General features: G+C 42.7%; 49 protein-coding genes, 2 tRNA genes and 1 pseudogene. 25 read left to right on the forward strand and 27 right to left on the reverse strand.

Annotation, left to right across the window (positions count from 1 at the left end):
• From MJ761_RS08295 to MJ761_RS08305, 3 genes are all read right to left on the reverse strand, one after another.
• Positions 1 to 714 (reverse strand): DUF3304 domain-containing protein (locus MJ761_RS08295; protein WP_239450459.1); only part of this gene is annotated, 714 nt, incomplete at its 3' end.
• Between the two features lie 212 nt (positions 715 to 926).
• On the reverse strand, positions 927 to 1,124 hold the full coding sequence (locus tag MJ761_RS08300) for a hypothetical protein (protein WP_100150420.1): 198 nt from the start codon (positions 1,122 to 1,124) through the stop codon (positions 927 to 929).
• 18 nt (positions 1,125 to 1,142) lie between these two features.
• A complete protein-coding gene (locus tag MJ761_RS08305; RefSeq protein WP_239392903.1) occupies positions 1,143 to 1,892 on the reverse strand; it encodes a DUF3304 domain-containing protein in 750 nt (249 codons plus the stop codon).
• A 386-nt stretch (positions 1,893 to 2,278) separates the two neighbouring features.
• Here MJ761_RS08305 and MJ761_RS08310 point away from each other — a divergent pair, with 386 nt between their 5' ends.
• From MJ761_RS08310 to MJ761_RS08325, 4 genes are all read left to right on the forward strand, one after another.
• Positions 2,279 to 3,208, forward strand: a complete 930-nt coding sequence (locus MJ761_RS08310) for a hypothetical protein (RefSeq protein ID WP_093091365.1) — start codon at positions 2,279 to 2,281, stop codon at positions 3,206 to 3,208.
• A 503-nt stretch (positions 3,209 to 3,711) separates the two neighbouring features.
• Positions 3,712 to 3,912: a hypothetical protein gene (locus MJ761_RS08315; RefSeq protein WP_239450460.1), complete on the forward strand. Its 201-nt coding sequence runs from the start codon at positions 3,712 to 3,714 to the stop codon at positions 3,910 to 3,912.
• Between the two features lie 591 nt (positions 3,913 to 4,503).
• The gene (locus MJ761_RS08320) at positions 4,504 to 5,817 is read left to right on the forward strand and encodes a nucleotide-binding domain-containing protein (RefSeq protein WP_093091369.1); all 1,314 of its coding nucleotides are present in this window, start codon (positions 4,504 to 4,506) and stop codon (positions 5,815 to 5,817) included.
• The gene (locus tag MJ761_RS08325) at positions 5,810 to 6,382 is read left to right on the forward strand and encodes an SLATT domain-containing protein (protein WP_093091371.1); all 573 of its coding nucleotides are present in this window, start codon (positions 5,810 to 5,812) and stop codon (positions 6,380 to 6,382) included. The genes MJ761_RS08320 and MJ761_RS08325 overlap by 8 nt, the downstream gene beginning before the upstream one ends.
• 194 nt (positions 6,383 to 6,576) lie before the next feature.
• Here the strand turns inward: MJ761_RS08325 and MJ761_RS08330 are convergent, their stop codons facing one another.
• The 6 genes from MJ761_RS08330 to MJ761_RS08355 form a co-directional block, all read right to left on the reverse strand.
• Complete coding sequence (locus tag MJ761_RS08330) at positions 6,577 to 10,407, reverse strand: DUF3683 domain-containing protein (protein ID WP_093091373.1); 3,831 nt, start codon at positions 10,405 to 10,407, stop codon at positions 6,577 to 6,579.
• Positions 10,408 to 10,757: 350 nt separating this feature from the next.
• Positions 10,758 to 11,456, reverse strand: coding sequence for a DUF799 domain-containing protein (locus MJ761_RS08335; RefSeq protein WP_093091374.1), 699 nt, complete (start codon positions 11,454 to 11,456; stop codon positions 10,758 to 10,760).
• Positions 11,457 to 11,458: 2 nt separating this feature from the next.
• Positions 11,459 to 11,815, reverse strand: coding sequence for a DUF4810 domain-containing protein (locus tag MJ761_RS08340; protein WP_093091376.1), 357 nt, complete (start codon positions 11,813 to 11,815; stop codon positions 11,459 to 11,461).
• A gap of 21 nt (positions 11,816 to 11,836) precedes the next feature.
• Positions 11,837 to 12,499, reverse strand: a complete 663-nt coding sequence (locus tag MJ761_RS08345) for a CsgG/HfaB family protein (protein ID WP_093091378.1) — start codon at positions 12,497 to 12,499, stop codon at positions 11,837 to 11,839.
• A 124-nt stretch (positions 12,500 to 12,623) separates the two neighbouring features.
• On the reverse strand, positions 12,624 to 13,370 hold the full coding sequence (locus tag MJ761_RS08350; RefSeq protein ID WP_093091380.1) for a pseudouridine synthase: 747 nt from the start codon (positions 13,368 to 13,370) through the stop codon (positions 12,624 to 12,626).
• A complete protein-coding gene (locus MJ761_RS08355; protein WP_093091382.1) occupies positions 13,367 to 14,524 on the reverse strand; it encodes a THUMP domain-containing class I SAM-dependent RNA methyltransferase in 1,158 nt (385 codons plus the stop codon). Before MJ761_RS08355 ends, MJ761_RS08350 begins: the two co-directional genes overlap by 4 nt.
• A gap of 196 nt (positions 14,525 to 14,720) precedes the next feature.
• Here MJ761_RS08355 and MJ761_RS08360 point away from each other — a divergent pair, with 196 nt between their 5' ends.
• On the forward strand, positions 14,721 to 15,005 hold the full coding sequence (locus tag MJ761_RS08360) for a YciI family protein (protein WP_093091384.1): 285 nt from the start codon (positions 14,721 to 14,723) through the stop codon (positions 15,003 to 15,005).
• Between the two features lie 352 nt (positions 15,006 to 15,357).
• Here the strand turns inward: MJ761_RS08360 and MJ761_RS08365 are convergent, their stop codons facing one another.
• Positions 15,358 to 16,440 carry a tetratricopeptide repeat protein gene (locus MJ761_RS08365; protein WP_093091386.1) on the reverse strand — a complete coding sequence of 361 codons (1,083 nt, stop codon included), beginning with the start codon at positions 16,438 to 16,440 and terminating at the stop codon, positions 15,358 to 15,360.
• Positions 16,441 to 16,647: 207 nt separating this feature from the next.
• Here MJ761_RS08365 and MJ761_RS08370 point away from each other — a divergent pair, with 207 nt between their 5' ends.
• From MJ761_RS08370 to MJ761_RS08420, 11 genes are all read left to right on the forward strand, one after another.
• Positions 16,648 to 17,715 (forward strand): bifunctional transcriptional activator/DNA repair enzyme AdaA, encoded by a 1,068-nt coding sequence (locus tag MJ761_RS08370; RefSeq protein ID WP_239392904.1) that lies wholly within the window; start codon positions 16,648 to 16,650, stop codon positions 17,713 to 17,715.
• Between the two features lie 477 nt (positions 17,716 to 18,192).
• The gene (locus MJ761_RS08375; protein WP_093091388.1) at positions 18,193 to 19,917 is read left to right on the forward strand and encodes an SEL1-like repeat protein; all 1,725 of its coding nucleotides are present in this window, start codon (positions 18,193 to 18,195) and stop codon (positions 19,915 to 19,917) included.
• A gap of 228 nt (positions 19,918 to 20,145) precedes the next feature.
• A complete protein-coding gene (mutY, locus tag MJ761_RS08380; protein WP_093091390.1) occupies positions 20,146 to 21,216 on the forward strand; it encodes an A/G-specific adenine glycosylase in 1,071 nt (356 codons plus the stop codon).
• Positions 21,217 to 21,633: 417 nt separating this feature from the next.
• A complete protein-coding gene (mgtA, locus tag MJ761_RS08385) occupies positions 21,634 to 24,327 on the forward strand; it encodes a magnesium-translocating P-type ATPase (RefSeq protein WP_093091719.1) in 2,694 nt (897 codons plus the stop codon).
• Between the two features lie 178 nt (positions 24,328 to 24,505).
• Positions 24,506 to 24,745 carry a helix-hairpin-helix domain-containing protein gene (locus MJ761_RS08390; RefSeq protein ID WP_093091392.1) on the forward strand — a complete coding sequence of 80 codons (240 nt, stop codon included), beginning with the start codon at positions 24,506 to 24,508 and terminating at the stop codon, positions 24,743 to 24,745.
• Between the two features lie 323 nt (positions 24,746 to 25,068).
• Positions 25,069 to 27,339, forward strand: coding sequence for an NADP-dependent malic enzyme (locus tag MJ761_RS08395; protein ID WP_093091394.1), 2,271 nt, complete (start codon positions 25,069 to 25,071; stop codon positions 27,337 to 27,339).
• Between the two features lie 76 nt (positions 27,340 to 27,415).
• Complete coding sequence (gene greB / locus MJ761_RS08400; RefSeq protein ID WP_093091396.1) at positions 27,416 to 27,919, forward strand: transcription elongation factor GreB; 504 nt, start codon at positions 27,416 to 27,418, stop codon at positions 27,917 to 27,919.
• A 159-nt stretch (positions 27,920 to 28,078) separates the two neighbouring features.
• The gene (locus MJ761_RS08405) at positions 28,079 to 28,990 is read left to right on the forward strand and encodes an AAA family ATPase (RefSeq protein ID WP_093091398.1); all 912 of its coding nucleotides are present in this window, start codon (positions 28,079 to 28,081) and stop codon (positions 28,988 to 28,990) included.
• Positions 28,974 to 29,909 carry a DUF58 domain-containing protein gene (locus tag MJ761_RS08410; RefSeq protein WP_093091401.1) on the forward strand — a complete coding sequence of 312 codons (936 nt, stop codon included), beginning with the start codon at positions 28,974 to 28,976 and terminating at the stop codon, positions 29,907 to 29,909. The genes MJ761_RS08405 and MJ761_RS08410 overlap by 17 nt, the downstream gene beginning before the upstream one ends.
• Positions 29,909 to 31,903 carry a transglutaminase TgpA family protein gene (locus MJ761_RS08415; protein ID WP_218060197.1) on the forward strand — a complete coding sequence of 665 codons (1,995 nt, stop codon included), beginning with the start codon at positions 29,909 to 29,911 and terminating at the stop codon, positions 31,901 to 31,903. The genes MJ761_RS08410 and MJ761_RS08415 overlap by 1 nt, the downstream gene beginning before the upstream one ends.
• Positions 31,904 to 32,607: 704 nt before the next feature.
• The gene (locus MJ761_RS08420) at positions 32,608 to 33,381 is read left to right on the forward strand and encodes an isocitrate lyase/PEP mutase family protein (RefSeq protein ID WP_218060198.1); all 774 of its coding nucleotides are present in this window, start codon (positions 32,608 to 32,610) and stop codon (positions 33,379 to 33,381) included.
• Between the two features lie 243 nt (positions 33,382 to 33,624).
• Here MJ761_RS08420 and MJ761_RS08425 read toward each other — a convergent pair whose 3' ends face one another.
• From MJ761_RS08425 to MJ761_RS08440, 4 genes are all read right to left on the reverse strand, one after another.
• Positions 33,625 to 35,337 carry a thiamine pyrophosphate-dependent enzyme gene (locus MJ761_RS08425; RefSeq protein WP_093091408.1) on the reverse strand — a complete coding sequence of 571 codons (1,713 nt, stop codon included), beginning with the start codon at positions 35,335 to 35,337 and terminating at the stop codon, positions 33,625 to 33,627.
• 261 nt (positions 35,338 to 35,598) lie between these two features.
• Entirely contained in the window at positions 35,599 to 36,246 is a 648-nt protein-coding gene (grxB, locus tag MJ761_RS08430) for a glutaredoxin 2 (protein ID WP_093091410.1), read from the reverse strand.
• 302 nt (positions 36,247 to 36,548) lie between these two features.
• On the reverse strand, positions 36,549 to 36,746 hold the full coding sequence (locus MJ761_RS08435) for a hypothetical protein (RefSeq protein ID WP_093091412.1): 198 nt from the start codon (positions 36,744 to 36,746) through the stop codon (positions 36,549 to 36,551).
• A gap of 302 nt (positions 36,747 to 37,048) precedes the next feature.
• Complete coding sequence (locus MJ761_RS08440; protein WP_093091414.1) at positions 37,049 to 38,275, reverse strand: chloride channel protein; 1,227 nt, start codon at positions 38,273 to 38,275, stop codon at positions 37,049 to 37,051.
• Between the two features lie 145 nt (positions 38,276 to 38,420).
• Here MJ761_RS08440 and MJ761_RS08445 point away from each other — a divergent pair, with 145 nt between their 5' ends.
• Positions 38,421 to 40,049, forward strand: coding sequence for an ABC-F family ATPase (locus MJ761_RS08445; protein WP_093091416.1), 1,629 nt, complete (start codon positions 38,421 to 38,423; stop codon positions 40,047 to 40,049).
• Between the two features lie 54 nt (positions 40,050 to 40,103).
• Positions 40,104 to 40,649: a GNAT family N-acetyltransferase gene (locus tag MJ761_RS08450; RefSeq protein WP_093091418.1), complete on the forward strand. Its 546-nt coding sequence runs from the start codon at positions 40,104 to 40,106 to the stop codon at positions 40,647 to 40,649.
• A gap of 18 nt (positions 40,650 to 40,667) precedes the next feature.
• On the opposite strand, the gene crcB is transcribed toward MJ761_RS08450, so the two are convergent.
• Positions 40,668 to 41,054, reverse strand: coding sequence for a fluoride efflux transporter CrcB (crcB, locus tag MJ761_RS08455; RefSeq protein ID WP_093091420.1), 387 nt, complete (start codon positions 41,052 to 41,054; stop codon positions 40,668 to 40,670).
• Positions 41,055 to 41,173: 119 nt separating this feature from the next.
• Between crcB and MJ761_RS08460 the strand changes: the two genes are divergently transcribed.
• The 5 genes from MJ761_RS08460 (at position 41,174) to MJ761_RS08480 (ending at position 44,309) form a co-directional block, all read left to right on the forward strand.
• The gene (locus tag MJ761_RS08460) at positions 41,174 to 41,710 is read left to right on the forward strand and encodes an NUDIX hydrolase (RefSeq protein ID WP_093091422.1); all 537 of its coding nucleotides are present in this window, start codon (positions 41,174 to 41,176) and stop codon (positions 41,708 to 41,710) included.
• A gap of 13 nt (positions 41,711 to 41,723) precedes the next feature.
• Entirely contained in the window at positions 41,724 to 42,485 is a 762-nt protein-coding gene (gene gloB / locus MJ761_RS08465; RefSeq protein WP_093091424.1) for a hydroxyacylglutathione hydrolase, read from the forward strand.
• Between the two features lie 169 nt (positions 42,486 to 42,654).
• Complete coding sequence (locus MJ761_RS08470) at positions 42,655 to 43,995, forward strand: deoxyguanosinetriphosphate triphosphohydrolase (RefSeq protein WP_093091426.1); 1,341 nt, start codon at positions 42,655 to 42,657, stop codon at positions 43,993 to 43,995.
• A 152-nt stretch (positions 43,996 to 44,147) separates the two neighbouring features.
• Positions 44,148 to 44,224: transfer RNA gene (locus MJ761_RS08475), tRNA-Arg, on the forward strand.
• 10 nt (positions 44,225 to 44,234) lie between these two features.
• Positions 44,235 to 44,309, forward strand: a tRNA-Glu gene (locus MJ761_RS08480).
• 159 nt (positions 44,310 to 44,468) lie between these two features.
• Here the strand turns inward: MJ761_RS08480 and recG are convergent.
• From recG to MJ761_RS08535, 12 genes and pseudogenes are all read right to left on the reverse strand, one after another.
• Positions 44,469 to 46,505, reverse strand: a complete 2,037-nt coding sequence (gene recG / locus MJ761_RS08485; RefSeq protein WP_218060199.1) for an ATP-dependent DNA helicase RecG — start codon at positions 46,503 to 46,505, stop codon at positions 44,469 to 44,471.
• A gap of 203 nt (positions 46,506 to 46,708) precedes the next feature.
• On the reverse strand, positions 46,709 to 48,577 hold the full coding sequence (gene ilvD / locus MJ761_RS08490; RefSeq protein WP_093091430.1) for a dihydroxy-acid dehydratase: 1,869 nt from the start codon (positions 48,575 to 48,577) through the stop codon (positions 46,709 to 46,711).
• Positions 48,578 to 48,664: 87 nt separating this feature from the next.
• Positions 48,665 to 49,228, reverse strand: a complete 564-nt coding sequence (locus MJ761_RS08495) for an RDD family protein (protein ID WP_093091432.1) — start codon at positions 49,226 to 49,228, stop codon at positions 48,665 to 48,667.
• Between the two features lie 274 nt (positions 49,229 to 49,502).
• Positions 49,503 to 49,634: a hypothetical protein gene (locus MJ761_RS11000; RefSeq protein ID WP_369796834.1), complete on the reverse strand. Its 132-nt coding sequence runs from the start codon at positions 49,632 to 49,634 to the stop codon at positions 49,503 to 49,505.
• An 82-nt stretch (positions 49,635 to 49,716) separates the two neighbouring features.
• Positions 49,717 to 49,962, reverse strand: coding sequence for a dihydroxy-acid dehydratase domain-containing protein (locus tag MJ761_RS08500; RefSeq protein WP_338054957.1), 246 nt, complete (start codon positions 49,960 to 49,962; stop codon positions 49,717 to 49,719).
• 272 nt (positions 49,963 to 50,234) lie between these two features.
• The gene (locus MJ761_RS08505; protein WP_093091439.1) at positions 50,235 to 50,828 is read right to left on the reverse strand and encodes an RDD family protein; all 594 of its coding nucleotides are present in this window, start codon (positions 50,826 to 50,828) and stop codon (positions 50,235 to 50,237) included.
• Between the two features lie 407 nt (positions 50,829 to 51,235).
• Positions 51,236 to 51,868 (reverse strand): RDD family protein, encoded by a 633-nt coding sequence (locus tag MJ761_RS08510; protein WP_093091441.1) that lies wholly within the window; start codon positions 51,866 to 51,868, stop codon positions 51,236 to 51,238.
• A gap of 186 nt (positions 51,869 to 52,054) precedes the next feature.
• Positions 52,055 to 52,471, reverse strand: a complete 417-nt coding sequence (gene nusB, locus MJ761_RS08515; RefSeq protein WP_037405362.1) for a transcription antitermination factor NusB — start codon at positions 52,469 to 52,471, stop codon at positions 52,055 to 52,057.
• Between the two features lie 34 nt (positions 52,472 to 52,505).
• A complete protein-coding gene (ribH, locus tag MJ761_RS08520; protein WP_093091443.1) occupies positions 52,506 to 52,958 on the reverse strand; it encodes a 6,7-dimethyl-8-ribityllumazine synthase in 453 nt (150 codons plus the stop codon).
• A gap of 130 nt (positions 52,959 to 53,088) precedes the next feature.
• Positions 53,089 to 53,985 (reverse strand): DMT family transporter, encoded by an 897-nt coding sequence (locus MJ761_RS08525; protein ID WP_093091445.1) that lies wholly within the window; start codon positions 53,983 to 53,985, stop codon positions 53,089 to 53,091.
• A 153-nt stretch (positions 53,986 to 54,138) separates the two neighbouring features.
• Positions 54,139 to 55,221: pseudogene (gene ribBA / locus MJ761_RS08530) on the reverse strand (bifunctional 3,4-dihydroxy-2-butanone-4-phosphate synthase/GTP cyclohydrolase II); the annotation flags it as partial.
• Positions 55,222 to 55,746: 525 nt separating this feature from the next.
• Positions 55,747 to 56,205, reverse strand: coding sequence for a hypothetical protein (locus MJ761_RS08535; RefSeq protein WP_093091447.1), 459 nt, complete (start codon positions 56,203 to 56,205; stop codon positions 55,747 to 55,749).
• Positions 56,206 to 56,629: 424 nt separating this feature from the next.
• Here MJ761_RS08535 and MJ761_RS08540 point away from each other — a divergent pair, with 424 nt between their 5' ends.
• Together MJ761_RS08540 and MJ761_RS08545 are read left to right on the forward strand one after the other, a co-directional pair.
• Positions 56,630 to 57,100: a hypothetical protein gene (locus MJ761_RS08540; protein WP_093091449.1), complete on the forward strand. Its 471-nt coding sequence runs from the start codon at positions 56,630 to 56,632 to the stop codon at positions 57,098 to 57,100.
• A gap of 187 nt (positions 57,101 to 57,287) precedes the next feature.
• On the forward strand, positions 57,288 to 57,665 hold the full coding sequence (locus MJ761_RS08545; protein WP_093091451.1) for a hypothetical protein: 378 nt from the start codon (positions 57,288 to 57,290) through the stop codon (positions 57,663 to 57,665).
• Positions 57,666 to 57,671 lie beyond the last annotated feature (6 nt).

Below are 57,671 nucleotides of genomic sequence, written 5' to 3' on the forward strand. Positions count from 1 at the left end.
TTCCAAGCGCTGGATATAACGCGGCAAAATAACCTGCGGAATCTTGGCGCGCTCCGCCTTGATCGCATCCAGCTTGGCCTTGTTTTTGCGGTAATCCGCCATGGATTTAATACTCGGCCGTGGTGTGCACAGTTTCTGGCTTTCGGCAAACTGCTTCCAGTACTCGCGCTGTTGCCCTTCTTCTATGGTGCCATAGGTGATAAATATCTGGTTGCACGCTAGGAAATGCACGGTGATATTGGCCACCTTGCCAAAATCATCACCGGCCGATGGCGGCGGTGGCGGTAAGGGGATATCGGCGGAGTAGTATTCATTATAACTATCAATGATGCGCTCTTCCTTTTGATCTACATTTACACCCGGTAAATTTAATCCTCTCGGTCGCCAGCCCGGATAGGGTAATAGTGTCCAAGAAATATGCATGGTCATACCCGGTGTCCATTTCGCCCGCAACGCCGCAGCACCACAAGTAGCCCCCCCCCCATAGCTTTTTTTACCGACTTCATAGTCATCAACGCCATTAGTACCTGGAATACAGCCGCCGCCAATACTGCCGCCATCCATGTTTTCATAGTTGTATTCATATGCCTTTACCGGCGCAGCATACATGCGGTTTTTACCCGAGGTGATGCCAACAAAGGGCTCAAAACGGCTGGCACAACTACTCAGTTGCCATGCTGCCAGCAGCGCCAGCCCAATCCATTTTTTGCTCATCTGTTCTGCCTTTCTTCTGTTTTTCAGGATTTATGCTATTTGTAATGCTTTTTCAGCAACTATTTTACTCAATATATCAAACAATTTACATTGTGATGAGTCAAATATTCAGGTGATTGTTAATGATGGACATTGAATCGGCTGTTTAGTGCTTATTGGTGCCGTTAAAGAAAAAAATTGATTTTGAGGATTTTCTGGATTTTTGGAATTTTTTAATTAAGGCCGCCGGGCTCAGTGGGGAATATTTTCGGCTTATGTGTTACCGGCCATTTGAACTCAATACTTTTACCAGGCAATAATTCTCCAAGCGTATCCCCGAGCGTTTCTTTAATTTCCTTGCCGGCATGTTCCAGCTCTTTACCTATTTTCTTGATGCTGTCGCCGATTTTTTTGATTTGTTTACCCGCCATTTTTCACTCCTTAACCACTTATTTCTGGCTGCTCACTGGCAGCTTACCTTCTGCTTCCAAGCGCTGGATATAACGCGGTAAAATAACCTGCGGAATCTTAGCGCGCTCCGCCTTGATTGCATCCAGCTTGGCCTTGTTTTTGCGGTAATCCGCCATGGATTTAATGCTCGGCCGTGGTGTGCACAGTTTCTGGCTTTCGGCAAACTGCTTCCAGTACTCGCGCTGTTGTCCTTCTTCTATGGTGCCATAGGTGATAAATATCTGGTTGCACGCTAGGAAATGCACGGTGATATTGGCCACTTCGCCAAAATCATCACCGGCTGATGGCGGCGGTGGCGGTAAGGGGATATCAGTGGAATAGTATTCATTATACTGCTCAATAATATCTAATTCTTTATGATCAAGATTAAAACCCGGCAAATTTAATACTCTCGGTCGCCAGCCTGGATAGGGTAAAAGTTTCCAGGAAATATGCATGGTCATACCCGGTGTCCATTTCGCCCGCAAAGCTGCCACTCCGCAGCTCCCCCCACCCCCATAGCGTTTTTTACCGACTTCATAGTCATCAACGCCATTGGTATTCGGAATACAGCCGCCGCCAATACTGCCACCACTCAGGTTTTCATAGTTGTATTCATATGCCTCTACCGGTGCGGCATACATGCGGTTTTTACCCGAGGTGACGCCAACAAAGGGCTCAAAACGGCTGGCACAGCTACTTAGTTGCCATGCTGCCAGCAGCGCCAGCCCAATCCATTTTTTGCTCATCTGTTCTGCCTTTCTTCTGTTTTTCAGGATATTTGTAATGCTTTTTCAGTAACTATTTTACTCAATATATCAAACAATTTACATTGTGATGAGTCAAATATTCAGGTGATTGTTAATGATGGACATTGAATCGGCTGTTTAGTGCTTATGATGCCGTTAAAGAAAAAAATTGATTTTGAGGATTTTCTGGATTTTTGGGATTTTTTAATTAACGACTTATTTCTGGTACAAAAATTTAGCCAGCTTGTGATTTAATCTAAATATATTCATATATAGGTAAATATAATATAATTTTAATTAAATTAGCATTAGAGGTGTAAAAGCTATCTTCAAATAATTTGGCATATTGATAGCTAAAGGGCAATTTCAATTTAGAAGAGGAAAGAATGACTACATACGGGCTTAAACTTACAACACGTATCGGATTATTTCTTATCGCTTATACACCGATGTTTCTATGCCTTTCAATCTGGCAATTTTGCGAATATAGCAACTACCTGAGCTGGACTAGCTGGAGTGCAGATTATATCACTCACACTTATCTGCACTATTTTGGCTTGGCTACCATTCTGCTATTTCTTGCGGTGATTGGTAGCCTTAATACTTATTTTTATTTGAAAAAATTAAGCTATAAAAAAGAGTATTTCCCGAATAAAGTAACAATTTTGCAGATAAAAAATTTAAGCATGGTTGATCCCTCAATATTAATCGTTATTTTTGGTTTTTATTGTGAAATTTTTAACAATACAAAATCAAAGCTACCATCTGTTCTTTTTTTAGCATTAGTATTGATACTTATATTTTATTACTGGCCATTGCTCAAAGAAGCCAAGAAAGATGTTCAAATAGATGCAGAAGTTAAATCAAATAGAAAGCATATACCGTGGATAATTCGGATATGGCAAAAAAAACCGGATAAAAAACATGAAAAAAAATCAGAATTTGAGCAAAAAATGGACAGTTGGGGATTTGTATATCTAATATCATATGCTGTATTTACGCTACTATTTGAATCGTCTTTAAATGAAAAATACATGTTTATGTATGTAATTGGTATGCTGGGATTGATGCTGGTTTATTGTCATAGCAAAATGCTGTTAATCAATCCTATACTTTTTTCAAAATATAATCTGTTTGAGGTCAAATATACAGATGGTAGGGCTGGTACAGAAAGCATTCGTTTACTAATAACGACTAAAGCTAGTCTGAAAGAAAAAGACATTATAAATATAGAAGATATCAGTAGTGAAATTGCCTATATTCCATCAGATAGCGGATTTGATAACCGGCATGATTCAGATTGCACCCATAAATAGTATTTTTAAATCCATGTTATTTGTATACCTTGCACACAAATCTGCTAGGTTTAAACGCACAAAAGTAGCATGGCTTTATTTAAATTAGTCCTTTACTCTGATTATTTTCCTAATATGGGCAGCTAGCATTAAATGATTCAGCTCAAGCTAAAATTTAAGCACATGTACAGCGAGGTCATAAGTATTAGGCTTAATGATAAATTACTGCATAACTTTTTGCGCATAAGAAGCACACTACTGAGAATCAGTTGATGTTAATCTGTTAGCAGTCTAAGTTAAGAGCACAATACTGTAAACTTCACCATCCCAGTGACAACCGGTTACAAGTAAAATCACCAATAAAATAAGCTAACGTCCGGCTGCTAGCAAATCTCTGCAACGGTAAACATCACACTTGTGCTAAATAGCAAACTAATGCGGAAGTGCATAATAAACCAGCTATAATGTATTGCCGCCAGCCTAAGAACAGCCCAGCTATACTGCTCGAACAGACTAGAGAGCTGGTGATTATTCAAGACAAAGAACACAGCGGCACAGAAAAAGCCCAAAAGCTCAAGCAGCATGAGCTTAACGCCATCATCGAATATTGTGAGAGTGCCAGCTACAATATTGATTTTCTTACCAGTACATTAGGTAAATTCCTGCTCGAACGCCTGCATATCCCCAGCCAAACCTTGCTGCTGGAGAATCAGGACATGCTTTAATTTCATCTGGAGTCGGTAATTTTGGGTCTTAAATGAACCGCTTTTGCTTGATTAATTTATTCAGGAATGGAAATGGATAATGTCAAATTATATTCTTGTATCCAATTCAATGTGCGTTTTCTTGATTCACCATCTTTCTCTTTTTAGGGTTAAATTTACCTTGCCTCTTAAAAAATTTGTATAAAGTTAGTGTAGCCTATCTAGACCTTGAGCTTTGGCCTCTCAATTAATTTTTGCTGCCTTTGCAAATTTTGTTCATCAGTTGAAGCGCGAAAATAAATTCTGACTGTTTTGCTTATATTAGTTCTTTGTTTTATTTTAAAATCCAATATATTATACTACTACTTTATAAGTCAAGATATTTGTTACTATATTTTAAATACGCATACAATATAAAAAAATTGTTTTGTACAGAATGTTTTATGGGTATACTTAAAAGGTAGTAGCAACATTTTAATTAATAATATATTCAATAAATTTAAATAATAAATATGAAAGAGCATGTTTGAGAATATGCTTGTATTTCATAAAGGATTATCTAATTATTCCAGAGGTATGCCTGTTAAAAAAACTCACTGAAGGAAAACAGAATTGAGCACTTGTAAAATATTTTCGCAATTTGTACAGAATTTATTCATACAAAATATTGAAACTATCAGCACACGCTATGGTGAGCTTACAACAGCACTCAACAGACAATTTCGAGATACAGATTCAAAGACGGCAAATACGCTTCAGGTGGGATCTTTTGGTCGAAAAACGGGTATTAATAATATTTCTGACTTGGATATGCTCTACATTATGCCTGAATCCAAATGGAAAAATTACAACACATCTGGTGGTCAATTAAAGCTTTTGCAAGATACGAAAGAGGCAATTTCCAAACGCTATCCAAAAACTAAGGTTCAAGTTGATCGTCTTGTGGTAACTGTCACTTATACGAATTTCCATATCGAAGTGCAGCCTGTTTTTGAACAAGATGATGGGAGTTACAAATATCCTGATACCAAGAATGGTGGTAGTTGGAAATTTACCAAACCAAAGGAAGAAATGGAGGCAGTTAACAGTCTGAATAAGGAAAAAAATTTAAATTTAAAACGATTATGCAAAATGGTACGTGCATGGAAAAATAAACATGGCATTGAGATGGGTGGTTTGCTCATCGATACACTAGCTTATAACTTTCTTACTTCCACTCCTGAGTATGACGATAAAAGCTATTCTGACTACGACTGTCTAAGCCGTGATTTCTTTAAATATATTTCTGAACTTCCAGATCAAAAAGAATATGCTGCTCCGGGAAGTAGACAACGAGTAAAAGTAAAGAAAAAATTCCAACAACGAGCAAAGAAGGCTTATGAGCTTTGCCTCAAAGCGATTGAAGCAGAGGAAAAAAATAATAACGTTAATGAAAAATGGAAAGCCGTTTATGGAAGACCATTCCCAGCAGCACAGGAACAAATCTCTAAAGCTTCTATTTCACAAACCCAGATCACAACTGAAGAGTTTATTGAAGATAAATTCCCTGTTGATATATGTTGTCAAGTAAAAATTGACTGCGAAGTCACCCAAAACGGTTTTCGCAAATTCTTGCTCCGCGATATGTTGGAAATGAGAATTCCACTGAAAGCAAAGAAAAAACTTAAATTTCGTGTTTCTGAATGGCCACAAGTAGAAGAGCCTTTTCAGATTTACTGGAAAGTTTTAAATAGGGGAGAAGAAGCGCAACGTCGAAATTGTGTTCGTGGCCAGATCGTGTTAGACAGTGGTCAACGAGTGAAGGAAGAAAGCAGCGACTTCCAAGGAGATCATGTAGTTGAATGCTATCTTGTCAAAAATAATATCGTTGTTGCTAAAGACAGAATACACGTTCCAATAGTGGCAGATGGAAGCGATTATGACTGATAATGAAAAAATTCTTGAAGGACAATTACGCGAGTGTTATGGGCGAGTTATATATTCTCATAAGACACACGAAAAATGTGCGGATATGCTTTTTAAACGCGACAAAGTGATAAAACTTTGCCAAATAGTCCTTTCAGCTTTCGTGACAGGTGGATTGGTGATAGCATTTTTTGATTTTAGCGTAATGGCTGAATATAAGAAGTGTGGTACATTTTTAGCAGCAGTGTTGTCTACAATTTTGCTTGCCCTCAACTCTTACACTAAAGACTACGATCTCGGCGAAATTGCCCAAAAACATCGACAGGCAGGAGCTGAGTTGTGGATCATCCGTGAGAAATATCTCTCTCTCTTAATAGATCTACGCATGGGTGCTGTATCAATTGACGTTCTTCGCATTCAAAGAGACAAGCTTGCAACAAAGTTATACGCTGCCTATATTGGTGCTCCCAGCACAAATCACAAAGCTTACCTGGAAGCTCAAAAAGCATTGAAAAAACTTGAAGATATGACTTTCTCTGATGATGAGATAGATGCTTTTCTTCCTAAAGAGTTGAGAAGAAAGTAATTATTATGGATCATCTAATTGTAACTATGGGGTATATACAATTCAAATTCATTATTATGTGAAAAATTCAAATATTTGCCTTATCTATTCTTATCAAAGAATATAGTTAATTATATTGTATAAGAAGATTTTTAATATTTTAATTATTAAAAATCTTCTTTTATAAATTATTAAATTTTATTTATTTTAATAGTTTACAACAACACTTTTTCAATCCCCCCATTACTGGCTTTCTTCACAAATTCTTCCTGCCAGTTTTCACCCAGTATATGCTTGGCCATTTCAATCACGACATAATCGGCTTTGATATTGGTGTCGTCGCTGTAGCGGCTGAGGCCTTGCAGGCAGGCGGGGCAGCTGGTGAGGATTTTTACTGGTTCGCCCTGCGGTAGTTTGGCTTTGCCTTTTTCGATTTCTTCCTGTTTACGGAAGCGTACTTGGGTGGCGATATCGGGGCGGTTGACGGCAAACATGCCGGATTCGCCGCAGCAGCGGTCGGACAGGGGCACGTTTTGTCCCATCAGCTCGTTAACTACTTTGATTGGCTGGGTGGTTTTGATGGGTGTGTGGCAGGGGTCGTGGTACAGGTATTGCTGGCCTTTGATGCCATCCAGTTTCAGGCCTTTTTCCAGCAGGTATTCATGGATATCGAGTATACGGCAGCCGGGGAAAATTTTATCGAAATGGTAATCTGTAAGCTGGTCGTAGCAGGTGCCGCAGCTTACAACTACGGTTTTGATATCCAGATAGTTGAGGGTATTGGCTACGCGGTGGAACAGGACGCGGTTGTCCATGGTGATTTGGTCACCTTTGTCTTTGTTGCCGCCGGCGGTTTGCGGGTAGCCGCAGCACAGGTAGCCCGGTGGCAGTACGGTTTGTACGCCTACATGCCACAGCATGGCTTGTGTGGCCAGACCAATTTGGCTAAACAGGCGTTCGGAGCCACAGCCGGGGAAGTAGAAGACGGCTTCGGCTTCTTCGCTTACCTGTGGATTGCGGATAATCGGTACGGTGGTGTTGTCTTCGATATTCAGCAGTGCGCGGGCGGTTTTAATGGGTACGTGGCGCGGCAGTGGGCGGTTGATGAAGTGGACGATTTGTTCGCGGATTTCCGGTTTGCCGGTGGTGGCACGCGGGGCAGTTTTCTGGCGTTTGAGCCAGCCAAGGCTGAAGTGTTTGCCCATTTTATAGCCCCAGTTTTGCATGGCAAAACCTGTTTTGATGATGCTAAGACGCAGGGCTTTGATGGTTCTGGGATCGGTGGCGTTGAGGAAAGCCATGCCCATGTAGACGGTGGGATTGAATTTCTTTTTACCAGCTTTACGCAGGTAGTTGCGCATGGCTACGGTTACGTCGCCGAAGTCGATTTTTACTGGGCAGGGCTTGATGCAGCGGTGGCATACGGTGCAGTGGTCGGCCACGCTGTTGAGTTCGTCGAAGTGTTTCAGGGAAACGCCGCGGCGGGTCTGTTCTTCGTACAGGAAAGCTTCGGTAAGCAAGCCTACGCCGAGGATTTTGTTGCGTGGGGAATAGAGCAGGTTGGCGCGCGGTACATGAGTACTGCACACGGGTTTGCATTTGCCGCAGCGCAGGCAGTCTTTGATGGCATGGGCGATTTTGCCCAGCTCGGATTGCTCCATGATTAAAGATTCTACGCCTAGCAGCTCGAAGGAGGGGGTATAGGCTTTATCGAGGTTGGCGCCGGGCATCAGTTTGCCACGGTTGAAATGGCCGTGTGGGTCTACTTGTTGTTTGTAGTCCCAGTAGGGCTGCATTTCGGCTGCGGTAAGGTAGTTGATTTTGGTGATGCCGATGCCGTGTTCGCCGGAAATCACGCCGTTTAGGCTGCGCGCCAGTGCCATGATGCGGTCTACGGCGTGGTGAGCGGTTTGCAGCATGTCGTAGTCGTCTGAATTCACAGGGATATTGGTGTGGACGTTGCCATCACCGGCATGCATGTGCAGGGCGACGAAGACGCGGCCGCGGATGATGTGGCGGTGGATCTGGTCGAGTTTTTCCAGAATCAGGGTATCGGTTTTGCCGCTGAAAATTTCTGCCAGTGGCTGCATGATGTCGCGTTTGACGGATACACGCAGGTGGAAATCACGCATGGCGATAAAGCAGCTTTGTTCGCCTGCCGGTTCGTTGTCTTCGAGTTGTTGCGGGAATTGTTTGAGGTAGTCGGCCAGTGGGGCATCAAGGTGGCTGAGCAGCCAAGTCCAACGGGTTTGGATGGCGGTAATGTGATTTAGTGCATGTTGTTTGCGTGAGCCAAGTAATTCGGTGCTGGGCAGGTCGGTGTCGAGTTTGTCTACCGGCAGTTTGGTTTGCAGGTAGTCGATGATGGCGGCACATAAGGCCAGTTTATTCTGGATGGACAGTTCGATGTTGATGCGTTCGATGCCATCGGAGTAGCTGCCAAGTTGTTCGAGTGGGATAACGACGTCTTCGTTGATTTTAAAGGCGTTGGTATGGCGGGCAATGGCGGCGGTACGGGAGCGGTCGAGCCAGAAGGCTTTGCGTGCTTCGGGAGTAATGGCGATAAAGCCTTCACCACAGCGGGCATTGGCCAGGCGCACGATATGGGCTGCGGCGGCCTGTACTTCGTTTTCGTCGTCGGCAACGATGTCGGCGAGTAGTACCATTTTCGGGCGGCCTTTGCCGGCTGCCTTGGTGGCGTAGCCGACGGCGCGCACGTAGCGCCAGTCCAGATGCTCCAGACCCGCTAGTTTGACGGTTGGGTGGTTGAGCATGTAGTTGCGTACTTCGACGATGGACGGGGTGGCGTTGGCTACGGTGCCAAAAAATTCCATGCATACGGTACGGGTGTATTTGGGCATGCGGTGCAGTACGAAGGCGGCGGAGGTGATGATGCCGTCGGTGCCTTCTTTTTGCACACCTGGCACGCCGGCAAGGAATTTATCGGTAACGTCTTTGCCCAGACCTACTTTGCGGAATCGCTGCCCGGGTACTTCGAGGCGTTCGGTGTTGATGATGGAATAGCCGTCGTCATCTAGTGTGTGTATGTCGAAGATGGCGGTGGTTTCGTCGTGGATTTTGCCAAAATTGTGGCGCACGCGCTCGATTTTCAGCCATTGTCCCTGTGGGTTGACCATTTTCCACCATGCCAGATTGTCGAGGGTGGTGCCCCAAAGTACGGCTTTTTTCCCGCCGGCATTCATGGCGATGTTGCCGCCGATACAGCAGGCATCGGCGGAGGTGGGGTCGACGGCAAACACCCAGCCGGCAGCGGTAGCGGCTTCTTCTACGCGCCGGGTTACGACGCCGGCACCACAGGTAATAACGGGGTGAGTGCCTTCTAGCCCGGGCAGTTGCTGTAAGGCTACCGGGCTGTACTGGTCGAGCTTTTCGGTGTTGATTACGGCACTCATGGCATCCATGGGTATGGCACCGCCTGTATAGCCGGTACCGCCACCGCGTGGGATGATGGTGAGTTCGAGTTCAATCAGGGCGCGTACGAGTGGCGCAATTTCTTTTTCGTGATCTGGATTGATAACTACAAATGGGTATTCGATACGCCAGTCGGTGGCATCGGTTACATGGGTAACGCGTGCCAGACCATCAAACATGATGTTGTCTTTGTGGGTGATTTTGCGCAGGCGGTTGAATACTTGTTCGCGTTTGTTGCGGGTTGTGCAGAAGCTGCGATCAAAGTCGTTGATGGCCTGTTCGGTATTTTCTATCAGTTGGGCAACTTGCTGGTTGTTGTCACGCCGTTTCTGGATTTCGTGCAGGCGGTGGCGCATTTCTTTAACCAGTGCCTGCTGGCGGTGCTGATGTTCGAGCAGATCGTCGATGAGATAGGGGTTGCGGATCACTGCCCAGATGTCGCCTAGTATTTCAAACAGCATGCGCGCTGAACGGCCGGTACGTCTTTGTTCGCGCAGTTGTTGCAGTAAATCCCACGAATGGCTGCCGAGTAGGCGGATGACGATTTCACGGTCGGAATAGGAGGTGTAGTTATAAGGAATTTCGCGTACGCGCTGATTGGCTTGAGTGCTCATTGATGTGTTCCGTTCCACTCTGCTGGGGTTAAATTGGTAGCTCTATGAGTGGGGTATTTTAACTGATTAACTTTACTTTTCGCAGTTTTGTCTTGTGACAATTTAGGTGAAAACGGCAATGGTGGCAATGAAAAAATCTGCTGGTTTGATGGTATTTTGTTTCATGTATCTGCAGAAAGCTAAAAATCTACTTTGAGTTTTGATAACTGATATTCATGAACAGCTACGGGAAATTGCATGGTTATCAATTTATCGGATAGTCGTTTTTGAGACTATTGCGTTTTACTTGTATTTAAACTGCTTACTTTGATAATTAAAAAGCCCTTTAGGTTTACTAAGGGGCTTTGGTTTTATTTATGTATCTGCACGGGTGTTATGGTGGATGTAGCTGGTTTTTGGTAGCTTGGATGGTGTGGTCCGTAGAGAATACCATTGGTAACACCGGCCGAGAGCAGATTGGCATTAACGGTTCCGGCCAGATCGAAAGCGCTATCTTTTACCTTGTCTTTAATTTGGGTAATAAGTGCTGAAGTAACCGCGCCCAGAAAGCCTTGTTGCTTGTTGTCACTTGAACTTACGGTGATTTGTTTTGCACCAGTCCAGATAACATCGCCAGTTTTAGCATCTATAAGTTTGGCTTTAACACTTACGGTAGTGGTGCTGTTAATTACCTGATATTTGGTACCATAATCGTCGATATCCATATACAAAATGGCATCAGGATTATATACCTGACGGATTTTATTCAAATCAACAGCCTGTATTTCTGCTCCTTCATTGAGGCCATTTTCCTTGAAGGTTTCGTTAACTAGTGCAACTGGAAATACGTAGTAACCAGATTCAGCCAGTGGTCTGGTTGATTGTGCCATAACTGCATTTGGTGCTTTTACTTCTACTGAAGAGCTAGTTGGCTGTACCACAAGTATGGAGCGAGGATTGCTGCGCTGGAACTTGCTGTAATCGTAAGGCTGTTTATTACTAGTGGTACTACAGGCAGACAGGATGGCGGCAACAGATAAAGGCAGTAATAATTGACGTAATAAACGCATTATTATTTTTCTCCTACTACGTTTTTGAGTAAGAAATTCATATAGGCGGTCGATTCAGGAAACGCCTGTTTTTCCATCTTAAACTGGGTTTTGGCGCCGGCCAGATTACCTACTTTGGCATAGAGCATCCCCAGATGTGCATGCGTGCCTGGTGCTGCCTTGGCATAGTTACTCTGTACATCAAGAAAGTATTTTTCCATGTTGGCAATCTGTTCCTGAGGTGTAAGAGCATTATTCAAGGCTTGATATTGCTGTTTGTTAAAATCACCCCAGTAGTAAAGTGAGTTGGCCGGCTGATTATTATTTGCGCAGGCAGCTAATAACAAGGCAGCTATGACCGTAGTCAGGATGTGTTTCATATTTGTTGTACCTGATGGATATTAGGGTTGTGGCTTCCATTGACCTTGTTCGATGCCGCGTACTAGATTATTTACAGCTTCTCGGATAGCCAGATCCAGTACTTTGCCATTGAGGGTGGCGTCGTAGCTTGTGTGTCCGCCTGTGCCGAGGATTTCACGTGAAGATAGTTTGAATTCACCAGCACCCTGACTGGAGAAGACTATCTCGGAGGATTGTACGTCAACAATACTCAGGGTAACTTTGGCATAAGCGACCTGTGTTTTACCTTGACCTAGAATACCAAATAGTTGCTGGTCACCAATATTTCTACGGCCAAATTCGGTAATGGCACCGGTAACGACGTAGCGTGCGCCCTTTATTTTCTGATTCAGACCTTTGATATTGGCTTCATTTTTGATTTCATCCAGATTACCACGGTCTAATACTGAAAAACGACCGGTTTGCTGCAAATCTGCCATTAGAATGGTTTTGGCTTGGCTGGTAAGCTGGTTGTTGCTATTACTGAAAATACCGCCTCCGAGATTACCACGGCTATCAAACTTGCCGACAGCCAGCGGTGCTTTTACACCATTGTAGGCCTGCTGATAGGTTTCTACTTTGGGAACGTTCAGAACCTGAGAACTTTCAGTTGCGCATGCAGATAATAGAACTGCACTTAATATGGTTAAGTAAAATTTTTTCATGAGTGTTTAAGTAAATTATGTTGGGTGCAGTATATTGAGGTTGTTTTTTTATGTCAAAAATATATTTTAAATAAAAGTGTGAAAATTTTTATCACACAGGCTTTATTCTGAAGGCTGGTAGATATCAGAATTGTTCCTGTGTGCTTAGGTAACGCCATTGCCCGGGAGGCAATGCACCCAGTTTGATTTTGCCCATGCGCACGCGTTTCAGCCCGGTAACGCGCAGACCGACCAGCTCACACATGCGCCGGATCTGGCGTTTTTTACCCTGTTTGAGAATAAAGCGCAGCTGATCCTGATTTTGCCAGCTGACTTTGGCTGGCCGCAGTTTTTCTCCATCCAGACTTAAGCCATGATTGAGTAGCGCCAGACCGTTGTCGCTAAGACGGCCGCTGACGCGTACCAGATATTCTTTTTCTATGCTGCTGTTTTCACCGATAAGCTGTTTGGCAATGCGCCCGTCCTGTGTAAGTACCAGTAAGCCTACTGAATCTATGTCCAGACGGCCAGCTGGTGCCAGATGGCGGGTATGGGCTGTCTGAAACTGAATACGGCTTTTGTCTTCCTGCCAGTGATTGGCTTCGGTAATCAGTTCGACGGCGGCACGGTAGCCTTTTTCTGGCTGCGCGCTGACGTAGCCAACTGGTTTGTTTAATAGGATGGTAACGCGTTCGGCCTGCTGACGATGTGCCTGCCGGTCAAGGTCAATGCGGTCGGAATCGATAACTTTCTGCCCCAGTACTGCGGTCACGCCATTCACTTTTACCCAGCCTTGTTCGATGTAGCCATCAGCTTCGCGGCGCGAGCATAAGCCTAGTTGTGCCATGCGCTTAGACAGGCGCTGTGGTTCATTTTGGTCTGTTGTTGTCATGCTTTATGCTCTTTCTGTCGATTTGAACCGGCTACCATGTCCAGCAGAAACAGGCGGCAATCTAGGTTACCATTGAAGAGGGGGATTTTGCGTTTTGGGGACAGGCGCATCAGTTTGGGCATATCGCGGTCGGCACTGAACATGCCAATCAGCCAGCCGGCAAAATGCTGTTTCAGCCAGCTACCAAGCTGCGGATATAAAGCGTGTAATAGCTGGATTTCTGAAAGGCGTACGCCATAAGGCGGATTGCTTATCATGATGCCATTGGCACCATTCGGGCGAGTATCCAGTGCATCGCTTACCTGCCATTGAATATACTGGTCTACTTCGGCGTAGCGGGCATTGTTTTGTGCCAATTTGATGAGTTTGCCATCTATGTCGGCGCCGAAAATCGGTGCCTGAGGCTGGCTTTTGGCGGCTAGCGCGGTTCGGCGCAGTTGCTGCCATAAGGCATCATTATAATTGTGCAGATTTTCAAAGCCAAAGGTGCGCTCTAGTCCGGGGGCAGTATTGGTGGCTATCAGTGCTGCTTCTATGGCGAGGGTGCCACTACCGCAGAATGGATCCATAAATGGCTGGCTGCCATTATAGCCAGCCAGTAATAACAGGCCGGCCGCCAGATTTTCGCGTAATGGTGCTTCGCCGGTATCGCTGCGATAGCCGCGTTTGAATAAGGCTTCGCCACTACTATCCAGATAGATGGATAGTTCGTTTTTTTCGATGAAGACATGAATACGGACATCGGGGCGAAATTTTTCTACGCTGGGGCGGCTGCCGGTTGTGTCGCGAAATACATCGCAAAGTGCATCTTTTACTTTGAGTGCGGCAAAGTTGAGGCTGTTAATCTGTGCTTGTTTGCCTTCGATGTGAATTTTGAAGTTTTTGTTAACGTCAAACCATTGTGGCCAGTTAATTTTTCTGGCCTGCTGATAAATGTCGTTTTCGTGGCGAAAGTGGCCGCTACTCAGGCGAATGAGTACGCGGCTGGCCACGCGGCTGTGCAGATTAATCCGGTAAACGCTGGCTAAATCACCATTAACAGCAACGCCACCATCGTGATTATGAATCTGTTCGCAGCCCAGTGTAACCAGTTCCTGATTTAATGTGGCTTCCAGCCCGCGCGGACAGCTGACGAAAAGAGGATATGAATTCATGTAATACTTTAATTAAGGAGGAAAGGACATGCTAAACTTGTTTATGCATGTGTGAATAGTATGATTGTAATATTGAAGTTCGGCATTGACCATTGTTTATGCTTTTCAGCACGCAAATTTGGGTGATTATGTGTGAAACTGCACTGTTTAAATCGGTATATTTTATGGCTTATAAGAGTTGATTAAGGAGAATACTATGTTTATTTTTAAGTTAACCTATCGGCAACCGATAGAAGAAGTAGAGAAATATTTACTTGCTCATATTGCTTATTTGCAAGATCACTATGATGCCGGCCATTTTATTGCATCCGGCCGGCAAGTGCCGCGTGTCGGTGGCGTGATTCTATGTCGCGCCAGTAATAAGGAGGCTGCTGAGGCCATATTGCAGGAAGACCCGTTTTATATTCATCAGATTGCTGAATATGAGGTGATTGAATTTGTGCCAAGTAAATATGTGAATGGTTTTGAAGTGTTTATTTGATTTTATTGCTGGGTAAGCAGATTGGTTTACTGAAACTGGTTTCGGTTTTTGCTGGGAATTTTATATGACGTATGGATTATCCAGAAAATAGGATTAGGAGCTAAGCTAGTTTCAGGAATTTGATATAATGTAGTCATTAAAATAAATACTTGATTGATTCAGATAAGTAACTGGTATTGGTGATGATGGAAATAAAACAAGAATCTGCTTATGGAGAATTAGATTGATTGCTTTTTATCAGATTAATATTAGTAGTTGTTTTGAATTTTAGCTGTTTAGTAGTCTAAGCTATTAGGGTAATATTCATTTAGTTTAACAATCTGAATATTTTAGTCTTATTTTTTCATCATTTTTATTTTAGTCGTTGGTAAAGTTTAATTACTTCCGGCTCACCATTGGTGCAGCTTTTTCTTAAAAGTTCTCTGGCAATACGCTTATTTTTTTTCACGCCATTTCCATTGGCATACAGTAAGCCCAAATTAAACAGTGCCTCAGCAAGTCCCTGTTTTGCAGCCAGATGAAAGTAACGTGCCGCTTTTATGTAATTCTGTTGCACACCATTTCCCATAGCATAGATAATTCCTAACTCATTTTGTGCGGCCACATATCCTTGTCTGGCAGCAGAATGGAAATAATCCCGTGCTACTTTAAAATTCTGTTTTACGTTATTACCTTCAGAATATATACATCCCAGCTTAAACTGAGCATCTGCGTTTTTATGCTTGGCAGCCAGCAAATAATAATCAATGGCTTTTAAAAAATCTTTTTTTACACCTAAACCGTTTTCATACATTACACCTAGTTTATACTCGGCAGTCGCATCTTTTTGTGCTGCAGCAAGCGAAAAATATTGATAGGCACTGATATTACTCTGTATAACGCCATGACCATTGTAATACATCAGCCCTAAATTGTATTGCGCAGCAAGGTTACCCTGTACAGCAGCCTGTTGATAATAGTAAGCGGCTTTAGCTAAATCCTGTACAACACCTTTACCAGAGCGATACATGCATCCTAAACTGAATTGTGCATCATCGTAGCCCTGTTGTGCAGCTAACTGATAATATTCAATACCTTTAATAAGATCTTGTTTCACCCCTCTTCCAAAGCAATACATATTGCCTAAAAAATACTGAGCGGTGGCTGCCCCTTGTTTTGCTGCAACTGAATAACACTCAATTGCTTTTGTATAATTCTTTGTTACACCGGAACCATGTTCGTATAAAAGACCTAAACTGATTTGTGCATCAATATTTCCCTGTTTTGCTGCGAGTTTATAGTATTTATATGCTTCTGAGTAATCTTGTGCTATTTCCTCACCATCCTCATACATAGCACCCAGAATAAATTGTGCATTTACGTCTCCCTTTTTTGCTGCCTGTTGGGTATTTAAAAATTTATCTGATTTTTTTACTTCTGTATTCTCATTACTCATTTTTTGCAGTATTGGTTTAAATTTTTTCCATTACATTGTATCTGGAATGAACAAGTTAAACAAATTATGGGTTGTGGTTTCAATAATAAAAATAGTTATCTATTTTTCGGTTGTCATCGTTGCAAATAGTTTTTTAATATTCTTTTATATGCTGAATTCGTGTAAAACAAACGAATCAGGATAACCAAAAATAAAGTGGGTAGGTCAATGATGCCAGTTACAGATAGAATCGAAATCCAGAAATACTACCGAGCTTTACTTGCAAAAGATCCAAGCTATGTCGGTATCTTTTACGTTGGTGTTAAAACTACTTCAATATTTTGTATATCTACATGCAGAGCGAAAAAGCCAAAATTTGAAAATACCGAATTTTTTCGAACGATTAAAGATGCTCTCGATGCTGGCTACAGACCCTGTAAAGTCTGCCGGCCAACAGAGAATGCTAATGAAGCACCCAAACAGGTGATTGATGCAATAAGAATCAGTACTGAAAATCCAAAGATAAGAATATCTGATGCGCTGTTAAGAGAGCATCAAATCAGCCCGGAAATTGTTCGCCGCTGGTTTAAAAAAAATTATGGTATTACCTTTCAGGCTTATCAAAGAATGTACCGAATTAATCAGGCTTATCAGGAATTGAAAACGGGCAAAACAATAATGGATACGGCTTTTGATAACGGATATGAATCATTGAGTGGCTTTGCTTATACCTACAAAAAGATTGTCAAAAAAGCACCATCTAACTATTCAAATGACAATCTTATTCTGATCAATCGTTTAACCACGCCCATTGGCCCTATGTTCATATGCGCAACAGAGCAGGGTATATGCTTATTGGAATTTGTTGACCGTCGTATGCTGGAAACAGAGTTCAGGCAGTTACAAAATCTGCTTAATGGCGTAATTATCTTTGGTGAAAATAATCACATTTTACAGGCCAGGGTTGAAATAAATGAATACTTTGCGGGTAAAAGAACAATCTTCACTGTTCAATTGCATACCCCCGGAACGCATTTTCAGCAGGCTGTCTGGGATTGTTTGAGAACAATACCTTATGGCGAAGTCACTACTTACAAACAACAGGCAGAAAAGCTGAATAATTCTAAAGCAGTTAGGGCTGTTGCTCGTGCCAATGGCTTTAATCGTGTCGCCATCATTATTCCATGCCACAGAGTAATCGGTTCTAATGGCCAGTTAACTGGCTATGGTGGTGGATTGGCACGCAAACAATGGCTGATTAATCATGAGAAAATAATTATCAATCATAGATGTTAAGTACAAAAGAGCAGTTTGTTTGGATTTTGTTATAGTGTAAATGTGCAGTTTTATTTGCGTTTAAGCATATTGCAGAATTTTGGCTTAGCTTAATGTGGTTTTATTTGGCTGGTTTGGATGGTTAAGCTGAAATAGGGCAAACTTGGGTCTGATTGGCAATAAAAATTTACCGGCGGTGAAGTCTTAATTTAATTGATTCAGCAATAGCTATTGCTGGTTGGATTTTTTTATAAATGGAATATTCAGCGCAGTATAACTGTCTTTATTTGTTTCATAATTATTTGTTCTTAAATAATGAAAATGGTAAAGTTACTACGTTTTTTCGTAATTATAATGGGTTTGAAAAGATTTTAGCTTTGGCAATTGTGTTGATTAATTCTAATATTAATTAAGCTAATTATCATGGTTAACTATATATGTTGGTATGGTTTTTAATATTATCTATAGATAATTTATTTGTATTGAAGGGGGTAATTGATGAAAGAAAAGTTAATTCAATTTATGCTGACCTTGTCAAGATATATTCCTTTTTTGCAACTTTCTAATGAAAAACGCTCAGTAAAACAAAATATTTTTGAGACTAAGGAGGAAGATGCTTTAGAAGAAAAAGAACATGGTTGTAGTGAGTTAGAGTATGCTGAAATACAGGCACAACGGGGTGATGCAGATTCTCAGTTTCGTTTAGGTATCATTTTTTACGCAGGTGAAGAGGTATCTCAGGATTGTAAGAAAGCTGCCAGATATTTCAGTATGGCAGCCAGACAGGGAAATGTTAATGCACAATTTGCGCTGGGCGTTATGTATCAAAATGGCGATGGTGTGCAACAGGACTATGTTAAAGCAAAGGATTTTTTTATTCAGGCAGCTAAGCAGGGCAATGCTTCGGCTCAATGTAGTCTTGGGTTGTTGTACAAGAATGGCAATGGGGTAAAGCAAGATTATTTTGAAGCGCTAAAATATTTTCAGCTAGCGGTTGCCCAGAATGAAGCTAAAGCCCAGTATTCTTTAGGATTGATGTATTACATGGGTGAAGGTGTAAAACGAGACTATATAAAAGCTTTTAATTATTTTCAGTTGGCAGCTGAGCAGGGTGAAATTACTTCTCAATATATTTTAGGGATGATGTTCTATCAGGGTGAAGGAATAGAACAAAGTTATGATAAAGCAATGCATTATTATTACCTTGCTGCTGAACAGGGAAATGCTGATGCGCAATATCAATTAGGACTAATCTACCATAATGGTACAGGCACAGCACAGGATTTTGCTCAGGCAATAAAATATTATCAGCTAGCAGCTAATCAGGGATGTAGTGATGCTTTAACTAATCTGGGGCTTATATACAGTGATGGATTAGGCGTAAAGCAGGATTATGAACAGGCTGCAAAATATTTTCATCTTGCTGCTGCACAAGGTAATGTAACCGCACAGTTTAATCTCGGGGTATATTATAGATATGGCTATGGTATAAAACAGAATTATAAAAAAGCTCTGCGTTACTATCAGTTAGCGGCCGAACAAGGCAATATTATTGCACAATATAATCTTGGTGTTATTTATGAAAATGGTTTGATTACGCAACAGGATTATGCCAAAGCTGTGAAATATTATCAATTGGCAGCCAAACAGGGCTATTCATATGCCATTTATAATTTAGGACTGATGTTATATAACGGTAAGGGCATTAAACAGGATTATCAAAAGGCATTCCAGTGTTTTCATCAGGCTGCTGAAGATGGGCTGGCCACTGCATTATATAATCTTGGACTAATGTATTTCGAAGGCTCAGCAAGCAAACAGAATTATGAAAAGGCTGCTGAGTATTTTCAATTAGCGGCTGATCAGGGAGAGGCTGCGGCTCAAGCTAATTTGGGATATTTGTATGACACTGGGAAAGGTGTAAGACAGGATTATATTAAGGCACATGAATACTATTTGCTGGCAGCTGATCAGGGAGATAGTTCTGCCCAATATAATTTAGGTAATATGTATGAAAATGGCAATGGGGTAGTACAGGACTATGCAAAAGCCGTTGAATATTACCAGCTGGCTGCAAAGCAGGAGGATGCTAATGCCCAATTTACTTTAGGGGTAATGTATTTAAATGGTACTGGTGTAAAGCCAAATAGGCGTATCGCCATGGAGTTGCTCAAGAAAAGCTGTGAAAATGGTAATCAGGAAGCTTGCCAGATATGTGAGTAGTTGAAATAAAGAATAGTATTATTCTTTATATCAGATATTAGTTTTTATTCTGTATTGTAAGTAATTTGATAGAAAATAACGTTGATATTATCTGGAATGGATATGGAGTAAATCTGGTTTTGCAAAATTTGTTGCTTGTTTTATGGCCATCGTCACCAATATTAGCTTTTTATCTGTGGCTGTCAGATATCTTTGCTATCAATTTGGTTATTTCTAGATTAATCCGTTATGAATGAACAAGTCACACTCATGCCTGAATTTGCTCTCCGTTTAGTCAAATGGCAGCGGCAGCATGGCCGGCATGGTTTGCCGTGGCAGACGCGTGAGCCGTATCTGGTGTGGCTGTCGGAAATTATGTTGCAGCAAACACAGGTTGCGACAGTGTTGGATTATTATCCGCGGTTTGTGGCTGCTTTTCCAAACGTGCAGGCGCTGGCTGCTGCCGATGAAGATGAGGTAATGGGCTTGTGGCAGGGGCTGGGCTATTACAGCCGTGCGCGCAATCTGCATAAGGCGGCTAAACAGGTGGTATCTGAATTTGCCGGCAAATTTCCGCGTAGCCGGATTGAATTACAAACGTTGTGCGGGGTAGGGCGCAGTACGGCAGCGGCAATTGCGGCATTCTGTTTTGATGCACGTGAGACGATTCTAGATGGCAATGTGAAGCGGGTGTTGTGCCGGTTGTTGGCGCTGGATGGTGATATTGCCAATAAAAAATTTGAAGAGAAGCTCTGGTGTATTGCTGATGCTTTGCTGCCGCAGGATGCTGCTGATATGCCAGCCTATATTCAGGGTTTGATGGATATGGGCGCTACGGTATGCAAGCGCAGTAAGCCGGTATGTTCTGTATGTCCGATGAATGATATTTGTCTGGCGCTGGCACAAAACCGTATCACTGAATTACCACGCAAGAAAACAGCGGTAATAGTAAAAGATCTGTCGCTGTTCTGGCTGGTATTGCGTAATCGTGATGGTGCTGTGTTTTTACACAAGCGTCCAGCTAAAGGGATTTGGGGCAGTTTGTGGTGTGTGCCCTGTGTGGACAGTCTGGCTGCTTTGTATAAGTTGGCAACACATTTTGGCCTGACTGCTGAAGATTTGAGCGAAGGCGCTGAAATCAGTCACCGTTTAACTCACCGCCAGTTATGTATTGTGCCATTTGCCGCGCAGGTTGGTGGGCAACCGATAAAATCTAATGAGGTAATGGGAGAATGGGTGCTGCCGGATAATCTGGCTGCTTATGGTATTCCTAAACCTTTACATGATTATCTGTATGCTGTGCAAAGCAGTCTGTTTTAATTACAATTTTATTTTAATCTATTGGCATAATTATATCTTATGCTTATTGAATAAGCTTATTTTTAATTTTGTCTGATTAATGTGAATAAATGGCAGTGAATATTGTTTTTTACTCCATCTAGGGTAAATTTAATTGACGCTAGCATCATTGTCACGTATAAACGCTATCTTGCTGAAATATGGCTGTCTTTTTGCTATTTTGCCAGTTGAATAAAGGCTGAGGATAGTGATTTCAGTATAGGTGAGCTGAATGTTATGCATTGAGCTTCGGACTATTTAACCGGGAATAAAACAATGGAAGAAGATTCGAGTCGACCGTTTATTTTATTGATAACACAACTGCAACAAGGCCGTTGATGTTTCCGGGTTAACAGTATCTGCCGACCGGGAAACAGCATGGTCGGTGAGGTACTGTCTATGAAAAAATTAAAAAAAATCATTTCTCAATCAGTGGTAATCAAGGCTGTGCAGGAATCACGCAATAGTCTTGACGGGACACTGTCTAATTTGCATACCAGTTTAAGTGGTTTGACCGAGCACGATGTTAAGGAACGGCTGGCTAGTTTTGGCAGCAATGATGTGGTGCACGATAAAGCACCTTCTGCGTGGCTGCAATTGTTGCTGGCGTTTAAAAATCCTTTTATTTTTGTGTTGCTGGCGCTGGCCTTGGTAAGCTTTTTTACTGATTATCTGATTCCTTTGCACAATGGTGAAGAAACCAGTTTGAGTGGAATCAGTATTATTGTGGTGATGGTTCTGCTTAGTGGTTTGCTCAGCTTCTGGCAGGAATATCGTTCTAATAAGGCCGCTCAGGCGCTGAAATCGATGATTAGCACTACTGCTACGGTATTGCGTCGCAGTCATCAGGATATTAGTGCTGTACAGCTTGAGGTACCGATTAAGGAAGTGGTACCGGGCGATATTATTTTGCTATCTGCCGGCGATATGGTTCCGGCTGATGTGCGCCTGATTGAATCCCGCGATTTGTTTATCAGTCAGGCGGTACTTACCGGTGAATCCATTCCGGTAGAAAAATCAGATACTATTGGTGTAAATGCAAACGCAGCCGCTCAACAGTCGCAACCATTATCTGCCAATCCGCTGGATGCTGAAAATATCTGCTTTATGGGTACCAATATTGTCAGTGGTACGGCTAAAGCAGTGGTGGTGGCTACAGGCGGAGATACTTATTTTGGTTCGCTGGCCAAATCAATTGTCGGTACACGCAGCCAAACTGCTTTTGACCGTGGTGTGAACAGTGTCAGCCATTTGCTGATTCGCTTTATGCTGATTCTGGTGCCGGTAGTGCTGCTGATTAATGGCTTTACTAAGGGGGACTGGGGTGATGCGGCCTTGTTTGCTCTGGCTGTAGCGGTAGGGCTGACGCCGGAAATGCTGCCGATGATTGTAAGTGCCAATCTGGCCAAGGGTGCAATGGCAATGGCGCGGCGTAAGGTGGTGGTAAAACGCCTGAGTGCTATCCAGAATTTCGGTTCTATGGATGTGTTGTGTACCGATAAAACCGGCACATTGACGCAGGATAAGATTATTCTGGAGCACTACACTGATATCAATGGCAATAATGATAATGAAGTTTTGCAGCTGGCATGGCTGAACAGTTCTTATCAGAGTGGCATGAAAAATCTGATGGACAAGGCGATTGTGCGCTTTGCTCAGGAACCGGAAAACAGTGCGGTTATCAATGAGGGTGGTTATCGTAAGATAGATGAGCTGCCGTTTGATTTTGTACGCCGGCGTTTATCTGTTGTGCTGCGGGATGAGGAACAGCGCCATGTGCTGATTTGCAAAGGTGCGGTTGAAGAAATGCTGTCAATTTCCAGCTGTGTGTATGAACAGGGACAATATCTGCCGCTGGATACAGCACGGCGTGAACAGTTGCTGGCACTGGCTGAAAGTTACAATAAGGAAGGTTTCCGCGTACTGGCGATTGGTAAAAAGTATATTGCTCCGGAAGCACAGAAAGCACAGTATGCAGTGGCAGATGAAACGGAGCTGACTTTGTTTGGCTTTCTGACTTTCCTTGATCCTCCAAAAGACAGTGCAGCTCAGGCCATTGCTGCTTTAAGTGAAAATGGTGTGGCTGTGAAAGTGCTGACCGGTGACAATGCGATTGTAACGCGCAAAATCTGTCATGAAGTAGGTATTGAAGCCGGACAGCCTTTGCTAGGCAATGATATCGAAGGGTTGAGTGATGAGGCACTGAAACCATTACTAAAACAGCACACTGTATTTGCCAAGTTAACACCGTTGCAGAAATCACGCATTATTCGCCTGTTGCAGGAAAACGGGCATACAGTGGGTTTTCTGGGTGATGGTATTAATGATGCGCCCGCTTTACGCGATGCTGATGTCGGTATTTCTGTGGATACGGCCACTGATATTGCTAAGGAATCCGCCGATATTATTTTGCTGGAAAAAAGTCTGATGGTGCTGGAAGAGGGCGTGATTAAAGGACGCGAAACTTTTGGTAATATCATTAAATATCTGAATATGACGGCCAGCTCTAATTTTGGCAATGTATTTTCAGTATTGTTTGCCAGTGCCTTTTTGCCATTTTTGCCTATGTTGGCAATTCAGTTGCTGATTCAGAATCTGTTATATGATTTTTCTCAGCTGTCGCTGCCGTGGGACAAAATGGATGAGGAATTTTTGCGTAAACCACGCAAATGGGATGTTTCCAATATTAGCCGTTTTATGTTGTTTATCGGCCCGATTTCCTCAATTTTTGATATCAGCACTTTTGCACTGATGTGGTTTGTATTCCATGCCAATGCGCCAGAAGTACAGAATCTGTTTCATTCCGGCTGGTTTGTGGAAGGATTGCTGTCACAAACGCTGGTGGTGCATATGTTGCGTACGCGCAAAATTCCGTTTGTGCAAAGCACTGCTGCATTGCCGGTATTGCTGATGACAGGGTTGATTATGGCAATTGGAATTTGTATTCCGTTTTCACCGATAAGCAACTGGATTGGCCTGACTGCACTACCATGGCAATATTTTCCGTGGCTGGTACTCACACTGGGCTGCTACTGCGTTGTTACTCAGATAGTGAAACGCTGGTATATTCGCCGCTTCGGACAATGGTTTTAGGTGTTAATTAGTATAAGAGCGAGTTAAATACTCGCTCTTTTTTGTTGCTAATTATCAGGCTAATATCAGATAAATTGGATTACTTTTGGCTAGTTTTACTTTGCCGGTTTGATTTATACTAAATTTTTCTATTTTCAGATGAATTATCAGTAAGCAGACGGAGGCTAGATGGCATTTAATGCAACTGAAAAAGCCGGGGTTGTTGACGGTAAAAGGGGTTGGAGAAAAGATGATTTTGCGTCTGGAGCAAATGGGTATTGATTCGTTGGCGAAACTGGCACAGGCAAATCCGCAGGATATTACTGAGCAGGCAGCCAGTTTGGTTGGCAGCAGTTGCTGGAAAAATAGCCCGCAAGCCAAAGCTGCTATCAGTATGGCGGTAGATTTTGCTCGCCGAAATATTGAAAATCTGTCCTGAAATTTGATGAGTTAATCAGAATAAGTGATTTTGGCTAATCGTAACTGATATGCTGGCAGAGGTGCCCAAATATGCAGTTTTGGTATGACGAAATATTGATATATTTTACATGCTGGTAAAAAGAGTTAATTGATGCAACTATAATTAATGGCAATTGATTATTATGGTAATAAAGCGGTGCATGATTTTGTTAAATAACGCTATAATGTGAATCACTTTTATCTTGGCCTTGTTTATTAAATTGCTCAGATGAAAATAACTTTATAGCGCGCTCTTTCACGAACAGCTTATTGGTGTTGAAAAACCTAAGACTGAGAACAGATATGGATGAATTAATCAAAGAAGCAGCATTGCATTTTCACGAAGAACCCCGTCCCGGAAAAATTCAGGTTACGCCGACCAAGCCTCTGGCTACTCAATACGATTTGTCACTGGCTTATTCGCCGGGTGTGGCTGCACCATGTATGGAGATTCACCGTGATCCTTTGAATGCATACAAATATACAGCACGTGGTAATCTGGTGGCTGTGATTTCAAACGGTACGGCGGTATTGGGGCTGGGCAATATTGGTGCACTGGCCGGTAAGCCGGTAATGGAAGGTAAGGGTGTACTGTTTAAGAAATTCGGCGGTATTGATGTATTCGATATCGAGGTGAATGAAACTGATCCAGACAAGCTGGTAGATATTATTGCTTCTCTGGAGCCGACATTTGGCGGTATTAATCTAGAAGACATTAAAGCACCTGAATGTTTTTATATTGAGAAGAAGCTGCGCGAACGCTGCAATATTCCAGTATTTCATGATGACCAGCATGGTACGGCTATTATCACTGCCGCTGCGATTAAAAATGGTCTTGAGGTTGTCGGCAAAGACATCAGTCAGGTTAAATTGGTATGTTCTGGCGCAGGTGCAGCGGCTATTGCCTGTCTGGAGCTGCTGGTTGCGCTGGGCATGAAGCGTGAAAATATCACTGTGTGCGATTCGAAAGGTGTGATTTATCAGAATCGTGAAGAAAACATGGTGGAATCGAAAAAACTGTTTGCCATTGCGGATAATGGCCAGCGTAATCTTGCTGATGCTGTTCATGGCAAAGATATTTTCCTGGGCTTGTCTGGTCCGAATGTATTGAGTGTGGATATGCTCAAAACTATGGCCAAAGATCCGATTATTCTGGCTATGGCCAATCCAACACCGGAAATCTGGCCGCCGGAAGCCAAGGCTGCCCGACCAGATGCTGTAATCGGTACCGGCCGTTCTGATTTTCCGAATCAGGTAAATAATGTATTGTGCTTCCCGTTTATTTTCCGTGGTGCGCTGGATGTAGGTGCCACTACTATTAATGAGCAGATGAAGCTGGCTTGTGTGCATGCCATTGCAGAACTGGCTAAGGCCGAGCTGAGTGATGAAGTATCGGCTGCTTATGGTAATGCCGAGCTGTCTTTTGGACGTGAGTATCTGATTCCGAAGCCATTTGACCCTCGTCTGATTGCGGTGGTGGCTCCTGCTGTAGCTAAAGCTGCTATGGATTCTGGTGTGGCTACCCGTCCGATTGATGACATGGATGCTTATGTAGAAAAACTGAGTCAGTTTGTCTATAAATCCAGTCTGTTTATGAAGCCGGTATTTTCTGAGGCCAAGAAAGAGCTTAAACGTGTGGTGTTATGTGAAGGTGAAGATGAGCGTGTTCTGCATGCTACTCAGCACATTGTTAACCACAAACTGGCTTTCCCGATTCTTATTGGCCGTCCGGCAGTAATTGAAGCGCGTTCAAAACAACTGGGGCTGACTATTCAGCCGGGCAAAGATTTTGAAATCGTTAATAATCAGGATGATCCACGCTTCCGTGAGTACTGGCAGGCTTATTATCAGTTGCGTAAACGCCATGGTGTAACCGAGGAAATGGCACGCCGCCGCATGATCAGTAACTCTACTCTGATTGGTGCTATGCTGGTACGCATGGGCAGTGCGGATGCGCTGCTATGTGGTACAGTAGGCCGCTTCCATGACCATTTCAATATTCTGGAAGAAGTAATTGGCTACAATAATCCTGAGCAGAACGCCTGTGCTATGAATGCCTTGATTATGACTTCAGGTAATATGTTCATTGCTGATACTTATGTTAATCCAGAACCCACTGCCGAACAGATTGCTGCCAATACGCTGATGTGTGTTGATGAAATGAAACGTTTCGGTATTGAGCCTAAAGTTGCTTTGCTGTCTAATTCTAACTTTGGTTCACTGAATCAGCCGAGCAGTAGCAAAATGCAGCAAGCACTGAAATTGATTAAAGCTGCTGACCCTGAGCTGAATGTTGATGGTGAAATGCAGGGTGATCTGGCTCTGGACGAAAAACTGCGCCAGAAACTGATGCCAGACTGCGAGCTCAAAGGTGCTGCTAATCTGCTGGTGATGCCAAATCTAGAGGCTGCCAACATCAGCTACAATCTATTGCGTACCGCTTCTAACGGTGTCACTATTGGCCCGATTCTGATGGGTATGAATGAAGCTGTGCATATTGTTACACCAATGGCTTCTGTACGCCGTATTGTCAATATGGTAGCTTTGGCTGCGGTGGACGCACAGCGTAAATAATCGCTGAGCTTACTATCAATCAAGCAGGCTGTCTGTATGTTCAGACAGCCTGCTTTATCAATTATGGAGACACGCTATGGCTAATGTGCCACCTCAGAGCGCACCCAATTACATTACCCCTGCTGGCCATCAGGCTTTGCAGGACGAACTTTATCAGCTGGTTAATAAGGAGCGTCCGGAAATAGTGAATGTAGTGAACTGGGCTGCCGGTAATGGCGACCGCAGTGAAAATGGTGACTATCTGTATGGTAAGCGCAGATTGCGTGAAATTGATCGCCGGATTCGTTTTTTAACCAAACGTCTCGAAGCTGCGCAGGTGATAGATCCGGAGGCGCGTGAAGCCTGTGATCAGATATTTTTTAGTGCAACTGTAACTATTTTGCGCGCCAATGGTCAGCAACAGACTGTGCGTATTGTGGGTACAGATGAAATTGATACTGGCCGTAATAAAATCTCTTGGGTATCACCGTTGGCACGAGCTTTGCTGAAGGCTCATGAGGGCGATGAAGTGCGTTTACATGGTCCTGATGGTGTGGAAAACATTGAAATACTAGCAGTAGAGTATGTTCGCATTGATTAATAGGCGTAAAATCATGCATAATGTTAAATCAGGTTAGCAATTTGCCATTATTTGGTATTTGTAAATCTGAGCTGTTGTGAAGTTAATTATTAATTGTTACCGCAGTTTGTCCGTACCTGATGATGCTGCCGGATTTTTTATTCTCATTTGCGTTAAAACATGAATCCAAAACTTGAACCGATTTTCAAGCAGCTTAATGCGCTGATTCTGGGTAAGCAACAATTATTGATACAGATTGTTACCTGTGTGTTGGCACGCGGACATGTTCTGCTTGAAGATGTGCCCGGCGTAGGCAAAACCACGCTTGCTCACGCGCTGGCCGCAGTATTAGGACTAAATTATCAGCGAGTACAGTTTACCAACGATATGCTGCCTGCTGATTTACTGGGTGTAAGTGTTTTTCAGCCGAAAACAAGTGAATTTATTTTTCATCCTGGGCCTGTTTTTAATTCTTTTTTACTCGCAGATGAGATTAACCGAGCTTCGCCTAAGCTGCAATCGGCTTTACTGGAAGCGATGGAGGAAAGACAGGTATCTGTAGACGGTAAAACCTATGCATTGCCAAACCCGTTTCTGGTTGTGGCTACTCAGAATCCGACTGAACAGCTGGGTACATATCCTTTACCTGAATCGCAGCTGGATCGTTTTATGATGTGTCTGAGTATTGGCTATCCGGCAGAAAAAGAAGAAAAGCAGCTTTATCTTTCAGGCGGGCGTCGCCAGTTTGTGCCGCGGCTTAAGGCTGTTTGTAATGGGGAAATATTGCAACAGTGGCAGGCGGAAGTTGCTAAGGTAAATTTATCGGCAACAGCGGCAGATTATGTTTATCGTCTGGTGGCAGCCACGCGTAATCCGGGTACATTTGCTATTGGTCTGAGTCCGCGCGCTGGACTGGCTGTTGTGCAGGCGGCCAAAGCTCATGCATGGGTGCATGGGCGGGCACATGTGGTGCCGGAAGATGTGAAAGCTGTATGGGTGGCTGTGGCTGCGCATCGTCTGCAAACCTTACAAAGCCAAACCAGAAGCAGTACGCTGCTTACCGAGATGCTGGATTATGTTGCAGTGGTTTGAGGTGCCGGCACCCACGCCTATTGATGGGCATACTGCTTTACAGGTTCGTAATGTGCGCATTAATCTGACGCGCTTGGGCTGGGGGCTGGCGATTGCCTGTATTCTGTTATGGATAATGGCAGTTAATTATCAGGTAAATGTGGCCTATGCGTTGGTATTCTGGTTATTGGGCATATTATTGTTTGGTGCGCTTGCCGGTATACGGCAGCTTACTGGTCTGATACTGTCCATTGTGCCGCAGCAGGAATATTTTGCTGGCGAAAATTGTGCGCTGACTTTACATGCCTGTGATGGTTGTAAACGCACGCGCTGGTTGTGGCTGCAAACAGCACAGGAAATAACTGGTACCGCCAGCGACTGGCAGTTATGGACGATTACACCAGAAAACACTGATTTTGTCTGGACATTGCCACCACAACGGCGTGGTGTTCTGCCGCCGCTGATACTGGCAGGAGCCAGCATGGCTCCGTTTGGATTGCTGATGATTAAAACATATTGGGAATTTACTGATGAGATTGTGATTTTTCCCGAACCAATTGAGCACAATATTCCGATGGCAAGAACCAGTAGTGATGAGCACGGTACACAAATCAGTTTAAGTGGTCAGGATCCGGCTTATTTGTTGCCACATCAGAATACCACTTCACCGCGACAGATTGCTTGGAAACATTATGCCAGAACAGGTGATTTACTGGATAAATATTTTGAGCAGGGTAGTACGCAGGTACAGCCATTGCTGATTTCCTATCGTGATTATCCACAAGGAACCAGTGTGGAACAAATGGCCAGTATGATGTGTAGTCGCGTTCTGGCAGCAGATGCCAGTGGGGAAAAATATATACTGGAATTACCGCGGCAGCGTTATGAGGCTGCTACTGCACAACGAACACGATGTCTGAATGCTTTGGGTAGATGGTGATGTGGCTCGCTGATCCGGTTTTTTTACGCAAATCTCCCCCAGTACGCACGCAGTTTATTTTATTGTTGATGCTGGCCTGGGTGGCTTTGCCTCTATTATTTGATTTGCCACTGAGCGTGGGTGCGGCATTTGCTGTGTTGTGGATTGTGCGTGCAGCCCTGCTTTTCACCAATATTAAAAAGCTGCCCCTGTGGGCACTGGTACTATTGCTGGTAGCTACTGCTGTGTGGGTATATTTTCGTATTGGCACAATTATAGGCCGCGATGCGAGTGTTGCGTTGCTGATGCTGATGATTGTGCTTAAGGCTTTTGAGGGCGAAACTCTGCGCGACTGGCAGATACTGTTACTGGCACAGCTAATTTTAATGGGTGGCGGTCTGCTGTTTAATCAAAGCATATGGATGGCACCGTGGCTGATTATGGCTTTATTCTGTCTGATTTCTTCGCTGGGCTTACTGGCCGGCATCAAGCCGGCTACCGCTCTGCGTCAGGGTGCGCTGATTCTGGTTCTGTCTTTTCCGCTAACGGTGATTTTGTTTATGGTGGTGCCACGCAAAGCGACACCATTATGGGGTATCCCGCAGCCACAGCAGTCTGCCATAACTGGGTTATCAGATACACTTGACCCTGGTACTATCAGTAATCTGATTCCGAGTAATGCACTGGCGTTTAATGTTACTTTTGATAATAATGTGATTCCCCGCAATGCTGATTTGTACTGGCGTGTGATGGTAATGGGCAACAATCAGGGCGGACAGTGGCATGCTGTGAAGGAACAGTATACTGATGAAGATACTTTGCAGTTGCCAGACAGGGCTGTTTTATCAAAACGCTCTGATAGTAAGCTGGTAGGCTATCAGCTGATTATTCAGGACGACCATGGCCGCATACCGGCACTGGATCAGCCGTTGCCAGACAGCCAGTCTGATTTACAACGGCGGGTAGGAAATGTGGTGCGGGTGAATAAAAGCCGAGAAGGCTTACGCCGTGTGCATTTATATTCTCAGCTGGTGCCGAATTTGCGTCAGCAAATGGATCAGGAGCTGTTGAATTACTATACTCAACTACCGGCCGGACTTAATCCTGAAACCCGTCGGCTGGCGCAGCAACTGGCTAAGGAATCTGGCAGCAGTGAGGAGTTTATCCGCCATATAATGGCCTATTTTCGTAAAGGCGGTTTTCAATATACGCTCACTCCAAAGCGCAGTCATGAATCTCTGAATAAAACCGACTTTTTTTTATTTAATAGTCAGGAAGGTTTTTGTGAAGATTATGCAGATGCGACGGTTTGGCTGGCGCGAGCGGTAGGCGTGCCGGCACGGATTGTGATTGGCTATCAGGGGGGAGAATATCATCCTGATGGGAAGTTCTGGCAGATTCGCAGTAAGGATGCTCATGCTTGGACTGAAATCTGGATTGCAGAAAAAGGTATATGGCAGCGGGTAGACCCAACCAGTGCTGTTGCATCAGTAAGGGTACAAAACGGGGTAGAAAATGCTTTGCCGGCAGATCAACGAGCCGGTTTGTCTTCGTCTTATCCATTAATACAAAAATATCTGGATAATGGCCAGTTTTACTGGCAGCAATGGGTAGTTAACTACGATACTGGTAGCCAGAATTCACTACTGGACTGGTTTAAGTTGAAAGATATGCCCAGACCTGTATTGTTACTGCTAATTGCAATGGTGATTATGCTTACTGCGCTGCCACTGGTAATCTGGCTGCGCAGACAGGGAAATGTGCAGACGCAGCCATTGATCGATGGTATCAATCTGCTCAAGCAAGCTGTTATAGAAGGCGAGGCATCGGAGTTATCTGCCATTGGACCGCTGGAGCTACAGGCTATTCTGGCTGAGCATGGTTTACTTAATGATAATCTGGCTGCTTTACTGGCTCAGTATATAGAATGGCAGTATGGCGCTGAAGGTATGCCGAACAGGCGAGCTCAACGTGCATGGTATCGGAAAATGAAGCAAGCTGTTCGGCATTTGTAACAACCAATAATGCTGCCATATTTTATCTGGTCATAATCTGGCTGAATCTGCTGTACTTAGATATTAATCATACCAGACGAAAACTACCCAGCTATTGAAGTTGTTTCAATCGCAGGGTAGTTTATTACAGCATTGAATGACCATATTAATTTTAGTGCCAGAAGTTTTCCCGTATTGCCGCAAATGTCTGGCTATTCGGAATCACTAATGACAGCTAACTTTTATTCATGTGGAATAGAAGTTAGGAAATAACAATACTTTAAATTATTTTAATTGAAAAGGATTAATTAGTATGAATAATTAACTATCTGATTCTAATATTTATTAATTTTAAATAAGGTGTTGTTAAAAATACAATAGTGGTCTTTTTTCAAGTTGAGGCTAATTGCTAACTGCTAGGCAGTGGAATAATTCAGAATTGCTTGCATGTCTTTTATCTGAAATTATTTATTTTATTCAGCAATATTTATATAGATAAAATTTTGTATTTAAAGTGCTTTTTTGAATGATCTTGAAAATGGCTCTGATGTATATTTGTACTAGTTTGAATGTTTTGTTTGTCTTATTTGCTTTCAATAAATAATGTTTAATAATCAAAGTTGTAATTTTATTAATATTTTAATAAAATTACTTGTCAATTCTTAGGTTGTTGTATTTAATTTATTGGTTCTATTATTAATGTCATTAATAACTTTTTAGGCTTCATGATGACATTTAATCGGTTACATAAAAATTCTTATCCTTTAATACTATGCAATGTTTGGGATGTAAATAGTGCGAAGATAGCTGAAAAACTAGGTTTTCAGGCTATTGGCACCTCTAGTGCAGCAATTGCGTCTATGCTTGGCTACGACGATGGAGAGAAAATACAATTTGAAGAGTTGTGCTATGTGATACAAAAAATTGCAGGCAATACATTTTTACCCCTTTCAGTTGATATGGAAGCAGGGTATGGCAGAACTTCGGCAGAAATAGTCAATAATATTAAGAAGCTTGCAACTTATGGTATTGCTGGAATTAATCTTGAGGATAGTATTGTGAACGCAGAGCGAATACTAGTTGACGGTAAACGCTTTGCTAATATCCTTTATGAAGTTAACAACAAGCTTAATGAAGCTGATCTAAATATTTTTCTGAATATCCGAACAGATACTTATGTATTAAATGTTCCGAATAAGCTGGATGAAACCCGAAAACGGATTGAGCTTTATACCAAAGCTGGTGCCGATGGAATTTTTATCCCCTGTTTATCGCACGAAGCGGATATTAAATTTTTGGTAGATAAGTCCCAGTTACCTATTAATATTATGGCTATGCCTGATCTACCTTATTTCGAAAAGCTCAAAGAATTAGGTGTTAAACGAATCAGCATGGGAGATTGTTTATTTTCTAATATGTCTGCCATACTGAAACATAAACTGAGTAAGGTTATGGACAATCAATCTTTTGCTGATATTTTCAGTGATAGCAAATGCTAATTTGAATATGGCTTAATTTGATATTTAGAATTCCAATATATCATTGCCAATCTATTTGAAATTAATACTGTTTCGTTTCTTTATATTGATAAATACCAGTGTGAGCCGGCAGCCGGATTGAATATGTGTGCCAGATTGCTGGTATTGATATGGGCGTTATGCAGCAGTATTTTCAGATTTACAGCCATAAATAAGGCTCACTGCTATGCTTGAATCTGAGCAGTAAGCCTGTGTTCAGTAAGTTCAGATATTATTCTTTATCATATCGATCACATCTTTGCCTTTGCCTTCAAGTATGGCTTTGGATCCATACCAAACCATGTTTTTCACATTTTCATAGCTGATTGCTGGTGGCATAATCAGTTCTTTGTCGCTGATTACCACATCTAGCAGAGCCGGCCCTTTGTGTGCCAGAAAGGTTTGTACTGCTGTTTCCAGTTCGGAAGATTTGCTGACACTCTGGGCGCTGAAACCACAGCCTTCGGCAATGGTTTTAAAATCGCCATTTTTAAGATCAACAAATACTTCTACCAATCCTTCGCCTTTTTGTTCCTGTTCAACAAAATTAAGGGAGCTGTTGTTGAAAACAACTATTTTAATCGGCAGATTTTCCTGTTTGGCGGTAAGTAAATCACCCATCAGCATAGCTAAACCACCATCTCCAGATAAAGAAATTACCTGCCGTGCCGGGAAGGCTTTCTGCAATCCATAAGCCTGAGGCATACCGTTTGCCATGGTGCCATGTTTCAAACTGGTAAGAAAGCGCCGCTTGCCATTCATGGTCAGGTAGCGCGAACCCCACAACATAGGTGTACCAACGTCAGCGGTAATCAGTGCATTATCGTCGGCATGTTTATCTATTAACTCGATTAATTGTTGCGGATGAATTGGATGTTTGTCGTCTGGGGTGGCATGAGCTTCATATTTATCCATGATTTTGGTAAACAAAGCGGTATGGTGATCCAGAAAACTGCTGTCGCTACGTGGCTGAATTTTGGGTAGAACAGTTTGCAGGGTAGTTTTAATATCGCCAACCAGCCCTAAATTGATTGGATGACGTAAACCTAGCTGAGTAGCATCGTGATCAATCTGAATGATATTGGCGTTTTCAGGATAGAATTCTGTCCATGCAAAACTACAGCCGAGTAATAATAAGGTGTCGCAGTTTTTAACTGCTTCATAGCCAGCTTTGGTGCCAAACATGCCAGTCATGCCTACCTGATAGGGATTTTCCCAAGCAATACTGTCTTTGGCACGGGAGGTGTGTACAACGGGTGCCTTAAGTTTTTCCGCTAGCGCAATCACTTCGTCATGTGCATCTTTGCTACCATAACCGGCATAAATGGTGATTCTATTGCCTTGATTGATGGTCTTGACCAGCTCTTCGATTTCACTATCATTCGGGCGGGTAACTGGCTGCGGGTGCCAGATTTTTATCGGTTGTTCGACCACTTCCATTTTGCTGATGTCACTGGGCAGGATAACAACGGCTACGCCACGTTTGTTAATAGCTGCCTGTGCTGCCTGAGTGAAAATGCGCTGAGCTTCCTGTGGTTGGGTAACCATTTGACAGAATACGCTGGTATCCTGATAAACTTTGAGAAAGTCTACTTCCTGAGGAAAGCCAGTACCCATTGATGTGGCAGCCAGTTGGCTGGCAATGACAATTACAGGCGCATTGTTGCGATTGGATTCGTACAGCCCGTTAATCAGATGCAGGCTACCAGGTCCACATGAACCGGCGCAGGCAGTGAGTTTATTGGTAATCATGGCTTCAGCACCGGCAGCAAACGCAGCAGCTTCTTCATGACGAGTATGTACCCAGTTAATACTGCTTTTTTCGATGGCCTTGCCGACAAAATTCAGGGTATCCCCGATGATGCCATAGCAGTTGCTTACTCCGGCTGTAGTCAGTACATCAATCAGTACTTCTGAAACGGTTTTGGTTTTAGACATAGTGCATTTCCTCTAAAATTGATTATTTATTAATAGATAAAGAATAATAAATAGTTTTATTGATAATCATTTTGTTATCTTCGCTATATTTTCATCTATACAGCAAATTTAAGCAGTATATTAATCAATTATCAGTGTTTAATGTATTGTAGTAGTGAGTAATCTGCAACACAAGGACATTGGTAAATTTGGATGAATATAATCTAATAAAAAAGGCAGTCGGCACAGGGTACCGGCTGCCAATACAGGCAAAGAGAACTCTCAGATGGCGCGATCGTTAAACAGGGGAATGCAGGTAATGCGACTGATGCTGTTGATGTAGTCAAGCACCGGAGCCGGCCATTCAATGCTTTTAACCATGGTTAGATTGCGCAGTAGCGGAAATAACAGAATATCTTCCATGCCAAATGTACCACTGGCACCACAATCGCTGATAAACAATGGTGACAATGCAATCAGATCTGCATTCAGGCGCTCAATATAGGTTTGGCTGTTAAGCAGATGTTGTTGAAAATTGCCGTAAATAGCTGTTTTTTTACTAACAAAATAGTCTATAGCGCTTTGAGTGGCAAATTCAGGCAGATTAATGCTGATGCAGCGTGGCAGGGTTAGGAAATTGCGGTATGTATCGACAATTTTTATCCAGTCTTCAATTTCGGGACGGATGGTATGACTTAAGAGGGTATCACCGGCAAGCTGGTCGATGTAGTGTACGATATCCAGACTTTCACCCATGGCGCAACCATCATCTTTGACTAAAATTGGCACCATTTTTTTGCCAACTAGCTTGTTAGGTGTGTCTTCATCATCGTTGAGTAGGTAAATATTTTCTACCGGTACCATTTTTTTACCAAATATCATGCGCGCACGTACACAGTAGGGGCAATGGTCATAAAGATAAAGTTTCATTCTGGTTTCCTTATTCAGGGTATGGTGTGACTTAAGCAGGTACTATTTACCTTGTCCGAAACACATTTATCGGGTAAGAATATTGTATTGTAATTAGCTACTTACTGCTGATAAATAGGCAGTAAAATATTTTTTTACACAATATTTGTGCTTTTGAAAAATCTGGTTTTGTCGATTCATTTTTGATAATTGATTAATAGTATACATATATTAATTAATTTTAGTTCACGGTTTTTTTACCAGTTGTGTTGCATTAATCACGTTTTCAATTTTTCTCATGTAACAGCAAAGTAATGCTAGTTTCAGCCATACAGCAACACCTGTATTTGTTCAGGGCTTGGGGCTATGGTAGTACGGTCATGTAATCTATCTTTCTTACCTGCTACATCGGCAGGAGCAATGATGTGTGGGCGGTTTGTTTTGTGCTGATTTAATCTGCTTGGCTTTTGCTCAGTGCTTCTGTTTTGTATAGGCGGTAATTGCAGCCTGTTTTCAGGCATCTCTGTCGCTGGTGGCACAACATAAAAATATTGTTTATGGAGACGGGAGCAAAAGTTTCAGTTGTACCGGCGCGGGCGCTGTATTGAATTTAATCTGTTTTGTATACGCGGTTGGGTTTACATGCCGGCAAAAGCACTGAACCAATTCTGATGTTAATGCTGCCCTTAGCGCGTTTTGAATTCCAGTATAAACCAGTAACAGGCTCTGCTGAGGTTCGGTTGGCAGAATATTTGCGCATGCACAACTGGCTGGCAGAAGCCGAAATCTGTTCGGATTTGGCACATAGCTGCGCTCTGTTGTCTTATTGTTTGTTTAAGGCCTGCTGGCAGGGTAGTGCGGTAAGCAGGCACAAGCTCACGGGCATGATAAAGTCTGGTGCGATATTGGTTATTTCCAGTACGAATAATATGGCGGTCAGGGGCATTTTTTGCTGTATAGCCAGAAAAACAGTGGCACCAGTTATCACCGCGGCAACAACCGGCACTGATGGTAGTACGCTGTTCCATGCTGTGGCTGCCAGTAATGCGATAAGGCCGCCGAGCATCATAGAGGGAGTAATAAATCCACCATAAGCGCCGCCACGAGTTGCCAGCAGTAGTGCCAGCCATTTGCCGATTAGCAGAGCCAGAGCGTAACGCCAGCCAATGCTGTCATTAAATAACAGTTCGTTACCGGCTTTGCCATTACCCAGTATTTCTGGTAACCACATGGCCATGGCTCCAATTAATATAAAAGCAGCCATACTGATAAAAATCAGTCTGGGGCTGCTACGGTTGGCTGGTTTACAGTAGGCAAGTTGGCGCTGTAACAACCATGAGCTGGCAACGATTACCGGACCGAACAGCAGCGCCCAGATTAACAATGAGCTGTTCAAAGTAAACGCGGGTAGCTGATAGGCTGGTATGCTGCCCAATCCCAGACGGGCAACCCATGCAGCAGTGGTACAGCAGATTAAAGCAGCGATAACATGATTCCGCTGAAAACTGAATAGCAGGGTTTCCAGTGCAAACAGGGCACCGGCAAGTGGTACATCAAAAACAGCGGCCAGACCGGCAGCCGCGCTACAGGACAGCAGGATTTTGCGTTCTTCAGCGCTGATAGCTAAGCGGCGGCTTATATAATCAGCAATCGCTGAACTGATTTCACGTGGTGCTGTCTCACGCCCGAGAGGAGAACCCATACCTACAGTAAGAATCTGCAGCAGGGCATGAATCATGGTAGTACTTAATGGTATGGAGGGGGCATTGTTACTGATTGCCTGTTTGATATCAACCAGTTTGGATGCATAACGGTGCAGTAAAAACCAGCCTGTGCCTGCAATCACACCACAGCCACTTAAGGCCAGCAGCCGATGGGTGGCACTGGTTTGTTCGACTATGTTGCGAAAAGTGATGCCATCAACGCGGGAAATTCCGTAAACTACCTGCTGGATCAGGTGCAGTAAGCCGATAAGTGCCATGCCGGCTACACCTGCAATGGCACCACAGAGCAATAATAAGGCTATTAGTTTGGGGCTTAATCTGACCATATCACTATGCATTTGTAGTAGATGAAAAGCGTTTTTACATTTTAAATGACTATATTGTAAACGTCAGTACAGGGATTGCCGAACTTTGGCATTTGCCTGTGCTAAAATTAGACTATTTTGTCAGGATTTTAAAGGAAACATTCCTGTGATCAGTACCAATAATATTACGATGCAGTTTGGCGCTAAGCCATTGTTTGAAAATGTGTCGGTGAAGTTCGGTGGCGGCCATCGTTATGGTTTGATTGGTGCCAACGGTTCAGGTAAATCAACATTCATGAAAATTCTGGGTGGTGATCTGGAGCCCAGCAGCGGTGAGGTGGCCATCGATCAGGGGCTGCGGCTGGGTAAGCTGCGGCAGGATCAGTTTGCATATGAAGATATGCGGGTGCTGGACGTAGTGTTGATGGGGCATACTGAAATGTGGGCAGCCATGACAGAGCGTGATGCTATCTATGCTAATCCGGATGCTACCGAAGATGATTATATGCGCGCGGCTGATCTGGAAGCTAAGTTTGCCGAGTATGACGGTTATACGGCTGAGGCGCGTGCGGCCGAGTTGCTTGCCGGTGTGGGCATTGATGAGCATTTACATAATGCCAGCATGAGTGAGGTGGCGCCCGGTTTTAAACTGCGTGTATTGCTGGCACAGGCGCTTTTTTCCAAGCCAGATGTGTTGCTGCTGGATGAACCTACCAATAATCTGGATATTAATACCATTCGCTGGCTGGAAGGGGTATTAAACAGTTATGAATCTACCATGATTATTATTTCACACGACCGCCACTTTCTGAATGAAGTGTGTACTTATATGGCCGATGTGGATTATGGTGGCATTACATTGTATCCGGGTAATTATGATGATTATATGCTGGCTTCAACTCAGGCACGTGAACGTACTTTGAAAGACAATGCCAAGGCCAAGGAAAAACTACAGGAATTGCAGGAATTTGTGGCACGTTTTTCTGCCAACAAATCCAAGGCAAGGCAGGCGACCAGTCGTGCTAAGCTGGCTGATAAAATTAAAGCCGATATGGTAGAAGTGAAGCCATCTAGCCGTCAGAGCCCGTTTATCCGCTTTAATTTTGACGATAAGAAAAAATTACATCGACAGGCACTGGAAGTGCAGGATTTATCCAAACGATTTGACCGGCAATTGTTTAATAAGCTGAATCTGATGCTGGATGCCGGTGAGCGTCTGGCCATTATTGGCCCGAATGGTGCCGGTAAATCCACCTTGCTGAAACTACTGGCCGGTGCATACGATGAAGCCTGCAACGAAGGCATCAAGGCAGATACAGGTACCGTTAAATGGGCGGAAAAAGCACAGGTAGGCTATTACCCGCAAGACCATGAAAACGATTTTGATGTACCGATGACATTAACTGAGTGGATGCGCCAGTGGGGAAAAGAAGGCGATGATGAGCAGGTAATTCGTGGTACATTGGGACGCTTGCTTTTCGGCAGCAATGAAGTGGGCAAGCAGGTGCAAGTACTATCGGGTGGTGAGAAAGGCCGTATGCTGTATGGCAAGCTGATTTTACAGGAACCGAATGTGCTGGTGATGGATGAGCCCACTAACCACATGGATATGGAAAGCATTGAAGCGTTAAATATGGCACTGGAAAAATTCCCGGGCACGCTGGTGTTTGTCTCTCATGACCGTCAGTTTGTTTCCAGTCTGGCTACGCAGATTCTTGAGCTGGATGGTGAAGGTGGTTTTGAGTATTATCTGGGTGATTATGAAGGTTATCTGGCTAAAAAAGGTTTAGTCTGATTTTGTGCTAACTGCCTGTATATTTACAGGCAGTTTTTTATATGGGAGAAAATAATGAGTATAGATACGAACGATTCGGTAAAACTGATTGACTGTACCGAAAAAGAACACGCGGCAGCCATTCTGGCGCTTTTTAATGACACTATTGCCAATTCTACTGCCCTGTATGATTATGAACCGCGTTCGCTATCATTCATGGAAGGCTGGTTTGCAGCCAAGCGTGCACGTAACTGTCCGGTAATTGGTGCCGTAAACGGGCAGGGAGAGCTGCTGGCATTTGCTTCATGGGGCGCATTCCGGGATTATCCGGCTAATAAATATACGGTAGAACACAGTGTATATGTACGTAATGATTGCCGGCGACAGGGGCTGGCACGCAAGCTGATGCAGGAGCTGATTACACGTGCACAAAAGGCAGATAAGCATGTATTGATGGGGGTAATTGATGCAGCCAATAGTGGCAGCATAGCTCTGCATGAGCAGCTAGGTTTCAAACATGTTGGCACATTGCCACAGATTGGCTTCAAATTCGGCCACTGGCTGGATGCGGCACTGTACCAGCTTATTCTGGAAACACCAGCGCAGCCTGTGGATGGTTGATAAGTACATGATGCGGCTTCAGGCAATTTTCGGCCACCAGTGCACGCTGAGTAAACCTAGTATGGTCAAGAGTAAGGAACCACCTGTATGCAGCAGCATATGGGCTATGGCTGCTGCATAGCGTTGTGACTGAAGTAATTGCACAGATTCGAGCGAAAAAGTTGAAAAAGTAGTCAGCCCGCCAAGGAAGCCGGTAATCACAAACAGCCGCCATTCTGGTGCAATATTCACAAAATGCGTAAACAGACCACTGGACAAACCAATCAGATAGGCTCCTGTCCAGTTGGCTACTAGTGTGCCATACGGCAGGTAGGAATGAAGTGAATTCAGGCAGGTACCCAGCAGCCAGCGCAAAATAGCGCCCAGCGCAGCTCCGCTGGCAATAGCGAATAAAGATAAGTACATAATGAATCCAGTAAAAATGCGATACATAATTATTTATTTTACGCTAAAGCAGTATCCGATATTGCCATGTGTAGCTGAAATGACTACGCTAGAGTTTTAGCTACAGTAAAAATATCAGAATGAATTTAACCGAAACAAAAATTACCAGCAAAGAAATCTATCGTGGTTCATTTTTAAATGTTTTTGAAGATACCGTCAGCTTACCGAATGGCAATCAGGCACAACGGGTAGTGATACAGCATCCGGGAGCCGCTGCGGTTCTGGCCGTGACAGCTGAGCAGAAAGTGGTATTGGTAAGACAATGGCGCTATCCGGTGGGAGAGGCCTTACTGGAAATTCCGGCGGGCAAGCTGGATGGCAAAAATGAGGATCCGGCTGATGCTGCCTTGCGCGAGCTGGCGGAAGAAACACCTTATACCGCAGCAGAAGTTAAACTGATTCATACTTTCTATACCGTACCCGGTTTCGGTGATGAAAAAATGTATCTTTATCTGGCAGAAAATGTGCAGCCCAATAGTGCACTGGCAGCAGATGAGGATGAAATTCTTGAGCCATTGTTACTGAGCCGGGATGAGGTGCGTACGGCATTGGCCAATAACCAGATTCATGACGGCAAAACCCTGATTGCCTTGCAGTACTGGTTATTATATTGCTAAACAGGAGTAAGCCATGATGCAAATCGTTCCATTACCAGCCTTGTCTGATAATTATATCTGGTTATTGCGGCAAGGGAATCAGGCAATAGTGGTCGATCCGGGTGAAGCGGCCGTGGTGATGAATTATCTGGCTGCACAGGCGTTAAACCTGAATGCTATCTGGCTTACCCATGCTCATTATGATCATACGGATGGTGTAGCAGCGTTAAAACAACACTATCCGCAATGTCAGGTTGCTGGCTGGAGTGAGTGGCTAGAGGTGAACAGGGCAGTAAATGAAGGCAGCGAATTTGAAGTATTTGGACAGCAGGTAGCAGTATGGCATATTCCCGGCCATACTGCTGATCATCTGGCTTATGTATTAACTGATTCTGCTGGCCAGCAACGGGTATTTTGTGGTGATACGCTGTTTAGTGCCGGTTGCGGGCGGGTATTTCCCGGAACTATGGCACAAATGTTTGCCAGCTTACAGCGTTTAAACAGCCTGCCAGAGAATACTTTATTCTATCCGGCACATGAATATACAGCAGCTAATTTAAAATTTGCTCAGGCAGTAGAACCGGATAATCCGGCAATCAGGCAGGCAGTATTGCAAACAGCAACATTACCTACATTACCGGTAAGTCTGGCACATGAACGTGAGATCAATCCTTTTTTGCGTACCAGCCAGCCGCCAGTTATTGCATCAGTAGTGCAGAAAGGATTATCTGAGCAGCAGTCCACTGAGCCACTGGCTGTATTTACTTACTTACGAGAATGGAAAAACCGTTTTTGATTACGCCATAGCTTACAGCATGTTATCATTAAGTCAGCATAATAACGAAGGAATATATGAGTTGAAACAGGGCTGAATGATGGCAGCTGGTGATTTCAGCCAGTGAAATATCTATGGTGATTTCAGCCTGTCAACCTGTCTGCATATGAAAACAACAAAGCCATACTGTATGGACTGGACCCGATTACTCAGTGTCCAGCGTTTTAAACTGGATAACGGCTGTGTCGTACCTACTGTAACCGCCTCCAGTGAAGAGGGTGCGGAAGCTTTGCGTACTGATTTTCACATAGACTATGATCGCGTGGTGTTTTCCAGTGGTTTTCGCCGTCTGGCACGTAAAACGCAGGTGCATCCGTTTGCCCTACATGACCATACACATAATCGCCTCACTCATAGCGTTGAAGTAGCCAGCGTTGGACGCAGCTTGGGCAATCGTGTCGGTGTTATGCTGGCGGCTGGGAATTTCTTACCACCGGGCAGTCATGCTGCCGATATTGGCGCGATAGTGCAGGTAGCCTGTCTGGCACATGATTTTGGTAATCCGCCGTTTGGGCATACTGGTGAAGATGCATTGCGTGAATGGTTTCGCGACCCGCAGCATGCACACTATTTACGGGAACTAAGTAATGCCGAGCGTAATGATATTGAAACCTATGAGGGTAATGCACATAGCTTACGGCTGATAGCCAGTCTGGAAATGTATCAGAACGCTGGAGGCATGCGTCTTACCTCTGCGGTTATCGGCGCTTTGCTGAAATACCCTTGGACAAGTTCGGCTGAACAGGGAAGAAATAAATTCAATATTTATCAGACTGAGCTGCCTTTTATTGATTGTGTGGCTCAGGAGCTCGGACTGCCTCAGTCAGGAGAAAATCACTGGGTGCGACATCCATTATCCTATTTGATGGAAGCGGCCGATGATATTTGCTACGCCTTGCTGGATTTGGAAGATGCCGTTGAACTGGGCTTGTTGCAGGTAGATGAAGTAGAACAAATATTATCCAGATTAACCAATAAAGAATATGACTGGCATGACTATGCCAGTCAGGGACGTTGTGCCCGTTTGCGTGGTATTGCTATTGGTCGCGCGGTAGATGATATTGCCCATACCTTTATCAAGCATCATGGTGATTTATTAAATGGTTCATTCCGTGGCAAAGACTTACTTGCTCTGTCTAGCCCAGATGTAAATGAGGCACTAAATGCAGCCAAAGAGCTGGCGCGAACGCGGATATTCCGTCATCAAAGCAAGCTGATTACCGAAATCGCTACCTTTCCCTGTCTCGGTTCAATACTGGGGCTGCTGGTACCCGCTGTACATGCCTTTATTAAAACCGATAAATTGAGCAAACGGCAGGAATTGGCCTTATCCTTATTGAAAGAACAAAAACTGAGCAAAGACGATAGCTTATATCTGGCTTATATGAAAGTTCTGGATTTTGTCGGCGGAATGACAGATAACACCGCAGCAAAACTGGCACGTGAAGTATCTGGTATTGAAATGTTGTAGATTTTGTATCGGCTGTTTTGAAAAAACATATAAATCATAAATATAAATATTTTTTCTATGTTTGTTTGCGTTTTTGCTTGCCAAAACTCAGATTATTGCGTATTATCGCGCTTCTTGATTTTCAGTGACTCGTTGATGAGTTTGAAATCAATGCACCCGTAGCTCAGTTGGATAGAGTATCTGGCTACGAACCAGAGGGTCGGGCGTTCGAATCGCTCCGGGTGCACCAGTAAGACAACGCGCCCATCGTCTAGCGGTTAGGACATCGCCCTTTCACGGCGGTAACCGGGGTTCGATTCCCCGTGGGCGTGCCAGATTCTGAAAACCTGTTTGATTTTTCAAACAGGTTTTTTTATTTTATTTGAATTTATGGGTGATATATTCATCTGGCTGATATAGGTCTCCATAACCATGCTTATTAGCGTGATAACTGAATCAGCCTGAGTCATTGTCACCGATAACGGTAAATTATTTTATACTCCTAAATAAGCGGCACGTTGCGACAGCCAGCGTTGCAGATGTTTATTAACTGCTTCCGGTTGCTGGCTAATCAGGATCGGCGCCAGATCACGTGCTTTTTCCAGTAATGGCAAATCTTCTTCCAGATTGGCAAAGCGCAGCATAGGTACACCACTTTGGCGTGCTCCCAGAAATTCTCCCGGGCCCCGAATATTTAAATCCTGTCTGGCAATCTCAAAACCATCAGTATTTTCATAAATTACTTTCAGGCGCGCTTTGGCTAAATCGCCCAGTGGTTCACTAAACAACAATACACAGCGGCTGGCTGCTGCTCCGCGACCCACGCGCCCGCGTAGTTGATGCAGTTGCGCTAGCCCCATACGCTCAGCATGTTCAATAACCATTAGACTGGCATTAGGCACATCCACCCCAACTTCAATCACAGTGGTTGCCACCAGTACCTGAGTACGACCTTCGACAAATGCAGCCATTACTGCTGCTTTTTCCGCAGGCTTCAGCCGGCCATGTATCAGACCTATAGTTAGTTCTGGCAATGCGGTCTGTAATTGAGCAACAGTATCCACTGCTGTTTGTAATTGTAATGTTTCCGATTCCTCAATTAACGGACATACCCAATACACCTGTCTGCCCTGAATACAGGTATGTTTGACCAGCTTTTCCACTTCATGCCGGCGGGTACTGTTCACCAGACGAGTGACCACCGGTGTGCGTCCGGGCGGCAGCTCATCAATCACTGAAACATCCAGATCAGCAAAAAAACTCATTGCCAGTGTGCGCGGTATCGGTGTGGCAGACATCATTAACTGATGTACATCATCTCCTTTATTCTTTAAAGCCAGACGCTGAGCTACACCAAAGCGGTGTTGTTCATCAACAATCACTAACCCCAGATTATGAAAGGCCACATCATCCTGAAACAGCGCGTGCGTGCCAACAGCCAGTTGAACGGTACCATTTGTCAGCTCATTCTTTGCCTCTTCACGGGCTTTTTTACGCACACTGCCGGAAAGCCAGACAATCCTGATTCCTAATGGCGCAAACCATTGCTGAAATTTCAAATAATGCTGCTCAGCCAGAATTTCTGTGGGTGCCATCACGGCTACCTGAAAACCTGCTTCCATTGCTGCTGCGGCTGCCAATGCACAAACAATGGTCTTGCCACTGCCCACATCTCCCTGCAATAAACGGTGCATCGGATGTGTTTGTGCCAAATCATTAGTGATTTCAGCAATAGCGCGCTGTTGTGCCGTAGTTAAAGCGAAACCCAGATTAGCCAGTAAAGGTTGACTGATGTGTCCATCACCACATAAAGCTGTGGCATGACCACTCAAACGCTGCTGGCGTGCCAGCCGCATTGACAATTGCTGTGCCAGCAATTCATCAAATTTCAGCCGCTGCCATGCAGGCAAAGTACCTTCATGTAAGTCCCGTGCTGTGTACTCAGGTGGAGGTGAATGCAGAAAAGTCACACTTTCCAGAAAGGGAGGTAATTGCAGTTGTTGTAATAGCTCGGCTGGCAGAGTATCGTCTGCTGGCAGATGCTTAAGCGCAGCCTGAATCAGCCGCCGTAAAGTGGGTTGATTCAGCCCGTTCACTGTAGGATAGACAGGTGTCAGGCTTTCAGCTAATCCCTTGTCAATATCGGTACGAATTTTAGGATGTACCATTTCATCACCAAAAAAGCCATGTCTGATTTCACCCAGAGCACGAATGACATTGCCTTCGGCCAATTGCTTTTGCTGGCTAGGGTAAAAATGCAGAAAACGAAGATACAGAACATAACCGGACACATCTTTGACCTGTACTACTAACTGTTTGCGTGGACGAAATTGTATTTGCTGATGAATTACCGTTGCTTCAATCTGCACGGGTACGCCCGTCTGGGCATCAGCAATTGGGGTGATATGAGTTTCGTCTTCATAGCGTAAAGGCAAATGCAGAGCCAAATCCCAGATATTACTGATATTGAGCTTGGCCAGTTTGGCAAGAGTGCCTGCATTAACTGGAAAAGGAAAAGCAGCAGTAGACATGTTCAAACAGATAAAAGACATGATGCAACACTGCTACCATAACATGTTTAAACGCATATCGCTATTTTGTCTGGCTTTACCGCTGATTCATGACAGATAAATGACTGATAATTATTAAACAGACTTGTTTACCACAAAAAGAACCCGTTTTGCTGATCGGTAATTTTTTATCCGCAGCAAAACGGGTGGTTTTTCAGAAGTAATTAATCTTGTCGTTCTACCTGAGTGACATCACGTACTGCACCGGTATCAGCACTGGTAGTCATCGCGGCATAGGCGCGTAAAGCAACGGAAACATGGCGTTGGCGCTCTACCGGCTTCCATGCACGGGCACCACGGCTTTCCATTTCTGTCCGGCGTTGTTGTAATTCACTATCAGATACAGCCAGATGAATCCGGCGTGCAGGAATATCAATTTCAATAATATCTCCCTCGTGTACCAGACCAATATTACCGCCTTCAGCAGCTTCTGGTGAAGCGTGGCCAATTGACAAGCCGGATGTACCACCGGAAAAACGGCCATCGGTAAGTAAAGCACAGGCCTTACCCAAGCCTTTGGATTTCAAATAACTGGTTGGATAAAGCATTTCCTGCATACCGGGCCCGCCTTTAGGGCCTTCATAACGGATAATAACCACATCACCAGCTACAATATGATTGCCCAGAATGGCTTCAACCGCAGCATCCTGACTTTCAAAGACACGTGCCCGACCGCTAAATTTAAGAATACTGTCGTCTACACCTGCGGTTTTTACCACACAGCCGCGTTCGGCCAGATTGCCAAACAAAACTGCCAAACCGCCATCTTGTGAATAGGCGTGCTCCTTATCACGGATACAGCCATTTTCGCGATCCAGATCAAGCGATGGCCACATACAGTTTTGCGAAAAAGCTTCGGTTGAACGTACACCACCTGGTGCCGCCTGATATCGTTGTTTTGCTTCGGTATTGTCTGGATTGCTTACATCCCAGTGCGCAATTGCATCTGCCAGCGTGGGCATATGCACTGTATGCACACTGGTATCCAGCAATCCGGCACGATTGAGCTGGGACAGAATGGCCATTACACCACCAGCGCGATGTACATCTTCCATATGATATTTCTGCGTAGCTGGTGCAACTTTACACAGACAGGGAACATGCCGGCTTAACTGGTCGATATCGGCCATTTTGAAATTAACCCCAGCTTCAGTAGCAGCGGCGAGCAGGTGCAATACCGTATTGGTAGAACCGCCCATAGCGATATCAAGACTCATGGCATTATTAAACGCAGCCTTAGTAGCAATGCTGCGTGGCAGAACACTGCTATCATCCTGCTCATAATAGCGTTTGGCTAATTCAACAATACGCCGGCCAGCCTCAAGAAACAGCTCTTTACGTAATGCATGGGTAGCCAGTAAAGAACCATTACCGGGCAAAGACAAGCCCAGTGCCTCAGTCAGACAGTTCATCGAATTGGCCGTAAACATGCCGGAGCAGGAGCCGCAGGTAGGGCAGGCACTACGTTCTACATTGGCCACGGTTTCATCGCTGATCTTATCGTTACCGGCTTCAATCATCGCATCAATCAAATCCAGCTTGCGTGTCTGTTGCTGACCATTAGACATAGCGATGATTTTACCAGCCTCCATCGGGCCGCCGGATACAAATATGGTTGGAATATTCAGGCGCATCGACGCCATCAGCATTCCCGGGGTAATTTTGTCACAGTTGGATATACACACCAGCGCATCTGCACAATGGGCATTAACCATATATTCAACACTATCGGCAATCAGGTCGCGTGAAGGCAAACTGTACAGCATCCCTTCATGTCCCATAGCAATGCCATCATCTACGGCTATAGTATTAAATTCCTTAGCGATACCACCAGAACGCTCAATTTCGCGTGCTACTAGCTGACCAATATTATGTAAATGTACATGGCCGGGAACAAACTGAGTAAAAGAATTGGCAATGGCAATAATGGGTTTACCGAAATCGTTATCGGCAACACCAGTTGCGCGCCATAACGCTCGCGCACCAGCCATATTGCGCCCGTGTGTAGAAGTCTGTGAACGGTATTGTGGCATGATCATTCCCTTGTAATGTTTTTTATCTGTAAATGTAAAACAACTGCCAGCATAGTACGCAGGCAGTTGATATTTGTAAACTCAGGACTAAATTTTAATTACAATGGTTTTAGCCAGATAGTCTTCTAAAGTGCGCCGATAGGTTGCGGTACGAAATAACATAAACAGGCAAAGAATATAAAAAAATAAAGTTATCGGCTTAGATTTAATTAAAGCAATTTCAATGTCTTGATAAAAGAGCAGGTTTAGCGTTAGACCTACTATAAGTAATGCAACATAAGGAATTACTGTACGGAATAAAACAGTTCCGATAAATCCGGGATTGCTACCATCTATTTTGATAACTTTTATTCCTAGCAGTTTTTTTCCAAAGGATTGACCTTTTGTACTCATCATAATGCTCTGACCAATAAAATACATTAATATCGGAACTAAAGTAGCCAATATTAAACATATTTTTCCGGCTAGGGCACTGTGCAACATTTTGGCTATAAGTCCAAAGAAAAGTGTACCCAGAATCATACCAAGATGAAAAATCAGCACGTTAATTATAGCAGCAGCAATCCGACTCCAAGGAGAGGCTAGTTCAACTTCAATTTCATAATCATCTGCTAAGCTACTGTTAGATGAGGAAGAATGAAAATCAGTCATATGTAGAGTTATCCATTAACTTAATACAAGTTGTATAGAACAAATTTTAACTTAAAATGATTAATAATCACAATAAATGTATTTGTGGCAATTTTCATTAATTCATTATGTTTTTATACATTAATTACAATTGTGTTAGCAAGATAGTCTTGTAAAGTTCGGCGATTGTTTTTTTTTTTTTTTTTTGAGAAATAGCATGATTAAACAAATATATACGTAAATTTATAATAAAAATCACAGCTAATTGAGAAATAAATGATGGTAGTATGAAACTTCATATCGGTTGTAAGAATATAAACAATAATACTGACCCCGAAAGCATATTAAATACAATCTTACGTACTAATACCGTGCCAATAAAACCAGACTTTTGTCCATTGGTTTTGATGACTTTGATTCTCATCAATCGTTTACCAATCTCAGATTTTGTATATTTTGCTGTTATAGATAATGGTTAATTCTGCCACTAAATTTTGCGATAAATCTACTCATCGTACTTTTCCGGTTCTGAATGGGGACTGCTTATCTTCCATATAATGTTTTTGTGTAGCTGGTGCAACTTTATACAGACGGGGTACATGCCGGCTTAACTGATTGATAATGAACATTTTGAAATTAACCCCAGCAGCGGTGAGCAGATGCGATACCATAGTGATAGAATCGATCACAACGATATCCAGACCCGTGGCATTATTGAAAGCTGCTTTGGTAGCCATGTTGCAAGGGAGGATGATGCTATCATGCGCTTATGATTGCGTTTGGCTAATTCAACAATATGACGGGCGTCGTCGAGAAACCGTTCTTTATGTAAAGCATGTGTGGAAAGTATCCTAATCGGCAGTGCCAGTTACGCGGCATAGTACACGCGCACTGGCATATGCAGGCTATTGATATTTGTAAACTCAAGGCTGACTGTTAATTACAGTAATTCTGCCAACAAATTTCCAGTGTAAGCTCAGGTTTATTTTTTCGAGACAGTGTGTGTTGATAGGTATTATCTATATGACTATTTCTCTGCTTTTATAACTATTGTTCTGGCTAAATAATCCTGAAGAGTACGTTGATTTGTAGTTTTTCGGAAAAGCATAATCAGGCAAATAAACGGAAGCAGATAAGCAAATAAAAATTCAGCAGCTATCTCAGGAAAGTTAAATAAGTGAACAAATATAAACACAACAATAACTGAAATAATCTTGTTAATTATGTTAAAAACACCTTCGCGAAGTAATACAGTACCAACAAATCCCGGATTTTGTCCGTCAATGCCAATAACTTTAATACCCATCAGGCGTTTGCCAAAAGATTGGCCGGTTTTGCTCATTTGTATAAATTGAAAGATAGCAAAGACTAATAGAGATATAGAAATGCATATTATTAAACTTATAACTATAATATCGTCAGATTCAGATTGTAAGACAAATTTAACAAAAATAAAAGCGGGTATACAGCCAATAAGGGCAACCAAAGTTAGCAAGAGATTGTTAATAATATATGCGCTAATTCTGTTCCAGGGACTGGCAAGTTCAACTTCAACTTCCCTATCTATTGTATGGTCATATTGATGATTATTTGTTGAAAAGTTTTCTTGGGTATTAGACATAATTGATTTTTCTAAAAATTAGTTGATGAAAATTACATAAATAACTTTAATTGTTACAGTAATTGTTTCTTCTGCTACAATAGCTATACATAAAATATAAAATATACTGTTAAATATTTTAAGTAATATTGCTTTTAAGTTCTATAATTTTTTTGTGATCAATATTCAGCTCCTATTTTTATACGCTTCTCAGTTTCTCGATAGAGTATAAATAATTACGTTACTGTTATTGGTTGGTGGTGATTGATCAATAGCAAGCAACTTTTATTGTTCAAATTAACCGGTTTTCTATTGAACGATTAAATGATTACTTGTTCGAACTATTGATTTGCTATCCATACTGAGTATTAAATATCTGATATAGGCTTATTAATAGTCCCTGTAACAACCACAATCAGAATATCTAATTAACGTTTGGGAATTTTAACTGTTACAGGCTTATTGGAAGTTTTATCTTTGACAACGATTGTATCTGCCAGAAAATCCTGTAATGTTCGCCGCTGCCACTTATTAATAAATACCATAGCCGGAAAAAGCATAAAGACAAAGTAACCAATGCCTAAAGTCAATGTGCCTATTATTACTACTATTAATTGATATACGATTTCGCGCAAAATAACATTGCGTATAAAGCCAGGATTATCACCATTGGTTCTGATTACCCTGATATTTAGCATGCGTTTACCTATAGACTGACCATATTTAGTCATCCAGCTTATTTGCCATGCGGTAAAAATAATTAGAGCCATTATCGTTATCATGATAATAGTCAACGTTTGCGGTAGTGTAAGCCACTCTAGAAAAAACTCTGTAAATTCATCCGAGTCGTACTCTTCCTTCATAGTTTCGAATAATGCTGATAGTGAATAGATATATATGGGCAAAAAAATGATATATTGGAATAGCTGATTGATGGTTATTGCACACAGACGATAGGCAGGTGAGGCCAGCTCCAGTTTACCATCTGCTAATGCCGGCATAGGTTGTATGTAGTTATTATAACCAGATGTGTTTTCGTTAATGTTGAATTGTTTTTTCATGTAATTAATTAATATTTGATGTAATATAAATATGTTTTATTGTAAATAAATAAGAAGTATCCTGCAATACTAATTTTTAATGAAATGATACATAAAATAAAATATTTATGTTTTTGATTGTGGTTGAAAAAACAGACAGGTTGATCAATCAACCTGTCTGTTTTTACATTTGGGGTGCCAGTTTCTTTATGAGGAAGCACGTAATTCTGCTGAAAGTTTATCCAGAATGCCATTGATGAATTTATAGCCGTCTGTACCGCCGAAGGTTTTGGTGATTTCAATGGCTTCGTTAATAATAACCGGATGTGGTGTTTCCGGCATGGCTGAAAGTTCATGGCAGGCCATTAACAGTACAGCTTTTTCTACTGGATTAAGTTCATCTTCATGCCGGTCAAGCAGGGGACGAATGCGTTTCATGTAATCGCGCTGGTTGTTGTAGGCACCAAAGAATATCTGGGTAAACAGTTCACTGTCTGCCTTGGCAAAATATTCATTGTCGCGGATGTTCTGCGCGATGATGGCTGCTGATTCTTCTTTGTTCAGTTGTGCCTGATACAGTGCCTGTACGGCAAACTGACGCGCTCGGCGACGTGGGGTAATCATTGACATGTATATAATGTCCTTGTTCAGTAAATAATCAATATTGGGTTTTGAGCAGATTGGCCATTTCCACTGCTACCACCGCAGCTTCGCTGCCTTTATTGTGCATGCGTGCCAGAGCCTGAGCATCGTTTTCGGTGGTGAGGATGGCGTTGGCAATCGGTATCTGGTAATCAAGACTGATGCGGGATACGCCAGCGGCCGCTTCGTTGGATACCAGTTCGAAATGATAGGTTTCACCGCGGATAACTACGCCGATGGCTACTAGTGCGTCAAATTTGCCGCTGCGAGCCATGCTTTGCAATACCAGCGGTACTTCTAATGCACCGGGTACGGTGGCCAGTGTAATATTGCTATCCTTAACCCCCAGTTTTACCAAACGTTCGGTACAGGCCTTAACCAGTTGGGCTCCAATCGGATTGGTGAAACGCGCCTGTACGATGCCTATGTGTAGGCCAGAACCATTGTGCTCTGGGGTGATGGTATTCATTTTGATTTCCTTTATCATCAGTTATGCCATTGGCGGGATGTGTACGCCAGTAAAAATGCTTTTTGATGGGTACTCAAGTGCCAATGTTTAGTGTTCTGATTTTACCGAATTTGGTGATAGGGTGGAATGTTTAAGCGGTTTTTTTCTGGCTGCGTCTGGGCTTGAGCGAACCTAGATATATTGCCATCAGTGTTAATGCTGTGCCAGTCCACTGTATTGTATTAATCGGTTTGTTGAGGAAAAAATAATCAATGAGTATCGCAGCCACCGGTTCACTTAATAATAAGAGGCCGGTTAAAGTTAATGACAGTAACGGCACTGCGTAAGCAATTAATCCCCATGCAAAGCATTGCATCACTATGCCATAAGTGAAAATCAGAAGTGCATCTGTCATATTGGTAGGCCAGAAATGGCTCGAATCAATCAATATGCTTGGTACAATTAAGGCGCCAACTGCACCGGTGCTTACCAGTAGCATTAATGGAAATAATGAAACCGGTTCTGCCAGATGTGCCTGCCGGATACAGGCCATTGAGGCAGCAAGGGCAGCACCGGAAATTAAGCCGATAAAAATTCCGTATCCGCCATGGGTATTATGTCTGAGCTCGGGATGGGCGATGAGTATAATGCCGATGACGGACAGAAGCATGCTGAACAGTTGCAGTTTACTTTGGCGCTCGTTAAAGAAAAACCACGCTATAGCGGTTAGAAAGAATATCTGCATGCTATTGAGCAGGGTTGAAATACCGGGGCCAACGGCATGAATACTTTCGTGCCAGAATGCCAGATCAAAGCCTAGAAATACGCCAGAAAGAATACAAAAACGCTTTGCTCTGCTACTTGTCGGTAATTTTTGTCCAAAATGCCGGCTGAGTAACAGAAAAACAATACCACCAATAAATACGCGCCATAAGGCAATGGCATAGGAACCTATGGATACAAATTTGACAATTAAGCTACCGAGTCCGAAGACAATGCAGCCAAAAGTTAAACCGGAAGCAGCCCATTTTTGTGGGGTCAGTTGCATTAAATATTATCCTTGAAAAACAGCCATTACAATAGGCTGTCGGAAAATATGTGATGTTTTTGTTCGGTTACATCGCATAATTCAGACAGCCTGAGGGGGCGTATTGTATTTCAATTGTGTTACTAAAATATATACTTGTTTAGTAAAGAAATATTATTGGGCTGGTTCTTCAAATCCGGTTACTTCAAGACCGAATCCGTTCAGGCCGGTAAAGGCAGATGGTTTACCCATAACCCGCATGCGTTTTACTTGCAGACCAGCCAGTATCTGTGCTCCGATGCCATAGGTTTTGCTGTCCCATTGTCTGGCCTGATGTGCGCCTTTGGGTAAGGTGCGGTCGAGCAGGGTGGCTCCTGTTTCGGTGCGGTGCATCAGGATGATGATGCCGGCATCAGATTGTTGTATGCGCGCCATGGCTTTAGGTAGTGACCAGGTATGCAGCTGGTCTGGTTGCAGAAAATCCATGGCGCTGAATGGTTCATGTACGCGTACCAGTACTTCGTCGGCGTTTGCCGGATTACCTTTTACTAATGCCAGATGAGTTTCGCCTGATAATTGATCTACATAGACATGCTGTGTGAAGTCGCCCCAAGTTGTATGGATATTGTTGACGCCGAGTTCTTCTATCAGGCTTTCATGGCGGCTGCGGTACTCAATTAAATCTGCAATAGTTCCGATTTTAATATTGTGTTTTTCTGCAAAAATGGTTAGTTCCGGCATACGTGCCATGGTACCATCATCATTAATAATTTCGCAGATAACTGCTGCCGGAATCAAACCGGCCAGTTTGGCTAAATCAACACTGGCTTCAGTGTGTCCGGTACGCACCAGAACGCCCCCTTTTTGCGCGCGTAACGGAAAAATATGGCCGGGCTGAACGATATCTTCTGCTTTTGCTGTTGGGGAAACTGCTGCCTGTACGGTATGTGCACGGTCTGCGGCCGATATGCCGGTAGTAATACCATGTGCTGCTTCAATTGAAACGGTGAAGTTGGTGCCATACTGGGCACCATTGTTCTGGGTCATCAGCGGTAAATGCAGGCGGTCGACAATCTCTTCTTCTAAAGGCAGACAAACCAGTCCGCGAGCGTATTTAATCATGAAATTGATGGCCTCAGGCGTGACAAACTGTGCGGCCATAATTAAATCGCCTTCGTTTTCACGATCTTCTGCATCGGTAAGGATAACCATTTTGCCGGCTTTGATATCGGCAATGATTTCTGGAATGGTGGCAATACTCATGATAGTAAACAACGCTCTCTTGGCAAAATAAACAGTATTTTACTCTGGATTAGTGGCTGTAGCTTGCTTTTATCAAAAAAGTTGATATTTGTGTATTTAAAATATCGGTTATAGGCTAATTCCGATCTTTTTATCTGATACTTATGCTCTATATGAGGAAAATAGATATGAATATAACAGGAACAAGTTTATGTATTAGAGAGAAACTTGAAAACGATTATGAGATTACCATTAAGGAGGAATTGATTATTGGGGGATTTATTGCTCTAAAAAATAATATTTAAAATTGATAACCGACAGATAATAAAAAATTATAAGTGAAATAGTTAAGAAATCAATGATTAAAAAATAGAAGATAAAATCAAAGGAAATCATATAGCTATATCTTTGAATAAGGGAAGAAAAATTTTATAGAACCAGAAATCTACGAATAACTTATAAATTAATATTAAGCGGATTGTTGTGTCTTATAAGTATTATTACTGTATTGGCTTTATCTGGAGAAGGGCGCAATAGTTATCAGGATTTTATTTTCAGGATAATATTGGGTTTTTGTTCCATAGGATAATCTGCACCGCCTTTAAAATACCAATATGTCAGATAGATTGCCAGAATTGCTGCTGGCACAATCAGAAAGCCGCCACCGATAAATAGTAATAGAGATATAATTGTGTTGGGTATGCCACAAATGCAGCCAATAACAACCAGTATTTTTAAAAACAGATTAGATGAAACATCAAAAATCCAGCCAGTTATCATGATTAAAAGTATTAATATGGCAAAAAAGGCCATGATTAATAAAAGATCATTTATGTCTAGTGTTATATCTTCGGTAAATACTTTAACTAACTTTAGAATTGGCATTTTTCCGCCATCAGCAAAGAGTGCCAGTAACATAGGCCATGCACTGAAGATTAGAGTGGAAAAAGAGCATATTACGCGCTGTAAGAAAATTGCACCAGTATATTCTTTTATCATATATATTCTCGCTTATTTTATAGATAAACCTAATCAAAATCTGATGATTCAGTAATCAAAAAAAGTAAGGTTTTAACATTGTTTTTAATGTCACAAAGTTGTTTTTTTATTATAACTAATTTTTCATAAAATTACAAAAGTTAGTATTTTGTATTGATTGATCTAATTTTGTTAGAGCACTAAATGCTTATAAATCATGGTGCGCAGTTAATTGCTGATAGTTTTATTTTGCTACAAATATCATTATTGATAAATGGTAATTTTGTAATACATATTTGATATAATTATTATTTACTCATTTAAGTTTAATCTTTCCTGTTTAGAAGTATTAAGTTTTCGATAATAAAAATATACTAAGATAGTTATAAATAATTTTAATTGCTACACATATAATATGTTTTATAATGTAAAAAAAAGCATGTGAATGAAAATTCATGGAGGCGATGTGAACTTGAACTATTTTAAATCACAAGATTTTTTCTCTCGTTTAGCTCTTTCATTCGGTGCGTTAATTATTACAGCAGCACCGTTTTGGATTTTTTTGTATGTCGTTCTCCTCTGTTTCCTGTCTATAGGATATGATTATGAATCCACAAAATACTATGTGATACTGGTTTTAATAGTCACAGCTTGTTTTGTAGTGGTTGTGCTTATGTTAATGATTCTCGGATGGATTTTGAACTGCAAATCAAATTTTGTAATTAATACTATAGTGGTTATCGCGATGTTTTGTGCCCTTCCTCCCGTGGTAATTAGTTTTGCTTTTATGGTTGGTATTCTTATGTTGCCATTGTATATATTGGCTGGTTATTTGGTTTACTGGTACTTAAAAGGAGGGGCAAAATATCAACCTAAAGTTAAACCAGCGTTGAAAGTGAAGATTAAGCTAAGCTAATTGAAATTTGTAATTGATGCTGGTAAAGCTTGTATTTGAAGTTATTATTTTTGATATCTTAAAAATCTTTAATAGTATGAGATGTAACAGGAATCATTTTATATAAAAAGTTATCTGAAACTATGTTTGGCTTGTGTATTATGTTTGATAAACAGCTATTTAAGCTAATATAGAGGTTGGAATGAATATGGAAAAAGAATATACCCGTGCCACATTTGTAAAACGTTTTTTGATATCTCTAGGTTCCTTGATTATCGGCTCGCCATGTTTCTTTATTGGGATTGTAGGCGATGGAAAAGCTTTGAGTGTAGTGGTTCTCATTGCAACGATAATATTATTAATTATGATGTTTGGATGGATATTTAATGTTTCTTCTAATCCCTTTCTAAAAGTTTTGGTTGTTATTGGTTGTTGCTGTGGTTTACCTAATGCTTTAATATGCCTGACAATCGGCAGTATGCTCATGGGCGTTGGTTTATTAATTTTGCCGGCAACATTGTTGGCTTGCTATCTAACTGTCAGGTATTTTGAGAGCAGACCTGATGATGTAATAGATCAAGCTTGATAGGGA

Origin of the sequence: Snodgrassella communis (genome assembly GCF_914768045.1) — a bacterium.
GTDB lineage: Bacteria > Pseudomonadota > Gammaproteobacteria > Burkholderiales > Neisseriaceae > Snodgrassella > Snodgrassella communis.

Bases quoted from the DNA above. Each gene is read 5' to 3' on its own strand.
- MJ761_RS08440 (WP_093091414.1), bottom strand. From the start codon at position 38,275: ATGGTCAGATTAAGCCCCAAACTAATAGCCTTATTATTGCTCTGTGGT.
- ilvD (WP_093091430.1), bottom strand. From the start codon at position 48,577: ATGCCACAATACCGTTCACAGACTTCTACACACGGGCGCAATATGGCT.
- MJ761_RS08415 (WP_218060197.1), top strand. From the start codon at position 29,909: ATGTGGCTCGCTGATCCGGTTTTTTTACGCAAATCTCCCCCAGTACGC.
- MJ761_RS08420 (WP_218060198.1), top strand. From the start codon at position 32,608: ATGATGACATTTAATCGGTTACATAAAAATTCTTATCCTTTAATACTA.
- ribH (WP_093091443.1), bottom strand. From the start codon at position 52,958: ATGAATACCATCACCCCAGAGCACAATGGTTCTGGCCTACACATAGGC.
- MJ761_RS08325 (WP_093091371.1), top strand. From the start codon at position 5,810: ATGACTGATAATGAAAAAATTCTTGAAGGACAATTACGCGAGTGTTAT.
- MJ761_RS08510 (WP_093091441.1), bottom strand. From the start codon at position 51,868: ATGAAAAAACAATTCAACATTAACGAAAACACATCTGGTTATAATAAC.
- MJ761_RS08375 (WP_093091388.1), top strand. From the start codon at position 18,193: ATGAAAGAAAAGTTAATTCAATTTATGCTGACCTTGTCAAGATATATT.
- MJ761_RS08410 (WP_093091401.1), top strand. From the start codon at position 28,974: ATGTTGCAGTGGTTTGAGGTGCCGGCACCCACGCCTATTGATGGGCAT.
- nusB (WP_037405362.1), bottom strand. From the start codon at position 52,471: ATGATTACCCCACGTCGCCGAGCGCGTCAGTTTGCCGTACAGGCACTG.
- crcB (WP_093091420.1), bottom strand. From the start codon at position 41,054: ATGTACTTATCTTTATTCGCTATTGCCAGCGGAGCTGCGCTGGGCGCT.
- MJ761_RS08300 (WP_100150420.1), bottom strand. From the start codon at position 1,124: ATGGCGGGTAAACAAATCAAAAAAATCGGCGACAGCATCAAGAAAATA.
- mgtA (WP_093091719.1), top strand. From the start codon at position 21,634: ATGAAAAAATTAAAAAAAATCATTTCTCAATCAGTGGTAATCAAGGCT.
- MJ761_RS08525 (WP_093091445.1), bottom strand. From the start codon at position 53,985: ATGCAACTGACCCCACAAAAATGGGCTGCTTCCGGTTTAACTTTTGGC.
- gloB (WP_093091424.1), top strand. From the start codon at position 41,724: ATGATGCAAATCGTTCCATTACCAGCCTTGTCTGATAATTATATCTGG.
- MJ761_RS08390 (WP_093091392.1), top strand. From the start codon at position 24,506: ATGCAACTGAAAAAGCCGGGGTTGTTGACGGTAAAAGGGGTTGGAGAA.
- MJ761_RS08460 (WP_093091422.1), top strand. From the start codon at position 41,174: ATGAATTTAACCGAAACAAAAATTACCAGCAAAGAAATCTATCGTGGT.
- MJ761_RS08340 (WP_093091376.1), bottom strand. From the start codon at position 11,815: ATGAAACACATCCTGACTACGGTCATAGCTGCCTTGTTATTAGCTGCC.
- MJ761_RS08545 (WP_093091451.1), top strand. From the start codon at position 57,288: ATGGAAAAAGAATATACCCGTGCCACATTTGTAAAACGTTTTTTGATA.
- MJ761_RS08425 (WP_093091408.1), bottom strand. From the start codon at position 35,337: ATGTCTAAAACCAAAACCGTTTCAGAAGTACTGATTGATGTACTGACT.
- greB (WP_093091396.1), top strand. From the start codon at position 27,416: ATGGCTAATGTGCCACCTCAGAGCGCACCCAATTACATTACCCCTGCT.
- MJ761_RS08535 (WP_093091447.1), bottom strand. From the start codon at position 56,205: ATGATAAAAGAATATACTGGTGCAATTTTCTTACAGCGCGTAATATGC.
- MJ761_RS08335 (WP_093091374.1), bottom strand. From the start codon at position 11,456: ATGCGTTTATTACGTCAATTATTACTGCCTTTATCTGTTGCCGCCATC.
- MJ761_RS08360 (WP_093091384.1), top strand. From the start codon at position 14,721: ATGTTTATTTTTAAGTTAACCTATCGGCAACCGATAGAAGAAGTAGAG.
- MJ761_RS08310 (WP_093091365.1), top strand. From the start codon at position 2,279: ATGACTACATACGGGCTTAAACTTACAACACGTATCGGATTATTTCTT.
- MJ761_RS08450 (WP_093091418.1), top strand. From the start codon at position 40,104: ATGAGTATAGATACGAACGATTCGGTAAAACTGATTGACTGTACCGAA.
- MJ761_RS08405 (WP_093091398.1), top strand. From the start codon at position 28,079: ATGAATCCAAAACTTGAACCGATTTTCAAGCAGCTTAATGCGCTGATT.
- MJ761_RS08355 (WP_093091382.1), bottom strand. From the start codon at position 14,524: ATGAATTCATATCCTCTTTTCGTCAGCTGTCCGCGCGGGCTGGAAGCC.
- mutY (WP_093091390.1), top strand. From the start codon at position 20,146: ATGAATGAACAAGTCACACTCATGCCTGAATTTGCTCTCCGTTTAGTC.
- MJ761_RS08505 (WP_093091439.1), bottom strand. From the start codon at position 50,828: ATGTCTAATACCCAAGAAAACTTTTCAACAAATAATCATCAATATGAC.
- MJ761_RS08540 (WP_093091449.1), top strand. From the start codon at position 56,630: ATGAAAATTCATGGAGGCGATGTGAACTTGAACTATTTTAAATCACAA.
- MJ761_RS08365 (WP_093091386.1), bottom strand. From the start codon at position 16,440: ATGAGTAATGAGAATACAGAAGTAAAAAAATCAGATAAATTTTTAAAT.
- MJ761_RS08470 (WP_093091426.1), top strand. From the start codon at position 42,655: ATGGACTGGACCCGATTACTCAGTGTCCAGCGTTTTAAACTGGATAAC.
- MJ761_RS08495 (WP_093091432.1), bottom strand. From the start codon at position 49,228: ATGACTGATTTTCATTCTTCCTCATCTAACAGTAGCTTAGCAGATGAT.
- MJ761_RS08345 (WP_093091378.1), bottom strand. From the start codon at position 12,499: ATGAAAAAATTTTACTTAACCATATTAAGTGCAGTTCTATTATCTGCA.
- MJ761_RS08435 (WP_093091412.1), bottom strand. From the start codon at position 36,746: ATGCCTGAAAACAGGCTGCAATTACCGCCTATACAAAACAGAAGCACT.
- MJ761_RS08350 (WP_093091380.1), bottom strand. From the start codon at position 13,370: ATGACAACAACAGACCAAAATGAACCACAGCGCCTGTCTAAGCGCATG.
- MJ761_RS08330 (WP_093091373.1), bottom strand. From the start codon at position 10,407: ATGAGCACTCAAGCCAATCAGCGCGTACGCGAAATTCCTTATAACTAC.
- MJ761_RS08305 (WP_239392903.1), bottom strand. From the start codon at position 1,892: ATGAGCAAAAAATGGATTGGGCTGGCGCTGCTGGCAGCATGGCAACTA.
- MJ761_RS08395 (WP_093091394.1), top strand. From the start codon at position 25,069: ATGGATGAATTAATCAAAGAAGCAGCATTGCATTTTCACGAAGAACCC.
- recG (WP_218060199.1), bottom strand. From the start codon at position 46,505: ATGTCTACTGCTGCTTTTCCTTTTCCAGTTAATGCAGGCACTCTTGCC.
- MJ761_RS08370 (WP_239392904.1), top strand. From the start codon at position 16,648: ATGATGCCAGTTACAGATAGAATCGAAATCCAGAAATACTACCGAGCT.
- grxB (WP_093091410.1), bottom strand. From the start codon at position 36,246: ATGAAACTTTATCTTTATGACCATTGCCCCTACTGTGTACGTGCGCGC.